This window comes from Arcanobacterium phocae (genome assembly GCF_018913465.1).
In the GTDB taxonomy this organism is placed as follows: Bacteria; Actinomycetota; Actinomycetes; order Actinomycetales; family Actinomycetaceae; genus Arcanobacterium; species Arcanobacterium phocae_A.
The window spans coordinates 288,358-342,535 of sequence record NZ_JABAPM010000003.1 but is presented as its reverse complement, the minus strand read 5'-3'; the positions used below and the strand labels follow the sequence as shown (position 1 = coordinate 342,535).

51 protein-coding genes and 1 riboswitch (1 of these 52 cut by a window edge) are annotated in these 54,178 nt (G+C 51.1%); of the genes, 24 read left to right on the top strand and 27 right to left on the bottom strand.

Translation table 11 applies throughout. From position 1 onward, the window contains the following. Nucleotides 1–189 (bottom strand): hypothetical protein (locus tag KSO86_RS05870; protein ID WP_216431944.1); only part of this gene is annotated, 189 nt, incomplete at its 3' end. A 49-nt stretch (nucleotides 190–238) separates the two neighbouring features. Beyond that, nucleotides 239–1,303 (bottom strand): tRNA glutamyl-Q(34) synthetase GluQRS, encoded by a 1,065-nt coding sequence (gene gluQRS, locus KSO86_RS05865; protein ID WP_216431942.1) that lies wholly within the window; start codon nucleotides 1,301–1,303, stop codon nucleotides 239–241. Nucleotides 1,304–1,360: 57 nt separating this feature from the next. On the opposite strand from gluQRS, the gene KSO86_RS05860 reads away from it, so the two are divergent. Then, on the top strand, nucleotides 1,361–1,876 hold the full coding sequence (locus KSO86_RS05860; protein ID WP_216431935.1) for a TspO/MBR family protein: 516 nt from the start codon (nucleotides 1,361–1,363) through the stop codon (nucleotides 1,874–1,876). 4 nt (nucleotides 1,877–1,880) lie between these two features. Here the strand turns inward: KSO86_RS05860 and KSO86_RS05855 are convergent, their stop codons facing one another. After that, nucleotides 1,881–2,378: a GNAT family N-acetyltransferase gene (locus KSO86_RS05855; RefSeq protein WP_216431933.1), complete on the bottom strand. Its 498-nt coding sequence runs from the start codon at nucleotides 2,376–2,378 to the stop codon at nucleotides 1,881–1,883. A gap of 14 nt (nucleotides 2,379–2,392) precedes the next feature. Between KSO86_RS05855 and ybaK the strand changes: the two genes are divergently transcribed. Then, nucleotides 2,393–2,908, top strand: a complete 516-nt coding sequence (ybaK, locus tag KSO86_RS05850; protein ID WP_216431932.1) for a Cys-tRNA(Pro) deacylase — start codon at nucleotides 2,393–2,395, stop codon at nucleotides 2,906–2,908. A 69-nt stretch (nucleotides 2,909–2,977) separates the two neighbouring features. Here ybaK and KSO86_RS05845 read toward each other — a convergent pair whose 3' ends face one another. Next, nucleotides 2,978–6,268 carry an ExeM/NucH family extracellular endonuclease gene (locus KSO86_RS05845; protein WP_216431930.1) on the bottom strand — a complete coding sequence of 1,097 codons (3,291 nt, stop codon included), beginning with the start codon at nucleotides 6,266–6,268 and terminating at the stop codon, nucleotides 2,978–2,980. A 275-nt stretch (nucleotides 6,269–6,543) separates the two neighbouring features. Here KSO86_RS05845 and KSO86_RS05840 point away from each other — a divergent pair, with 275 nt between their 5' ends. Continuing rightward, entirely contained in the window at nucleotides 6,544–6,966 is a 423-nt protein-coding gene (locus KSO86_RS05840) for a DUF3806 domain-containing protein (protein WP_216431928.1), read from the top strand. Here KSO86_RS05840 and KSO86_RS05835 read toward each other — a convergent pair. The 5 genes from KSO86_RS05835 to dnaK form a co-directional block, all read right to left on the bottom strand. Then, nucleotides 6,923–7,483 carry an NUDIX hydrolase gene (locus KSO86_RS05835; protein ID WP_216431926.1) on the bottom strand — a complete coding sequence of 187 codons (561 nt, stop codon included), beginning with the start codon at nucleotides 7,481–7,483 and terminating at the stop codon, nucleotides 6,923–6,925. The genes KSO86_RS05840 and KSO86_RS05835 overlap by 44 nt on opposite strands. After that, complete coding sequence (locus tag KSO86_RS08690) at nucleotides 7,480–8,154, bottom strand: heat shock protein transcriptional repressor HspR (RefSeq protein WP_216431924.1); 675 nt, start codon at nucleotides 8,152–8,154, stop codon at nucleotides 7,480–7,482. Before KSO86_RS08690 ends, KSO86_RS05835 begins: the two co-directional genes overlap by 4 nt. Before the next feature lie 57 nt (nucleotides 8,155–8,211). Then, nucleotides 8,212–9,210 (bottom strand): DnaJ C-terminal domain-containing protein, encoded by a 999-nt coding sequence (locus tag KSO86_RS05825; protein WP_216431922.1) that lies wholly within the window; start codon nucleotides 9,208–9,210, stop codon nucleotides 8,212–8,214. 45 nt (nucleotides 9,211–9,255) lie between these two features. Beyond that, nucleotides 9,256–9,876 (bottom strand): nucleotide exchange factor GrpE, encoded by a 621-nt coding sequence (gene grpE, locus KSO86_RS05820; RefSeq protein WP_216431921.1) that lies wholly within the window; start codon nucleotides 9,874–9,876, stop codon nucleotides 9,256–9,258. Nucleotides 9,877–9,951: 75 nt separating this feature from the next. Beyond that, the gene (dnaK, locus tag KSO86_RS05815) at nucleotides 9,952–11,802 is read right to left on the bottom strand and encodes a molecular chaperone DnaK (RefSeq protein ID WP_216378719.1); all 1,851 of its coding nucleotides are present in this window, start codon (nucleotides 11,800–11,802) and stop codon (nucleotides 9,952–9,954) included. Nucleotides 11,803–12,122: 320 nt separating this feature from the next. On the opposite strand from dnaK, the gene KSO86_RS05810 reads away from it, so the two are divergent. Further along, entirely contained in the window at nucleotides 12,123–14,219 is a 2,097-nt protein-coding gene (locus KSO86_RS05810) for a prolyl oligopeptidase family serine peptidase (RefSeq protein WP_216378717.1), read from the top strand. Nucleotides 14,220–14,370: 151 nt separating this feature from the next. Here the strand turns inward: KSO86_RS05810 and KSO86_RS05805 are convergent, their stop codons facing one another. Together KSO86_RS05805 and KSO86_RS05800 are read right to left on the bottom strand one after the other, a co-directional pair. Continuing rightward, a complete protein-coding gene (locus KSO86_RS05805) occupies nucleotides 14,371–14,802 on the bottom strand; it encodes a cupin domain-containing protein (protein ID WP_216378715.1) in 432 nt (143 codons plus the stop codon). An 85-nt stretch (nucleotides 14,803–14,887) separates the two neighbouring features. After that, nucleotides 14,888–16,204, bottom strand: a complete 1,317-nt coding sequence (locus tag KSO86_RS05800; protein ID WP_216378713.1) for an MFS transporter — start codon at nucleotides 16,202–16,204, stop codon at nucleotides 14,888–14,890. A gap of 77 nt (nucleotides 16,205–16,281) precedes the next feature. Here KSO86_RS05800 and KSO86_RS05795 point away from each other — a divergent pair, with 77 nt between their 5' ends. The 5 genes from KSO86_RS05795 (at nucleotide 16,282) to KSO86_RS05775 (ending at nucleotide 22,509) form a co-directional block, all read left to right on the top strand. Next, complete coding sequence (locus KSO86_RS05795) at nucleotides 16,282–17,607, top strand: DUF4921 family protein (RefSeq protein WP_216378711.1); 1,326 nt, start codon at nucleotides 16,282–16,284, stop codon at nucleotides 17,605–17,607. Between the two features lie 303 nt (nucleotides 17,608–17,910). After that, complete coding sequence (locus KSO86_RS05790; protein WP_216378710.1) at nucleotides 17,911–19,203, top strand: ABC transporter substrate-binding protein; 1,293 nt, start codon at nucleotides 17,911–17,913, stop codon at nucleotides 19,201–19,203. Nucleotides 19,204–19,235: 32 nt separating this feature from the next. After that, nucleotides 19,236–20,225, top strand: coding sequence for a carbohydrate ABC transporter permease (locus KSO86_RS05785; protein WP_216378708.1), 990 nt, complete (start codon nucleotides 19,236–19,238; stop codon nucleotides 20,223–20,225). Continuing rightward, a complete protein-coding gene (locus tag KSO86_RS05780; RefSeq protein WP_216431919.1) occupies nucleotides 20,222–21,115 on the top strand; it encodes a carbohydrate ABC transporter permease in 894 nt (297 codons plus the stop codon). Before KSO86_RS05785 ends, KSO86_RS05780 begins: the two co-directional genes overlap by 4 nt. Further along, a complete protein-coding gene (locus tag KSO86_RS05775) occupies nucleotides 21,115–22,509 on the top strand; it encodes a family 20 glycosylhydrolase (protein ID WP_216431917.1) in 1,395 nt (464 codons plus the stop codon). Before KSO86_RS05780 ends, KSO86_RS05775 begins: the two co-directional genes overlap by 1 nt. On the opposite strand, the gene KSO86_RS05770 is transcribed toward KSO86_RS05775, so the two are convergent. From KSO86_RS05770 to dcd, 5 genes are all read right to left on the bottom strand, one after another. Continuing rightward, on the bottom strand, nucleotides 22,506–23,168 hold the full coding sequence (locus KSO86_RS05770) for an ABC transporter ATP-binding protein (protein ID WP_216431915.1): 663 nt from the start codon (nucleotides 23,166–23,168) through the stop codon (nucleotides 22,506–22,508). The two genes, KSO86_RS05775 and KSO86_RS05770, sit on opposite strands and share 4 nt — an antisense overlap. Then, complete coding sequence (locus KSO86_RS05765) at nucleotides 23,165–24,865, bottom strand: ABC transporter permease (protein WP_216431913.1); 1,701 nt, start codon at nucleotides 24,863–24,865, stop codon at nucleotides 23,165–23,167. Before KSO86_RS05765 ends, KSO86_RS05770 begins: the two co-directional genes overlap by 4 nt. Nucleotides 24,866–24,897: 32 nt before the next feature. Beyond that, nucleotides 24,898–25,971, bottom strand: a complete 1,074-nt coding sequence (locus KSO86_RS05760; protein ID WP_216431911.1) for a thiamine ABC transporter substrate-binding protein — start codon at nucleotides 25,969–25,971, stop codon at nucleotides 24,898–24,900. A gap of 59 nt (nucleotides 25,972–26,030) precedes the next feature. Beyond that, a riboswitch (TPP riboswitch) is annotated at nucleotides 26,031–26,136 on the bottom strand. Nucleotides 26,137–26,234: 98 nt separating this feature from the next. Next, the gene (locus KSO86_RS05755; protein ID WP_216431909.1) at nucleotides 26,235–26,477 is read right to left on the bottom strand and encodes a DUF4235 domain-containing protein; all 243 of its coding nucleotides are present in this window, start codon (nucleotides 26,475–26,477) and stop codon (nucleotides 26,235–26,237) included. A gap of 127 nt (nucleotides 26,478–26,604) precedes the next feature. Further along, nucleotides 26,605–27,186, bottom strand: a complete 582-nt coding sequence (gene dcd / locus KSO86_RS05750) for a dCTP deaminase (protein ID WP_216378699.1) — start codon at nucleotides 27,184–27,186, stop codon at nucleotides 26,605–26,607. A gap of 41 nt (nucleotides 27,187–27,227) precedes the next feature. On the opposite strand from dcd, the gene KSO86_RS05745 reads away from it, so the two are divergent. Beyond that, a complete protein-coding gene (locus KSO86_RS05745) occupies nucleotides 27,228–27,899 on the top strand; it encodes a metal-dependent transcriptional regulator (protein WP_216431907.1) in 672 nt (223 codons plus the stop codon). Between the two features lie 12 nt (nucleotides 27,900–27,911). Here KSO86_RS05745 and KSO86_RS05740 read toward each other — a convergent pair whose 3' ends face one another. Genes KSO86_RS05740 through KSO86_RS05725 form a run of 4 tightly spaced genes read right to left on the bottom strand, consistent with a single transcriptional unit; the run spans nucleotide 27,912 to nucleotide 31,403 of the window. After that, nucleotides 27,912–28,778 (bottom strand): metal ABC transporter permease, encoded by an 867-nt coding sequence (locus tag KSO86_RS05740; RefSeq protein ID WP_216431905.1) that lies wholly within the window; start codon nucleotides 28,776–28,778, stop codon nucleotides 27,912–27,914. Then, nucleotides 28,775–29,704 (bottom strand): metal ABC transporter permease, encoded by a 930-nt coding sequence (locus KSO86_RS05735; protein ID WP_216431903.1) that lies wholly within the window; start codon nucleotides 29,702–29,704, stop codon nucleotides 28,775–28,777. The genes KSO86_RS05740 and KSO86_RS05735 overlap by 4 nt, the downstream gene beginning before the upstream one ends. After that, entirely contained in the window at nucleotides 29,701–30,459 is a 759-nt protein-coding gene (locus KSO86_RS05730) for a metal ABC transporter ATP-binding protein (protein WP_366493381.1), read from the bottom strand. The genes KSO86_RS05735 and KSO86_RS05730 overlap by 4 nt, the downstream gene beginning before the upstream one ends. Then, the gene (locus KSO86_RS05725; RefSeq protein ID WP_216378691.1) at nucleotides 30,456–31,403 is read right to left on the bottom strand and encodes a metal ABC transporter substrate-binding protein; all 948 of its coding nucleotides are present in this window, start codon (nucleotides 31,401–31,403) and stop codon (nucleotides 30,456–30,458) included. Before KSO86_RS05725 ends, KSO86_RS05730 begins: the two co-directional genes overlap by 4 nt. A 288-nt stretch (nucleotides 31,404–31,691) precedes the next feature. Here KSO86_RS05725 and KSO86_RS05720 point away from each other — a divergent pair, with 288 nt between their 5' ends. Then, nucleotides 31,692–32,195: a phosphoribosyltransferase gene (locus tag KSO86_RS05720; RefSeq protein WP_216378689.1), complete on the top strand. Its 504-nt coding sequence runs from the start codon at nucleotides 31,692–31,694 to the stop codon at nucleotides 32,193–32,195. A gap of 57 nt (nucleotides 32,196–32,252) precedes the next feature. On the opposite strand, the gene aroD is transcribed toward KSO86_RS05720, so the two are convergent. Beyond that, nucleotides 32,253–33,002, bottom strand: a complete 750-nt coding sequence (gene aroD, locus KSO86_RS05715; protein ID WP_216378686.1) for a type I 3-dehydroquinate dehydratase — start codon at nucleotides 33,000–33,002, stop codon at nucleotides 32,253–32,255. Between the two features lie 117 nt (nucleotides 33,003–33,119). On the opposite strand from aroD, the gene KSO86_RS05710 reads away from it, so the two are divergent. The 12 genes from KSO86_RS05710 (at nucleotide 33,120) to KSO86_RS05655 (ending at nucleotide 47,476) form a co-directional block, all read left to right on the top strand. Then, entirely contained in the window at nucleotides 33,120–33,989 is an 870-nt protein-coding gene (locus KSO86_RS05710) for a hypothetical protein (protein WP_216378685.1), read from the top strand. A gap of 3 nt (nucleotides 33,990–33,992) precedes the next feature. Next, a complete protein-coding gene (locus KSO86_RS05705) occupies nucleotides 33,993–34,769 on the top strand; it encodes a YwiC-like family protein (protein WP_216378683.1) in 777 nt (258 codons plus the stop codon). Nucleotides 34,770–34,789: 20 nt separating this feature from the next. Further along, the gene (locus KSO86_RS05700) at nucleotides 34,790–35,191 is read left to right on the top strand and encodes a phage holin family protein (RefSeq protein WP_216378681.1); all 402 of its coding nucleotides are present in this window, start codon (nucleotides 34,790–34,792) and stop codon (nucleotides 35,189–35,191) included. Nucleotides 35,192–35,207: 16 nt separating this feature from the next. After that, nucleotides 35,208–35,870 carry a DedA family protein gene (locus KSO86_RS05695; protein WP_216378679.1) on the top strand — a complete coding sequence of 221 codons (663 nt, stop codon included), beginning with the start codon at nucleotides 35,208–35,210 and terminating at the stop codon, nucleotides 35,868–35,870. Nucleotides 35,871–35,952: 82 nt separating this feature from the next. Then, nucleotides 35,953–37,422, top strand: coding sequence for a hypothetical protein (locus tag KSO86_RS05690; RefSeq protein WP_216378678.1), 1,470 nt, complete (start codon nucleotides 35,953–35,955; stop codon nucleotides 37,420–37,422). A gap of 77 nt (nucleotides 37,423–37,499) precedes the next feature. Beyond that, on the top strand, nucleotides 37,500–37,730 hold the full coding sequence (locus tag KSO86_RS05685) for a heavy-metal-associated domain-containing protein (protein WP_216378677.1): 231 nt from the start codon (nucleotides 37,500–37,502) through the stop codon (nucleotides 37,728–37,730). After that, entirely contained in the window at nucleotides 37,727–39,910 is a 2,184-nt protein-coding gene (locus KSO86_RS05680) for a heavy metal translocating P-type ATPase (protein ID WP_366493376.1), read from the top strand. The genes KSO86_RS05685 and KSO86_RS05680 overlap by 4 nt, the downstream gene beginning before the upstream one ends. Nucleotides 39,911–39,955: 45 nt before the next feature. Then, nucleotides 39,956–42,586, top strand: a complete 2,631-nt coding sequence (locus KSO86_RS08685) for a lysylphosphatidylglycerol synthase transmembrane domain-containing protein (RefSeq protein ID WP_216378676.1) — start codon at nucleotides 39,956–39,958, stop codon at nucleotides 42,584–42,586. Between the two features lie 12 nt (nucleotides 42,587–42,598). Next, nucleotides 42,599–44,281: a phosphoglucomutase (alpha-D-glucose-1,6-bisphosphate-dependent) gene (gene pgm / locus KSO86_RS05670; protein WP_216431901.1), complete on the top strand. Its 1,683-nt coding sequence runs from the start codon at nucleotides 42,599–42,601 to the stop codon at nucleotides 44,279–44,281. A 9-nt stretch (nucleotides 44,282–44,290) separates the two neighbouring features. Next, nucleotides 44,291–45,040 carry a GntR family transcriptional regulator gene (locus KSO86_RS05665; protein WP_216378674.1) on the top strand — a complete coding sequence of 250 codons (750 nt, stop codon included), beginning with the start codon at nucleotides 44,291–44,293 and terminating at the stop codon, nucleotides 45,038–45,040. 40 nt (nucleotides 45,041–45,080) lie between these two features. Further along, the gene (locus KSO86_RS05660) at nucleotides 45,081–46,337 is read left to right on the top strand and encodes an MFS transporter (RefSeq protein ID WP_216378673.1); all 1,257 of its coding nucleotides are present in this window, start codon (nucleotides 45,081–45,083) and stop codon (nucleotides 46,335–46,337) included. A gap of 26 nt (nucleotides 46,338–46,363) precedes the next feature. Beyond that, nucleotides 46,364–47,476 (top strand): App1 family protein phosphatidate phosphatase, encoded by a 1,113-nt coding sequence (locus KSO86_RS05655; RefSeq protein WP_216378672.1) that lies wholly within the window; start codon nucleotides 46,364–46,366, stop codon nucleotides 47,474–47,476. 360 nt (nucleotides 47,477–47,836) lie between these two features. Here the strand turns inward: KSO86_RS05655 and KSO86_RS05650 are convergent, their stop codons facing one another. From KSO86_RS05650 to KSO86_RS05625, 6 genes are all read right to left on the bottom strand, one after another. Beyond that, nucleotides 47,837–49,570, bottom strand: a complete 1,734-nt coding sequence (locus KSO86_RS05650; protein ID WP_216378671.1) for an AIPR family protein — start codon at nucleotides 49,568–49,570, stop codon at nucleotides 47,837–47,839. Nucleotides 49,571–49,874: 304 nt separating this feature from the next. After that, nucleotides 49,875–50,294, bottom strand: coding sequence for a hypothetical protein (locus KSO86_RS05645; RefSeq protein WP_216378669.1), 420 nt, complete (start codon nucleotides 50,292–50,294; stop codon nucleotides 49,875–49,877). After that, complete coding sequence (locus tag KSO86_RS05640; RefSeq protein WP_253280554.1) at nucleotides 50,291–50,656, bottom strand: helix-turn-helix domain-containing protein; 366 nt, start codon at nucleotides 50,654–50,656, stop codon at nucleotides 50,291–50,293. Before KSO86_RS05640 ends, KSO86_RS05645 begins: the two co-directional genes overlap by 4 nt. Before the next feature lie 62 nt (nucleotides 50,657–50,718). Continuing rightward, the gene (locus KSO86_RS05635; RefSeq protein ID WP_216378665.1) at nucleotides 50,719–51,231 is read right to left on the bottom strand and encodes a hypothetical protein; all 513 of its coding nucleotides are present in this window, start codon (nucleotides 51,229–51,231) and stop codon (nucleotides 50,719–50,721) included. Between the two features lie 38 nt (nucleotides 51,232–51,269). After that, on the bottom strand, nucleotides 51,270–51,455 hold the full coding sequence (locus KSO86_RS05630) for a hypothetical protein (protein WP_216378663.1): 186 nt from the start codon (nucleotides 51,453–51,455) through the stop codon (nucleotides 51,270–51,272). Nucleotides 51,456–51,522: 67 nt separating this feature from the next. Next, entirely contained in the window at nucleotides 51,523–52,548 is a 1,026-nt protein-coding gene (locus tag KSO86_RS05625) for an endonuclease/exonuclease/phosphatase family protein (RefSeq protein ID WP_216378661.1), read from the bottom strand. 159 nt (nucleotides 52,549–52,707) lie between these two features. Here KSO86_RS05625 and hrpA point away from each other — a divergent pair, with 159 nt between their 5' ends. Then, a protein-coding gene (hrpA, locus tag KSO86_RS05620; protein WP_216378659.1) for an ATP-dependent RNA helicase HrpA crosses the window boundary here: on the top strand, nucleotides 52,708–54,178 show its 5' end (the start). 2,645 nt of this gene lie beyond the right edge of the window; only the first 1,471 of its 4,116 coding nucleotides appear in the window; its start codon is at nucleotides 52,708–52,710; its stop codon lies beyond the right edge, outside the window.

Here is a 54,178-nt window from a genome sequence, read left to right as displayed (position 1 = left end):
CTCAGAACCGAGCGGAAGGGACAGCCGGCGCTTGGGCGGCGTAGGAGAGTCTGCCGGCAGCTCAGAACCGAGCGGAAGGGACAGCCGGCGCTTGGGCGGCGTAGGAGAGTCTGCCGGCAGCTCAGAACCGAGCGGAAGGGACAGCCGGCTGAGAGTGCGAAAGAAAGTCGGTGAAGAGAGGCGAAACAAGCCGGCATGGTAGCCTAGCCCACCATTCCTGAACAAAGACCTTGGCTATTTAGTCAGTAAACCAAACAGCCGGACCAGCGGCTAGCAATTCTACATCTACCCGCCATGGTTCACGCGGCAAAACCGCCGGATCAAAGACGTCCAGAAAGGTTGCCGTATCGCGGATGCCGGACCGTTTCCGTGCCATATCCGCACCACTATCAGCACCAGCACCACCTGTGCCGCCATCAGCTGCACTAACGCCACCTGCACTAGCACAACCAGCTTTTCCCATATATAACGAGCTAGCCAGTAATTCAACAATATCTGCAGTCGACCAGCCCAACTCGGCCAGCTGACGCAGAGTAACTGCCCCATCACGTTTAGCCAGCCGGGCGCCAGCCTGGTTAAGAACAAGTGGCATGTGAGCATAAACCGGATTTGGATACCCCAGCAAATCCTGTAAGTGCATTTGCCGAGGCGTGGACGGTAGCAGGTCATCCCCGCGCACTAACTGAGTCACATTGTATTCGGCATCGTCCACAACCGAGACGAAATTGTAGGAGAAAACCCCGTCCCCACGCCGAATAACAAGGTCGTCAATTGCTCCGCAGTAGTGCCCCAACTGCTGATCGATGAGCTCCCCGGTCAGCGCATCCGTTCGCAAGCGCAACGCCGGCTCGCGGTTGGTTCCGCGCAGTTTTTCCCGGCCTGCCTCGCGTTCCGACTCGGTAAGATCACGACATGTGCCGGGATAGGATCCGGGTGGCCGGTGTGGCGCAGAGGCAACTGATGCCAGTTCTTTTCGGGTGCAGTAGCATTCGTACAAACGCCCTGATTTCAGCAACGAAGCAAATATTTCTTCATACCTATCGATGCGCTGGCTCTGATAGAGTTCCGGCCCGTCCCAGTCGATGCCGAGAGTGGCTAGGTCTTCAAGTTGCCGTAGGCAGTATTCCGGGCGGGATCGTTCATCGAGATCTTCGACCCGCATATGAAACCCGCGCCCGGTTGAGCGTGCACACGCCCATGCCAGCAACGCAGTCCGTAGATTCCCTATGTGGAAGTCACCGGTTGGTGACGGCGCAAATCTGCCATTGCCTAGAATCGGTTGCTTGGTATTCTTCTCGTTCATTATCTGCTCACAGCTAAAATATCGGTATAACCCTATTATAGGGACAAGACTAGATGCATGAGTTTGCTAAGAAATATTGTTAAAACGACAGTTGCTACTGGATTAGCTGCCGGTATTGCTTCGTATGCTACTAACACTGATACGTTGTGGAACAAGATGCAGGTCAAGCCATCATGGCAGCCACCGGAGATCGCCTTCCCGATTGCGTGGTCAGTATTGTATACGTCGATCGCGGGCGCTTCAGCGGCGGTGTTGACGAAACTTGATCGTAAGGCCGCCGAGGCAGCTGATGATCCGGACGAGTTAGCGAGGATTGCGGCGGAGCGCCAGAAGTTCAAGCGCGCGTTAGGAACGAATTTAGTTCTTAATGCGACCTGGAGCGCGCTCTACTGGAATGTCCGCAACAATTGGCTTTCGGCTGGCGAGGTGGCGGCGTTGGCGGCGTCGTCGTCGTATTTGGCGTATCGTGCGGGGAAAGTAAGCCCTGCTGCTGGTATCGCACTCCTTCCGTACGCTGGCTGGACTGCGTTCGCGACGGCGCTTAATGTGAAGATCGCTTACTTGAACAGCTGAACGGTTATCGTATAAATGCTGAGTATGCGCTTGGTTGTGGCGCGGTCGGCAGAAGATCGATAGCGACGTCGGTTGCGTCGTCGTCGTTTTCGATGCGGGTGAACCCGTTATTTTCGTAGAAACCGGTGCTACTCGCGACGGCACGGGGCGCGTATGCGTATGCGGGCATGTCGCCGATGGCGGCGTTGAGTAGTTTTGTTCCGTAGTGACGACGACGAACATCAGCGCGCACGCCGAACCAGGTGACGGCGAGCATTCGGTTGTGTCCGACGCCGAGCGAGTCGGTCCGAATGTAGCCGGCGATGGTGTTGTTGAGGTCGGCAAGCCAGATGCTTGTGCTTTGCGGGTTGGTGAGAATGCGGACAAGTTCGTCATACTCGGCGGCGGCGTCGAACGGAAATTCGGGGAATTCTTTGGCAAAAATGACGGCTCGGAGTTGATGGATTGCGTCGGCGTCGACACGCGCGGCGGGGCGTAGATAGAAACGGTCACGATTATTCATGCTTTTATTGTGTCATGGCTGGTAAGAAGAAATCAGGACAACACAAGGCGGGCCATGCGGGAACTCCGGCACTGATGGTGCTGGAAGATGCGCAGGTGCAGTTCACTTTGTACGAGTATGAGCATTCGGAGCAGATGGAACATGGTTATGCTCGCGATACGGCGGAGATTCTGGGTTGTGATCCAGATGCCGTTTTTAAGACTTTGATGGTGGAGTCGGGGCGCGATATTTTTGTGGCGATTGTGCCGGCTAGCGCGCGGCTTCATTTGAAGTCGGTGGCGAAGGCAGCGGGCGTGAAGTCGGTTGCGATGATGGATCCACGCGAGGCGGAGAAGGTCACTGGCTATGTTACTGGCGGTATTTCGCCACTGGGGCAGAAGCGTCAGTTCCCGATCTTTTTGGATGAGTCTGCGCTGATGGCGGACGAGATTCTGGTTTCTGGCGGTAAGCGCAGCTTGTCGGTTGGTATTGCACCGGCGGATTTTATTGCGGTGTCTGGTGCTAAGGTTGCCGATATTGCCGAATGGTAAGTGCTTGTTGATGTAAGTGAGGGTCCTAGCGTTGTGCTAGGACCCTCACTTATCTACTGGGTATGAGCGTTATGCGTTTCGACGACGGGCGACGATTGCTCCGCCTGCGATCATTGCGATAACTGCTAGGCCAGCCAAACCGGAGGTTTCAATACCGGTCTTTGCTAGTCCTGACTTGCCAGAGTTACTGTCTTTCTTGCCGCTGTCCTTCTTGTCCTGACCAGGCTGGTCTGGAACTGGAGTTGGATCTTGTGGTGCTGGCGTAGCTGGGGTCAGTTCGGTCCATGGAACGGAGCACTTGAGCTCTTCACGCGTTGGCGCAGTCCACGACCATTCAGTCTGTGCACCTTCAGCCAGCTTGAAACCGTCCTTAACCGTTGCTACAACCTTCACTGTCTTGCCGTATGGATACTCAAACTTGTTAGCATTTCCGTCAACAGGCTTGAGCTGCTTACCATCAACGGTCACCTGGTAGGTCACGCCCTCAATAGGTTCGATGGTGACAAATGGAGCGATCTTGCAGGCTGCCGGGTCAGAAGCTTGCGGGTTAACTACCGAAGCCTTTGGCGTAACGACAGTTGCCTCTGGCTGCGGCTGAGGCTCCGGTTCCGGGTCTACTGGAGTAGCTGGGGTCAGCTCGGTCCACGGCACGGAATCTCGAGTCTCAATGGCAACCTTGATTGGATCATGATCAGATGAACGGTATGGCGAATCAGCATCGAACAGGTTTTCATAGTTCACGTTGTAATTCCAGCGCGCATATTCGAATGCGACTGGTTCCATTGCGTTCACGTTCCACACGTCGGCCGCCTTAACCATCTTCATAGCTGCTGCGTTTCCGAGAGCATGGTCAAGAGAGCCGACTACTCCGCCAAATTGGTAGGAGTGGTTCTTGACGCCCATCTTCTCAGCGATTGAGGTGTAACCGAACTTTGTTTCCAGCGTGGTCAGCGGATCTTCGTGGGAGTAAGAATTCAGATCACCAATAACAAATACTGGATCGTTGGCAAAGTTGTCTTTCACCCAGTTCGCCATTTCGGTGACTTGTCGGACACGCATCTGGTTGTTGTTACCTTGGTATTGGTCAGTGTCGGTGTCATCTTTCAGGCTACCTTTTGACTTCAAGTGGTTAATGACGACGACGAACGGCTTACCCTCATCCTTGCCATCCTTGATTGCTTGGAACTTCTGTGCTAATGGCTGACGAGCATACTTCCATTCTTTTCCGTCATGCAACACCTGTGATTCACCAACTGGCTTGATGGCGTCTTTTTGGTAAATGAATGCAAGCCGGATGACATCTTGGTTCTCCAGCGATGGAAGCATATCTTGTGCTGGCGACTTAACGAATGCCCATTTCTCAGTTTTTGCATCTGCATTGAGGGCGTCTACCAGGTTACCTATTGCTTCGTCTCGGTCTTTATCGAACTTCACCGAATTTTCGATTTCTTCCAATCCAACGACGGTCGAATCAAGCTCGTTGATCGCTTTAACAATCTTGGACTGTTGCATCTCGAAGGCTTGGCGAGAATGCGCTCCGCGTTGGTCACATTTCTTAGTCGTAAGCAGTGTGCCGTCCTTGGCGGCATAACCATCACACTTTTTGGTCTCTTCGCCGAGCTTGGTGAAGTAATTTAATACATTAAACGATGTAATAGTTACGTTGCCTTCTTTAAATTGCGGAGCTTTCGCCCGCGTTGAGGTGAATTTAACCCAGTTCGTCCATTCTTTGTTGGCTTGATCTTTGATGTCAGTCAACGGCTTGGTTGGCTGTAGATTCCATCGATTTTCATAAACTGCCTTATTGTCCTTAAATCCAGTTCTGTTACCTCGATAATCAAGAATCATTGCCTGTGGCAAAGTAATCACAGTTCCAACACGCAACGGATTATTAACGTCAAGATATGGCACCGGATACTGGTAATTCGGCCATGACTTGCCCTTATTGCCCGTGTCAGTGTAGTCCAGGGAGGCACCATCATCGAGTGCGATACGCTCGCGTTCGATCTTTTCGGCTAATCCTGGCCACTGGTTTTTATCTGCGGTCACATCTGATGGAATGCGGAAGGGTTCTTTACCTGGTGCCAAATCTAGGCGTCCATGACGATTAGTTAGGTAGTTTGCGGAAATTGTGTACTCGCCAGTAACTTTGACAAGCATACCCTCCAGTTTTTCACGGTCAGCTTCCGCATCAGGAATACGATCTAAGACTACTGGCTCAGGGGCGACAACATTACTTTCTTTCGCAAGTTTTGTTACCGATGCCGACTGATTTTCAGTATTCTTTTTACCCTTATATACGCTGACTTGGGTTAGACCAAAATGCTCAGTTGCTGTTCCGGTGACTTGAAGGTAGTCACCTATACCAATATTGTCTGTCTTCTTGCCATTTTTATCGACTAGTTTGGAAAAGCTACCGACATAGACGAAGATTCCATCGGAAGCAGTACGAGCACCTGTAGCAACATTCGTTCCGGTACCTGGAGTCTGCATATAGAAGCCTTGGAAGCCACCATATGGGTATACTGCGGTCACGATACCAGTTGTGGTAACAGTTTGACCAGCTAATGGAGTCTCATTTCCATTGCCTTGGATTTCCGCAATCGTTACCTGCTTATGCGGAGTAGCTGGATCCGTCGGATTTGCCGAATCGGTATTATCTGGCTGGGTATTGTCGGGCTGTTGCTCGTCAGTTCCTGGTGCATCTGGGATATTCGGAACTTCACCTGCATTTTTTGAATTCATTGGGGTTGCAGGTTTGATCGAAAAATCAGCGCTATTGTTATCTGTATCAACGCCATCCGTATTTCGCTGAAACGACGCCTCTCCCTTTGCTACCTCTGTGATGGCTTGACCTTCACCTATTCCTGAAGTTCCCCATCCAACAAGGTCTACCGCAGAGTCACCAATGGTAAGTTTTTTGGGAACATTTCCCTTGGTAAACAAGCCAATAGTAGCACCTGCATTTTTAGAGCTCAGATTAAAGCTTCCTTCAGTAAAATCCGCCTTAAGTTCTGTAGTTGGGCTTCCCTCAGATGCTGTAACAAGATAATAGCCATTTGGCGCAATCACTCCGTGCAAGTGAGTTTGACCGCCTGCCTTATTTCCGCTGGACGCATATCCCTGCAAAACATAAGAGCTTAAGTCTATCGGGGCACTAGTTGCGTTATAGAGTTCAACAAAATCACGGTAATATCCCTTTGACTTTGTCCCATCAACATAAACTTCATTAATTACAAGATGCCCGGCTCCCTGAGTCTCGACCGCCTCTGCTGCCACAGCCGGCTGCACTGCCGCTGGGAGTGCGAGAAGCGATGCAGTGAATACAGCCGCTATCTTCATCGAACGCGAAAGTTTCATTTCTTTGCTTTCTTAGCTTTCTTTCCGCGGTAGTTAGCCCAGCTGTGCCAACTACCCTGAATTTATTACTCTTTCAAATTACCAAGTTTCACTCTCAGCAGACGGAGGAATCTCAAAACATAGGACTAAAACTGAAGACATAAACCGCTAAACGACATTAAAATACATCAAAATAAGCAGAATTATTGAATGTGTTTCACAACACTCTAAAGTTTCATTAATTGAGCTACGAACTATATTTTCTCAATGTGTGACTACAAATTAAACTATAAAGTATGACGAGTTTACATGTACGCCAACTATCCGAATCTGAAATCAACCAAATAACTACAAACGTTGATATAGCAACAAACCGGAACTTAATTGAATCGGTTGAATGTATCGACTTAGCAGCCCAAACTTTACGCCAATCCCAACCTGCAGACCTCAAATCGCAACTCCAAGTTCTCGGAGCGGCGCTCGGAGTAATTATTTCTACCCAGACTCAGATGCAATGGGCAGCAGTTACTGACGGAATTGAATCAGCAATTGTTCTGATTGGAACCGTTGGTGAGAATACCGTGGTTGTCTACCCATTCGACGTCGTCGAAAGACGATGGAATCTCGATGAATCGAAGGTGTTCACGCAGTACGTCAACGATGTGCTCGACTCAATTAGAGCGAGCCAAAACGCTGCGGAATCTCCAGAATCCGAGTAACATCCCACGGCTCATTAAAACCAGTCTTTACCAGTAACCGATCAATAATTTGAGCGGTGAATCCCCAGATCATGAGTTCCCCGACAGCGAAACCTGGGCCAGTGCGTTCAGCACGTTGCCAGGTTCCACGATTTAGAGGACTAGCAAGGTCAGTCAGACTTACCCAGTGAGCACTTGCTACTTCATTAGTGCTGAGCTTTAACGGGTACGGATCCGATTCAGTTGAATCGTACGTGAGACGGCCGATAACCGGGACGACGACGTGACCCGTTCGGGGAGCAACCGTCTTCTGCATCGTCCCTAATACGTCAACGTATTGAGGGTCTATTCCTACTTCCTCCCACGTTTCTCGCAAGGCTGTTTCTTCTGCCGTCTCTCGACCGTCACGACCGCCACCCGGCAAACTTATCTGCCCAGCGTGGGTTCGCATTTTTGGGGCACGCACGGTAACCAAAAGAGATGGATTGTCACCGGGACCGCTCAGTAAGGCCAGCACCGCCGCGTTAAACGGGGTCACGGCAGAATCTCGTTAATGTCGAGAATTCCAGTAGCATCTATTGTTTTATTCTCGGATTCGCGACGCGAAGTAACAAGGTTTGGTTGTCGATGGCTGAGCCGCTCTAACATATGTTGCTCGAGTAGTTCCATGAGCCAGTCTAATTGTTGCGGGCTGGGAACAACTGCGCTTGATTGGTTGTGAATATCAGAGCTCGTTGCAGTTTGTGAACTGCGGTTTCGTTCGTCTTCCCGAACAGCGCGCAGGGTACGACGCAGAGATTCAATTGATCCAGATGCCTCGACTTTTCCGGAAGAATTAACAGCTATGACACGCTCTTTGCGTTCGCGTTGATTACGCATATGTTCTTGCATTGCCACATGTTCATTGCGTAAATCGATAAGTTGCTGTTCAATAACGGATTTCGCTCGAGACATTTTTGCGAGTTCGTCACGCAACTCAAATATTCGAGCAATACCAGCTAGGTTAATGCCTTCTTCTTGGGAAAGACGTTGTATCTCTGTTAACCGATCTACATCATGTAGCGAATACCGGCGTCCGCCTCCGCGCGTTCTTTTGGCAACAACAAGTCCTAACCGATCGTACTGTCTTACTGTCTGAGCATGCATTCCTGCTAATTCAGCAGCTACCGATACTGTAAAAATCGGAGCACTATTGGAAACTTTCGACATTGTGCCACCTCCTTTATTGAATGTTACCCGCCGGGCGTACCGACGGGTAACTAGACATTAAACATGCGCCATCTTATCGAATTCAGCACGCGGATCAGCATTACCCATTTCACGGCGATACTGCTCGATTGCCTGGCGCGCAGATTCTGGAATATCCTCTGGCACTACGATACTCAGGTGAACATACATGTCTCCGGTAGAGCCATTTGCTCCCTTCAGACCTTTGCCACGAACTCGCATCTTTTTTCCAGATGAGGAGCCCGCTGGGATTTTAACTTTGACCGAGTCGCCATCGAGAACTGGAACGTCGATCACGGCTCCAAGAACTGCTTCGTCGAATCCAATCGGAACATTGACATGAACATCATGCCCGCGCAATTCATACACCGGATGTTTTTCGACGGTTACCGTGACGAGTAAATCACCGTTTTCTCCACCGTTACTTCCGGGATTCCCCTTGCCTTTTAACCGAACTTTCTGCCCGGTTGCCACGCCTTTAGGAATCTTTGCAGTGACTGGCTTGCCATTGACGTTAAGCGTGATCGTAGCACCGTCAACTGCTTGCCGGAAGGTCATTGTGGCGGAGGCTTTCACGTCACTTCCACGTGATGGCCGGCGACCGAAGCCACCAAATCCACTAAAGCCGCCTTGGCCTTGTGGCTGCGGGGCACCTTGCCCGAACATATTCTTCAGTATGTCATCTAGTCCGGAAGTGTCCCCCATGGAACTGTATTGTGCACGGCTTGGACCGCCCTGGTTGAAAACTCCAGAGAAAATGTCTTCAAAACCGCCGTTACCACCTGGTGTGAAGCGGGCACCGCCAGACATCGAACGGATTGCATCGTATTGCTTACGTTCTTGTTCATCTTTCAGAACACCATAAGCTTCCGAAATGTCTTTGAATTTTGCTTCGGCAGCAGTATCTCCAGGGTTACGATCCGGATGATATTTACGCGCTAGTTTACGGTAAGCGCTTTTAATTTCTTCCACCGATGCGTTCTTTGACACCCCAAGGGATGCATAGAAGTCTTTGTTCATCCAATCTTGACTTGCCACAATCTTCACCTCCTAAATTGTTAAGTCCCTTGTTAAATATATTTTTCACTCAGGCTTGATTACTCCGACTCGCGCGGGACGAATAACGCGATCGCCAATCTTGTAACCTGGCTGAATAAGTTGAGCAACTTGTTCCTCAGAAACTTCAGAAGATGTTGTTGCCATAAGAGCTTCATGAAGGTTTGGATCGAAAATGTCACCTTCTGAACCGAAGCGTTCCAGCTTCACGTTGGTGCGTAAGGTAGCTTCAAGCTTCTCCATAATCGCACCTGTTGGACCTTCAAGATCGTCATGTTGGCGAGCCAGCGCAATATCATCAAGGACCGGCAGTAAAAGATCGATTACTTTGTTGATTCCAGATTCATACTGCACAAGTCCGTCGGCCTTAGACCGCTTCACATAGCCGTTGTATTCCTGACGTAGGTTGTACAAATCTGCGTTACGACGTGCCAGCTGCTCCTCTAGTTCAGCAACTTTTAACAAAGCTTGATCAGTTTCTGAAATCTCTGGCTCACCATCATCGACAGAGCTTGCTCCAGTCTCCGATTCCTTCGCAGCCTCTGGATCTACCGGCGCAGTATCAGCATGCTGATTGGCTTCTACCGGCTTTTCTGGTTCCGGATTATTTTCTGGCTCTGGGGTGGTGTTCATTGGTTCATCTACCATGATCTTTCCTCTCTCTCAACGCTAAATGTGACAGCCGGGGGCCGCGGAAATACTCGCGGCCCCCGGACTTAGTTATCACTTCGAGTCGTTATCATCTACGATCTCAGCGTCAATAACATCGTCATCAGCCTGTGGTGCCTGACCTTCGCCAGCACCAGCAGCTTGCTCTGCTTGGGCCTTAGCGTAGAGAGCTTCACCGATCTTTTGCGCCTTGGTGTTGAGCTCTTCAGACGCAGTCTTAATCGCGTCAACGTCTTCGCCCTTAAGTGCTTCATTCAAAGAGTCAACCGCCGCGCGAACCTCAGTTGTAATCGAATCGTCAAGCTTGTCCTCGTTGTCCTTCAGGACGGACTCGATGCTGTAAACCTGTTGTTCTGCAGTGTTACGGACGTCCGCTTCTTCCTTACGCTTAGCATCTTCTGCAGCATGCTCTTCAGCTTCCTTGACCATTCGGTCAATATCTTCCTTAGAGAGTGCAGATCCGCCAGTGATAGTAACGGACTGTTCCTTGCCAGTGCCAAGATCCTTCGCAGAGACGTGGACAATACCGTTGGCATCGATATCGAAAGTAACATCGATCTGTGGACGACCACGTGGAGCTGGAGCAATTCCACCTAATTCGAAGGTACCGAGGAGCTTGTTGTCCCGTGCGAACGGGCGCTCACCTTGGTAGACCTGAATAAGAACGGAAGGCTGGTTATCTTCCGCTGTGGAGAATACCTGCGAACTCTTGGTTGGAATAGCCGTGTTGCGCTCAATCATTGTTGCCATGCGACCACCAAGGGTCTCAATGCCGAGGGACAATGGCGTAACGTCAATAAGGAGAACGTCTGTACGATCACCGGAAAGCACGCCGGCCTGGAGAGCTGCACCAACGGCTACGACCTCATCTGGGTTAACACCCTTGTTTGGTTCCTTACCACCAGTAAGCTCCTTGACCACTTCGGTCACAGCTGGCATACGGGTTGAACCGCCAACGAGTACTACGTGGTCAATTTCAGAGATCTTGACATCCGCGTCCTCGATAACCTTCTTAAATGGCGACTTAGTGCGCTCAAGAAGGTCCTTAGTCATTTCCTCGAAAGCAGCACGGGTTAGGCGCTCATCGAGGTGAAGCGGTCCGTTCTCAGACATGGACAAGTACTGCAAGTTAATGTTCGTTGAGGTTGCCGAAGAAAGTTCCTTCTTCGCCTGTTCAGCAGCTTCTTTCAGGCGCTGCAAAGCAACCTTATCCTTAGATAGATCAACACCGTGGTTGTTCTTCACCTGGGTAACGAGCCAATCAATGATGCGCTGATCCCAATCGTCACCGCCGAGCTTGTTATCACCAGAGGTTGCCCGAACCTGAATAGTTGAGAAACCGTCTTCATCCTTACCAACTTCGAGGAGCGAAACATCGAACGTACCGCCACCCAAGTCGAATACGAGGATGAGTTCATCTTCCTTGCCCTTTTCCAAACCATAAGCAAGAGCTGCCGCGGTTGGTTCGTTAACAATTCGCTGAACATTTAAACCAGCAATCTGGCCAGCATCCTTTGTTGCTTGACGCTGAGCGTCGTTGAAGTACGCCGGAACAGTGATGACTGCATCAGTTACGGTGTCACCGAGATATGCCTCAGCGTCTTTCTTCAACTTCTGCAGAATAAATGCGGAAATTTGCTGTGGAGTGTACTTCTTGTCATCGATGTCCACAGTCCAGTCCTCACCCATGTGACGCTTCACAGAGGAAATGGTTCGCTCAACGTTGTTTACTGCCTGACGCTTTGCGATTTCGCCGACCAGAACTTCACCCGTCTTAGAAAATCCGACGACGGACGGTGTGGTGCGCATACCTTCAGCATTAGCAATAACTGTTGGTTCGCCACCTTCCAGAACGGTAACTACTGAGTTTGTGGTTCCCAAGTCAATACCAACTGCACGTGCCATGGAATTGCCTCCTTCTATGTGGCGCTTTGCGCCGTTAAAACTTCTACCTCTCAAGTGTGCACTAGTTTTGAACTTATGTCCAGTCCACTAATTCATTCTTGAGTCCATCTAGCTCAACTTGCTCTTCCCTCATTTTATTCCCCGCTATAATTTTTCGTAAGATTTACGCCGTCGTCGAGCGAGTTTTTGCCGAGCATGAGTACCGACGGCGGAGCCATACACATTGGCGAATGCCACAAATCATTGGTTCAACCAAGGTGACCTGAAAGTATGTGGGAGGCGACAGGTAGAATCACAATATCCAACGAGGGAGGAAACAGATGGCAAGCCACCTAGACCTAGAAGACACTGATCCGTATATGCATCTAGAGAACCTCTCAGATGAAAATATGGCCTGGGCTAACAATCTTTCAGACCAAACTCTTTCACGATTTGGTGGCGCTGGATTTATCGAGCGCCAACAACAACTAGATGAGATTTTGTCAGCGAAAGATCACCTTGTAGTCGCCAGTAAGCGTGGCGACTACGCATACAATTTTTATATTGACGGTGATCACCCTCGTGGGTTGTGGCGCCGAACTTCGTTCGATTCTTATATTGCTTATGTTTCCCCTGAGACAGAACCTGACTGGGAGATTTTGCTCGACATAGACGCCTTATGTGAAGAAGAAAATACATCCTGGGTTTTTGGCGGGGCGCAACTTCTTTTCCCTACCTACGATCGTGCTCTCATTTCCTTGCACCCTGGCGGCTCCGACACCAACGTGGTTCGCGAATTCGATTTGCCAAGTAAAACATTTGTCGCTGAAGACCACGCCTTTATTAAGCCTAATTCGAAGGGCTCTATGAGCTGGGTTGATCGAGATACGGTTGTGATTAGTGCTGATTTTGGCCCTAACAGTCTTACCGCATCTGGCTATCCACTTTCGGTCCGGCTATGGTCTCGCGGGCAGAAGCTAGCACAAGCACCCGAATTTATTCGTGGTGAATATGACGACGTGATCGTGGGAGCTTACTATGATCACACACCTGGCTATGAGAAGCTTGTGGCACGTCGAGCAACAGATTTCCGAACTGACCGCTTATGGGATGTTGATATTGATTCTGTTCGACAAGAAGAGACACAGCCATTACTGCGAGAGTTCAACTTGCCTGGATCGGCAATAGTAAGCACATTGCGGGATTGGACCATAGCCGAACTACGCTATCCGTGGGAGCTCGATGGAATCACCTATTCAGCTGGTTCTCTCCTTGCTATTCCAAACTCCGCTGCGCTTAGTATCCCAACGAGTAATGACATAACAGTTCTCTATCAGCCATCTGAGTCGTCCTCGCTTTTGTCTATAGCTCCGGTAGCTAGTGGCCTTGTTTTCACCAGTCTCGATAATGTTGTGCAACGATTCTGGTTCGCGTCTTGCACAGATAACAGCTGGAACGTGATTGAACTTCACCCAGACATTCCACAGTACTCAACAGTCAGTATCGTAGCTGTCGATTCACAAACATCTGATGACGTCTGGGTTACCGCATCTGGATTCTTAGAACCAACAACGCTCTTCCACGGGACAGTCACCGAGCACGGGCTTTCACTAACTCGGCTACGCCAAGCACCACACCGCTTTAACAACGCGGGTCTCATCGTTGCACAACGATGGGCTACCTCCGATGACGGCACTAAAATTCCATACTTCGTTGTTGGTCCCCAAAAAGCGGTAGAAGGCAAGCAACCAACTCGTACTTTGCTTGATGGATACGGCGGGTTTGAGGTTTCTCGGTTGCCGTCGTATACCTCTACCTATGGCAAAATGTGGCTAGAAAAAGGCTATGTTTATGCTTTGTCTAATATTCGCGGTGGCGGTGAATTCGGTCCACGCTGGCATCAGGCTGCGTTGCGAGAAAACCGGCATAAAGCTTATGAGGATCACGCAGCTGTTGCTACAGACTTAGTTCAAGCTGGGATTACTACAGTTCCGCAACTGGCAGCTACTGGTGGCTCCAACGGCGGCATGTTGATGGGAAATATGTACACCACATACCCGGAACGCTTCGGAGCAATTGTTTGCCGTGTACCACTGCTGGACATGAAGCGTTTTTCGCATCTCCTGGCAGGTGCCTCATGGATGGAAGAATACGGAAATCCAGATACGTCCGATTGGGATTATCTCAAGGCATACTCGCCTTATCACAACGTCCGAAGTGGCCCGTATCCGCCTATTCTTATTACAACATCAACCCGTGATGATCGAGTTCATCCAGGCCACGCCCGTAAGTTCTACCAGAAACTTCACGATGCCGGATTCGAGGCCTACTATCACGAAAATACTGAAGGTGGTCATGCTGGAGCGGCTGATATCAAGCAAACAGCGCTCGTCATGGCACTGATTTTTTCGTATCTCGATTCTGTGCTCGCCGAATAGTTCTGCCAGTGCCAAGTAATCCCGCGAACACCAGATAACTTCGCACACGCAAGATAACTTCACGAGTGACGTATATCTGACCCGCAAGCTACCACAGACAAAAAGAGGCTGAGGTTAGATCTTTATCTAACCTCAGCCTCTAACTGACTACTCAGTCCTCGTTCGGATCTGCTTCGGCGTCAGCCTTGGTCTTGTGGACTGTTCCAGCAACATGGTCTGGGCCAGCATAGATGGTGTACAACTTCAATGGTGTGTCACCAGTATTGGTGACGTTATGCCACATATCTGCCGGCACGAAGATCGCATCGTCATCGCCAACTTCCACTTCGAAATCCAGATTGTCCTCGGCAGGACCCATCTGGCACAAACCCTTTCCAGATTCGATTCGCAAGAACTGCTCAATGCCGTGATGAACTTCCAAACCGATGCATTCGCCAACTGGAATCTCCATAACAGTTAGCTGAAGCTTGCCTCCGGTCCACATCGTTGTGCGGAAGGTCGTATTCTCTAGTGTGGCTTCCTCGATGTTAACAACATATGGAGTCTTACCCTTGTCATCAAACTGGCCAGCATACTCAACCATAGCTAATCCTTTCTAAGATGGCACCGCCACGGTGCCGCAACAACATTTTCTCTTGTTGCTACCAAGCCTAGCCCAGATTTGATATTTAATTCTGCGAATCCAATGCAGTTTCATGATCGGCAGAATCGAAGAAAATCCACGCCAAACCGGCAATGATGAGGACGCTTCCACCAACCACATATGCTGCCACGTAACCGGAATAGTCAATAATGAGCCCAGCAATAATCGGCCCGAGGATAGTGCCAAAATCATTGAATTGCTGGAAAAAAGATACCACTCGACCACCTTGCCGGTCTCCCACCACATCAGCGATTGCTCCCTGCTGCGCCGGCTGGATAAAACCTGCTCCTAATCCACCAAAGAAGCACAGCAACAAAAATGAAACAGTCGAAGCTGAAAAGCCTAGCGCGATCGTAAAAACACCAGATACAAATAAGCCCACAAGGACCACAATTCGCCGACCATAGAAATCCGTCCAGTGCCCAGCACGCAACAAAGAGACAACATTTCCGAGCGCAAAAGCAGTCATCGCTCCACCAGCAAGCCACTGTCCGGCTGGCAACCATGACGGACCCACTGCGATAGTACCTGCCAGTAGCGGAACTACTGCCACGCGCATGCCCATATTTGACCAGCCTTGAACGAAGGTCGTCAACAGCACCAACGGAAAACGCGGGTTTTGGAATGCTTCGTGCACGCTCATAACCGAGCGTTTATCATTGCTACCCGACTTGGCCAATACCGACACCTGTTCTACAGGATTTTCCAGTGGTGGCTGGGCGTCGTCGTGAACTTTTTTCAGCCACATATTTCGCAATTTACGACGGCGATGTCCATCTGCCGGAATCTCATAGGCCACGATCGCGATCGAAATCAGAAGCATGACGGCGTAGATCAAGAACGGCCACCGGTATCCTAGCGGCGCAATCACCGCGCCGAGCGCAGGACCAGCGATATTACCGATCAGATATCCGCCGCCGAATGCAGCTGAGGCTCGACCACGTGCATGGGTTGGCGCCAGCTGAATAATCAATGACATCGCCGCTACTGAGAACATGATCGAGCCGAAACCGCCCATCCCGCGCAACACCAGCAAGTGCCAATATTGCTGAGACACTGAGCTAGCAGCCGAAGACAGCGCAACGATGAAAATTCCTAGGAGGTACATTCGGCGTTCACCGAGCCGGCCAGACAACCGCCCAGCTGCCGGGGCAAAAATGAGCCGGGTAAAAGCGAAGGCAGACACGACCAACGTCGCCAACGTCGTCGAAACCCCGAATTGGATCGCAAAACGCGGTAAAACCGGAGCTACAATTCCATACCCTAAAGAAATAACAACCGAGGCTGCCACTATCACCCAAATTTCGCGCGGCAACCGCACTTTCTCCACTTGTTTACTCACAAAACAAGGTCTATCAGGCACGCATTCAAAAATAAAGCTGTAGCCACGTGCCCTCACACACGTATAGACTTAGGAGCATGGTTGACACGTATTCATTCCCCCCGCCCATCACCAAAATGGCAGATGGCACTATTAAACAAATCAACCCATTTTCTGGCACTGAGGTGTGGACAATTCCAGGACGGGCCAACCGTCCGATCGAAATAACCCACGAAGATGTGCGCCCGATTGACCCGAATCGGCTTGGTCATACGTGTGCTTTTTGTACCCAGCGCATTCTTGAAACACCACCAGAAAAGTCACGTATTGTCCGTAAAGGCAACGACGCCGTGGTGTATCGCGGTACCGACGTCGATATGCTCACTCGCGAGTGGGAGTTTCGGCGAATTCCTAATCTGTTCGAGATTCTTTCGTTCGATTATTGGGCAAAAAACTATGATTATCGCCTACCGGCTGCAGCGCGTGGTCGCTTGGAGGCCTATATGGCAGATCCGGCGGGGCGGTCTCATGTCATGAAAGTGTTGCGGATGAAGTTACGTAACACTCACACCGAGGAAGAGTTCGCGGCGCTGTCGGAACAAGACATTGTTCAACTGGCACATCCGTTGTTTGGCGGTGGACACGATCTGATTGTAGCGCGGCGTCATTTTGTTCCCGATGCCACCGATACCTCTCAGTTAGCTTCGGCAGGCACGCTCACCCCGCAAGAACACGAGTGGTTTATTCGCCTCACTGTTGATGCGATGCAGGACTTGTATAAGCAAAATCGTTATGTTCGCTATGTTCAGGTATTCCAGAACTGGTTGAAGCCGGCGGGTGCGTCGTTCGATCACCTACACAAGCAGCTGGTTGCTATCGATCAGCGTTCTGTTAATGGAAAGCTGGAGGTTGAGCGGGTCCGGCAGAATCCGAATCTGTACAATGAAGCGGCTGTTGATTATGCGGGTTACCATAATTTGGTGTTGGCAGAGAACAAGCATGCGGTTGCTATTGCCGGGTTTGGTCATCGTTACCCAACGCTGGAGGTGTGGTCTAAGTCAGCCGCTTCGCAGCCGTGGGAGCATTCCGACGACGAACGCCGCGCGATGAGTGATCTCATCCACGCCATGCATGCAGCAACTGGTACTTCGGTGCCAACGAATGAAGAATGGCATTGCAAGCCGATCGATGCAGACGTGAATATGCCGTGGAAGGTTCTTATCAAATGGCGGGTTTCCACATTGGCAGGGTTTGAAGGCGGTACGAAGATTTATGTCAACACGATTGATCCGTGGGCATTGCGGGACCGGGTTGTGCCACGCCTCTTGGAGCTTCGCGCTGAGGGAGCAATCGCGCAAAATATTTCGATCGCGTCCGAATGCAGCTTGGAGCCAAATTCACTGAAATACAATCCGAACCTGTGAGACGCTGAATTCTCTAGCTAGTAGTTATTAGCTGCTACGTACCTACCTGACTGTTACTGGGTGTGTCTGCACAAGATTGTGCAGACACACCCAGTTTTCGCTCTATTTAGTCGTTAATTTCGATAAGGCATCTCTGTCGTTTCCGCTTTTCAATGTGTCAGTCGGGTGATAAACTGGACTTACTTTACCGGTTTAGTTGTGATATGGGATACATAAAAATTCATCAAATCTCATATAACAGCTAAAAGGTAATCGGCATTTCAATGAAGAATCGCCACCGAAACACATATAAGGAGAACATCGATGAAGATCCGTTCCGCTTCCATCGGCTTCCTAGCCGCAACTGCACTTCTGCTTAGCGCCTGCACCGGCGGCAGTGCATCCAGCGACTCCAAGGATAACGCTGGGGAAGGCAAAGCAACCGGCGAAATCACGTTCCAGACGTGGTCACTCAAGAATGATAAATTCACCCCGTACTTCGAAAAACTTGTTGCTGACTTCGAGAAAGCTAACCCAGGAGCCAAGGTTAAGTGGATCGACCAGCCAGGCGACGGCTACGAAGACAAGGTCCTCCAGCAAGCCGAATCTGGCGAGCTTCCAGACGTTATCAACCTTCCGCCAGAATATGCTTACGCACTCGCATCCGTGGATCAGCTCATGGATCTAAAGAAAGAATCCAAGGTTATCGACGAATACGTTCCTGGCGGTGTTGAAGCCTACACCTTTGATGGTGTTGAAGGCTCGTTCGGTTTCCCATGGTACCTAGGAACCGAACTTAACTACTGGAACACCGAGCTCCTTCAAAAGGCCGGCGTTTCCGAAGCACCAAAGACCTATAAAGAATTGTGGTCCGTGGCAGAGAAGCTAGGCCAAGACGGCATTCAAACTATTTCTGATCTTCCTAGCCCGAAGGGCCTTCAGATCATGGTTTCGGACGCCGGTAGCAAGCTGGACATTATTAAGGACGGAAAGTTCGCGTTCAATACTCCAGAAGCTGAGGAAATCGTCAACACCTATATTGACCTTTACAAGAAAGGCGCCATCTCCCCAGAAGCTCTCCAAAACGCCGGAACTGCGAACGCAAACGTCAACAACTTCAACAAGGGCACTGCAGCTTGGACCACTGCTGGACCGAACTACATCGATAAGGACGTTGCCGTTAACGCCCCGACTTTGCTGCCAAACATGAAGGTAACAGCTGGCTTTGGCAACCCACCATTGTTCGTTCAGGGTATCTCGGTTGCAAAGAACTCCAAGAACCCGGAGCTTGCTCTTAAGTTTGCTGAGTTCGTTACCAACACCGAGAACCAGATCGAGTTCGTTAAGCTCGCTGTTGGCTTCTTCCCCGGCACAGTTGCAGCAAATGCAGACCCATCAGCCTTCGCTATCGAAGCTGAGCACGAACAGCAGAAGGTTGCCACCGATCTCGCTGCCAAGCAGATGGACAAGGCGAAGATGACCGGCGATCCAAAGTTCACCACCGAAATGGAAACATACGCGAAGCAGCAAATCGCCCTGGCAGTCAAGGGTGAGATTACCGCTAAGGAAGCCCTCGATAAGGCTGTTGAGCATGCTCAGCAGGCTATCGAGAAGTGATAATTAACGCCTAGGACGAAGGGGACGAGCACATGAAAAGACAGAAATGGTACACGCCGTACCTGTTAACACTCCCAGGAGTGATTTGGGTACTTGTTTTTGCACTATGGCCGTTCCTCAATACGGTGGCGTTGGCATTCACTGATGCTCGTCCCCTTCGTCCAGCAAAATTTGTTGGCTTACAAAACTTTTACGCACTTTTCAGCGATGAACGCTTTATCTATGCGTTGACGACGTCGCTGGTATACGTCATCGTCTGTGTTCCGTTGCTAACGTTCTTACCACTCTTGTTGGCGTTGCTAGTTCATAACAAAATTCCTGGCATCGGCTTTTTCCGCACAACCTTCTATTTCCCAGTTATCGCATCGGCCGTCGTCGTCGCAATCGTGTGGGAATTCCTCTTCTCTGGCAACGGAACCATTAATGAAGCTCTGAAATTCTTCGGTCTTATCGACCGTCCGATTGAATTCCTTTCTGACCGCTGGCTCTTAATTGGATGTGCGATTGGTTTGACCGTGTGGAAAGGCCTCGGCTACTACATGGTTGTCTATCTAGCAGCGCTTGGCAATGTCGGCCGTGATCTACATGAAGCTGCTGCACTTGACGGTGCCGGCAAATGGCGTCGCTTCTGGTCGGTGACAGTTCCTGGCGTACGTGGCCCAATGTTGTTAGTGTCAGTATTAATCTGCGTTGCCGCTATGCGTATCTTTACCGAACTTTATGTCCTGTCCAATGGATCCGGCGGTCCAGGAGGCCGCGCGATGAGCGTTGTTATGTTGATCCAGGCAAGCGGCAAGGGCCTCAATGGTCAGGTCGGCTATGCGTCGGCTATTTCTCTGGTCTTGTTCCTACTCACGTTAATCCCGCTCCTGATCGTGGGAATTTCAAACAACGGCGACATGCTCCGTGAAGCACTCGCAGCTCGCCGAACCCGGAAAGCACATAAAGCCGCTCTTAAGCTTGCCAAGCAAACCGCTGCCGCACCCGCAGCCAATGCCGTTAAGGAAGGAATCTCCGCATGAGCACGTCAACTGAATTGATTCGTCATGATCGTCCCTTCCGTTCTCGCGGGTCTTCGGACATTATGAAGCCGTCTCTGGCTGGGCTTATTGGTAAATATGTTCTTTTGTTCGCCATACTTGCAGTGATGGTGTTCCCGTTCTTATGGCAGCTCTCTACCTCGTTTAAGGGCGCAACGGAAAACATTTACGACTTTCCGCCAACGATTATCCCGCAAGAACCAACGCTGTCTAACTATGAAGAAGTGTTCCGCACTATCCCTGTTCTTAACTATGCATGGCATTCGTTACTCGTCGGTGTAGGAACAGTTATTTCCAACATTATTTTTGCGACGTTGGGCGGATATGCACTGGGTTGTTTGAAGTTCAAGGGCAAGGGAATCATTATGGCGATTTTCTTCTCTACCTTGCTCCTACCAGGCGAAGTGACCTTGACTAGCCAGTATTTGACTGTGAAATCGTTGGGTCTGGCGAACACACTGTGGGGCGTGTTCTTACCCGGTGCTATTTCAGCTATTAACGTGTTGTTAATTGCGGCGGCTTGCCGCATGATTCCGCCGGATGTTCTGGATGCAGCGACGATCGATGGCGCAAATACATTCCAGCGCTTGCGTCATATTGTTTGGCCGAATATTCGCGGTATGGTTTCGGTTATTGCCTTGTTCGCGTTCATCGGCGCATGGGATGATTTCTTGTGGCCGTTGGTTGTGTTATCTGATCCGGCTAAGTACACATTAACTGTTGGTATGCAGTATTTGAACTCTAACTTTGCGGCTAATCCGCGTGTTATTGCGGCCGGTACGATGATTGCACTGGTCCCGATCATCATCCTGTTCGCCACATTGCAAAAGCAGTTCTTCAAGGGCGTTGAGGAAGGCGGCGTAAAGCAGTAATGGTTACGGCGCGTTGTAGGTGGATTCCGACGACGACGGTTGCGATCGTTTCCGATCTTGCTGTCCGTCACGAAGCACAGCGGTTAGTAGCTGATTTAGTTAAGCGTGGCTTAGCCGCAAATCTCGACGATCTTCCGGGTGCTGAATTTCGGATTATTTTGCAGGTTTCTTCGCAATCCTCAAGCAATCCAGAAGCCGCAACGATCGATGTTTCGGAGACATCGATCGTTGTAACAGCGTCCGCTCCGGTCGGAATTTTCCGCGCAACGCGCCACCTTTTGTCATTGTTTGATACCGACGGATCACTATCCTGTGGACAGATCCACATGCGCCCGTTGGTAGCTGAACGTGGCCTTCACATTGATGCTGCTCGTAAATATTTCGATGCCCAATGGATGAAGGATCGCATTCGGGAAGCTGCATCGCTCGGGCTGAACACTATCCAATGGCACTTTTCCGAAAATGAGGGATTCCGGTTAGAATCTCGTGCTTTTCCGCAGATTGTTTCGGAGCATCATATTACTCGTAACGAGGCTCGCGAGATTCTCGCACTGGCACGCGATCTTTATGTAGATATTATTCCCTCGTTAGACATGCCAGGACATTTAAGAAAAGCGTTATCTACTTTTCCAGAGTTGCAGCTTCCTCCTGCACATTTAGCTCCCGACGCACAGCCTCTAGCCATTCCAGATACCGGTCATGCTCTCAATATCACCCTTCCTGAAGCCCTTGATTTTGCTCGCGCACTCATCGATGATTTTGCTGAGCTTTTCTCCGGCTGTCATTCGTGGCATCTTGGCGGCGACGAATTTGTTGATTTTGCACGTATTTCCGAATATCCGTTATTGGCACAGGCTGCTCAGCGTCAGTTCGGCGCGAATGCAAACGGTTTCGATCTGTTGACGGATTTCGTCAATCAGATGAGTTCTCACCTTAAAAGCCACGGTTTTACGCCTCGCGTGTGGAATGACGGGATGCTTCGTGGGAACATAGTACAGCTCGATCCGGAAATCGTATTGACGTGGTGGACCAACTGGCATGCAGAGATGCGCCCGGTTTCAGATGCTCTGGCAGCCAATTATCGGATCGTCAATTTCAATGATTCACTGTTCTATTATGTTTTAGGCGAAAACGCCGGGTACCGTTACCCGACCGCTGAACGTATCAAGGCTGCAAACTGGCATCCAGGTCTTTTCCCACAGTTACCATCGGGAGTTTCAGCATCACCGATTCAAGCGATTCTGCCTGAAAATGGCGTCTATCCGAACCAGCTTGTGGGTGCGTTCTTCTCAATCTGGTCCGATCAACCTGATGCACAAACATCAGCCGAGGTGGCAACTGGGATTCACGAACCGCTAGCTGAGTTCGCTGCACGTTGTTGGAATATTTCCTAAACGCCTGAGCTGCTATCTTCAATTCTGCCATCGGTCATACGCAAAACACGATCGGCAACAGTGGTAGCCTCATCTGGATCATGAGTAACGAACACGGCCGTCATCTGTGCGCTTTTGAGGATATCGCGCACGTCTACTGCCAGACGTTCTCGCAATTCTTTATCGAGAGCCGATAGTGGTTCGTCAAGTAACAACACATGCGGGCGCGGAGCCAGCGAGCGCGCTAACGCCACCCGTTGGGCTTGGCCACCAGAAAGCGTACCCACCTCACGTTTTTCATACCCGGCCAGCCCGACGACGTCGAGCATCTCAGCCACCCGTGCTTCACGTTCGCTACGCTTCACCCCGGCCATCTCTAAGCCATAGCCAATATTGCGTGCCACGTTACGATGCGGGAATAGTTGTCCATCTTGAAACACCATGCCCACGTTGCGCCGATGCGGCGGTACCCCGTTCATATCATGTTCCCCGACGACGATCCGTCCGCCGTCGATCGGCTCCAGTCCAGCAATCGCACGCAACAACGTGGACTTGCCGGATCCCGAAGAGCCAAGCAACCCTACGATTTCACCATGTGCAACCTGTAAGCTCACGTCGTTCAATGCCTGAAAACCGTTGGGATAGGTCAAACTGACATGCGACACGTCGATCGAACTCATGCTGTTTCCTCCTTAACATGCGTAGTCCGCGAACTGCGCGGTTTGCTCAGCATCTCCACGACAACCATCACCAGCGCGGTAATGCCACACAATATGACTGTTCCGGCATATGCCATGCCTTGGTCAGCAGCGCCTGCCCGGCCCACGAGCTGATAGATCATCACTGGCAGGGTCGGTTCGCGTTGCAGTACTAGGAACGACGTCGCCGAAAATTCCCCGATACTTATCGCAAATGCAAAACCGGCGGCGACTCCCAGTGCCCGAGCAAGAACTGGCCCTTCGACCGTGAAAAATGCCCGAAACCGGGAAGCACCCAAAGTCAGGGCCGGCCCGTAGAGGTTACGGTTAACGCCGTCGAGCATCGGCACGATCGTCCGAATCAGAATCGGTAACGCAACCAGAGCTTGTGCAAGCGGCAGGAGAAGCGGCGAATCAGCGACGAACCGCAACGATCCGCCCAGTGCCACGAGCATGCCGAAGCCTAACGTCACCGATGATATTCCTACCGGGAAGATGAATAATGCATCATAGAACCCAGTGATTCGTTGCCACAATTCGCGTCGGATACGGAGTTTTCGAGTAACTAAGAGTGACACTATTATTCCGACGACGACGGCGATCGCAGTTGCATAGATAGCAGCCGATAGCGACTGCCAAATCGTTGAAGCGATCGCAAAATCGACCGAGCGAGCCGCACCGGGACGGAAAAGATCCGTGAAATTGGCGGCGGTAAACTCGCCGTTGCGCCGCAATGAGCGGATCACAACCTGAACTATCGGCAAAATAATCAACACAATAACGACTGCTACCACTATGCCAACTAGTGGCCGTTGGGCACGAGTCAACCGCGGAGCATCTGCCACAAACCGCGAGTGCGTATCAACCACCGCTTTTTTACTAACCCGCTGGGACACAATCAGCGCCACGACTACAATGACTGCTTGAACAAGCGACAGCAGTGCAGCCGTACCAAGATTCAAAAACTGCGAGGTTTGCCGATAGATCTCAGTTTCGAGCGTGCGCGTGCGGGTTGTCCCTAGCACCATCACCAAACTGTATGACGTAGAACAGTAGAGAAATACGAGCGTTGCTGCCGAATACACAGCAGGTGCAAGACGCGGCCACGTCACAGAGGTAAATGCTCGCAGCGGCGATGCACCGAGCGTACGAGCCGCCGCCTCATAGTTTGGATTGAGTCCACTCCACGCCGCTCCCACGGTACGTACAATCACCGAGATATTGAAGAACATCATGGCAAGCACAATGAGTACCGGCGAACCAGCGAGCCTCAAGAAGCCGAGCAACCCGCCGTCGTCGTACAACGAACGGAATGCCGTAGCTACCGCAATTGTTGGCAACACAAACGGGAAAACAATCAAAAAGCGAATAATGCTCTGGCCTGGAAAACGAGTACGGTACAGCACGTAGGCAGCCGGCACCCCAACAGCAATGGATAATAACGTACCCGCAAAAGCCAAGCCAAGAGTGGTTACCACTGCGGCGCCCGCATGTGCTCTGCTCAACTGGGCTACTAACCCACCTAGGCCCACGGTATCCCAACTCGTGATCAGCTCCGCAACTCCCAAGCTCAACAAGTCCACCACGGGAGCAAAAAAGAACAACCCGAGGAAAAGGGCTGGGGCAATAGCGCACAGCGCCCACCAAAAAAGCGGGCGCTGTGCGAAGAACCTATTCATCACGTTCAACAACGGACTAGAACGGTTATGAGTTAGAACAAATCAGTAACGGATGTGATCCACAATTCCTTAGAATCCGCGATCTTCTTTGCATCCAGTGGCTTTACTGCGTTTGGCCGTGGCGCAAACTCAGCCATGCCCTTGGGAAGCTCGGCCGATTCGTCGATCGGGTAAGTCACGTTTTCCTTGGCAATCACGGTTTGCATCTTAGGCGTGCTCAACCACTCCAAGAACTTCTGCGCGCCCTCGGTGTTCTTCGCACCCTTCAGCACACCTGCATATTCCACAACTGGGTAGCATCCACCGGCAACATTCGCCGTGCTAGACGCATCCCCTGCTTCATTGATCGTCCAGAAAGGTGAAGATGCGTAAGACATAACGATCGGGTAGGCGCCCTTTCCTTCACCAGCCGTGAAATCAACCTGGTAGGCATCCTTCCACCCAGCGTCAACCTTGGTGCCGTTGGCGAGCAACTGCTTCCAATAGTCAACAAAGCCAGCTTCCCCGAATTGCGAAATGGTCGAAGCAAGGAGTGCAAAACCCGTATCTGACTTGGACGGATCTTGAATGACCGTAAGATTCTTGTACTCTGGCTTCACTAAATCTGCTAGGTCAGCTGGCGGGGTTAAACCCTTATCCTTGAAATACGCAATATCGTAGTTGAAGCAGGCGTCAGAACGGTCATAAGCAATTGCGCCGTCAGCACCCGCAACAGCATACTTGTCCGCACCGGCTGGACCAGCCACTTTCACCGAGGTATCGAAAACGTCAGCTTCGGCAACCTGAATGATGTTGTTGGCAGTCAAACCGATAACGGCATCGCCCACCGGGTTGGCCTTGGTCAAAATAAGTTTCGAATCGAGTGTGCCGGATTCTTCGCCGTCCAGCAGTTCAACCTTCATTCCAGTTTCTTTGGTGAAATCAGCCAGCACGTCATCTGGAAGGGTAAATGAACCGTTGGTCACTACCTTAACGACTGCAGGCGCCTTTGTAGTAGCTTCGTCCGCCTTGTTCGATTTCTTATCTGAGGGTACGCTCGACGTGCACGCGCTCAAGGTAAGTGCACAAGCGGCAGCGATTGCGAACGTCATCTTAACGTTTTTCATGAATATCCTCCGTGATTATTGGAGGGCCTGCCACTTTCAGGTATAACCCTAAATATGCAGCAAGGAGAGAACTCACTTCCTCCGCCGGTATGACCCGGATCAGGTATGAGGGTCTGCAGTTTTATTCTGCACTCTCAGCGCATTCGCGCTCCCCTGTGACGTCTCAATCCTATCATTGCCCACCCAAAAAGATTCACGGCAGAGAGTGTGATAGTGGCCGAGGTCAGTCACATCTAACCCCGGCCACTATCATGTATCAAAAACTATTTTTGCTGGTACCACTGGTTGGTCTTGTGTTGCATCGCTTCGTTGACGAATGCAGTAACACCCGCCGTAACAGCCGCAAAGGTCGCAACCTGTGCTAATGGCAGATCGGCGTCAGTTTCATCCCCATTGGGTGTTGCCTTGCCAAATCCTTTTTCCCACACCAGCGTGACAACCTGTCGTGCAACCATTCCGGCAACTGCACCGGTAGCTAGACTGAAAAGTCGGTATCCGAGGTTCATCTCTGTCCTTCCTACATGGCCTACCAAAATCTCTGGTAGACATACAAGCCCAGTCTACCGTGTCACTAAAACTCGGGCATGGGCGGAGATACTATTCTTTTATGCCCTATCGCATCCCACAGCCGAGCTAACGTGACACGTCAATTCGGTGAAAATTCAGATATGAACGCGAAGCAGTCGGACCACGCTGACCTTGGTAGCGTGATTCGTTTGCACCCGAACCATAAGGTTGCTCTGCCGGCGAGGAGAGCTGGAAGAAACACAGCTGCCCAATCTTCATTCCAGGGTAGAGCTTAATCGGCATTGTCGCTGTGTTAGATAATTCGAGCGTAATGTGCCCCGAGAATCCTGGATCAATAAAACCAGCAGTGGAATGGGTCAGTAAGCCGAGTCGTCCCAAACTAGATTTGCCTTCCAACCGGGCAGCGACATTGTCACCCAACGAGACATATTCGTACGTCGCCCCCAGCACGAATTCGCCCGGGTGAAGCACGAATGCTCCATCCGGTTCAACCTCAACAAGCCGGGTTAATTCGGGCTGTTCTTTCGCCGGATCAATCACATCGTATTTGTGATTGGCGAAGAGCCGGAACATTCGATCTAGGTGGACATCCACGCTAGATGGCTGGATCATGGCCGGATCCCACGGATCTAATTCGATGTGACCGGCAGAAACAAATTGTGCGATATCGCGATCAGAGAGAAGCATGTTTTTATTGTGCCATGAGTTGAACGTGTTACCATGCACATATGCCCATTTCTTCGTTATCTGAAAGTACTCAAAATTACGTTAAGTCAATCTGGTCGCTACAAGAGTGGTCAGACGAGCCGGTAACAACCTCGAGTTTGGCGGCGCGTACTGGTGTAAAACTCTCCACCGCATCGGACGCTATCCGTAAATTGAAAGACCAGGGACTAGTACATCATGCTCCGTATGGAGCTGTTCATTTAACCGATGAAGGGCGTGCGCTCGCGGTGGCAATGGTTCGTCGTCATCGCCTTATTGAAACGTTTCTAGTGGAGTTTCTCGGTTATCCATGGGATGAAGTCCATGACGAAGCCGAGGTCCTCGAGCATGCGGTTTCCGATGTGATGGTTGAGCGCTTGGCAACGAAATTAGGAAACCCGGAACGCGACCCGCACGGAGATCCGATCCCAGCAGCTGACGGCACGGTGGTCCGCCCGCCCGCATTCTTATTGAGCACCTTCACCGATGGTGGAACGTACCGTATTGAACGGATTTCGGATGACGACGCCGAACTCTTACGTTTCTTTGATAGCCACAATATTTCCTATGGTCAAGTGATAACAACGAAACCGCCAGCACCATATTCAGAGTCCATTGAAGTCAGCATTGCCGGCGCGGCACCAGTTCTCCTGGGTAGCGGTGCGCTGTGCGCAATCTGGGTTACGCCCGCGTAATCGACAGCGTTATTAGTCGGTCTGTTGAGATTGGTGAACGAACCGTTTGGCCTTGCCGACAATAAGCACAACCGTGAAGGTGAGGCCGTAACAGACGGCCATCGCCGCTGAGGTTGGTGCGTGCAGGACATAGGCAACCCAGAATCCGATGATGGCACCGCTGACGGCCACAATCATTGTTCCAATCATCATGTGCTTCATCGAGTTGCTGACGAGTCGTGCAGTTGCAGCAGGTGCGATCATAAGTGCCACGATCAAGATAGCTCCGGCGGCGTTAAACGCAGCGGTGACAGTCACGGCTACGAGGAACATGAAAATAGTATCGACGGCTCTGGTTCTGATTCCGATCGTGCTGGAGAATGCCGGATCAAAACTGGTGATTTTCAGTCTTGGGTACATGAACCACATGGCGATAGCGTTTGCCAGCAACACGATAAGTAACACGTATAAGTACTTCGGACCGTAGGATATGCCGCCGATTATAAGCTGATGCCAAGCAGCTAGATTGAGGTCACCAGATAGTACAACGTGAGTGTCTAGGTGGAGATTGCCGAAGTTGAGCGATATTAGAATCACGCCGACTGAGAAAAGCATCGGAAAAATGAGCCCTTGCGGCGCATCTCCAGAAACGAATCCGGACCGTACTAGCCAATCATTTCCTAGCACCACCACGAGACCCGCGAGCGCAGCTCCGACGATGAGTAGCGGGGAATCGAAATCGTGTGTCACATAGTATCCCATCACGATTCCCGGAAGAATTGCGTGGCTCATGGCATCGACCAACATGGAGCTACGGCGCAACACGATGAATGATCCGGGTAGTGCACAAACCAGTGCAGTGACGATAGCCAGCAGGCTTGTTCCGACGACGAAGCTCATACGTTGCGTCCTAGGAGATAGTTTTTGAGTTTAGCGCGGGCTCGCCGTCGTGAAATAATCTGCATGACGAGTGACCGGCGTGGAGAGAAAATAAGCGAGATAACGAAAATCGTAAATAGTACGATCACGATCATCGGCCCGGTTGGAACTTTGCCAAAGGTGACAGCTAAATAAGCTCCAATTCCAGAACCGGCGGCTCCGATAAGCGCGGACAGAATCACCATAGAGCCGAGTCGGCTCGTCCATTGCCGAGCGGCGGCTGGGGGCGTGATCACAAACGCGATCATGACAACAAGACCTACTGCACGCACTCCAATGACGGAGGCAATCACGATAGCGGCGAACATAAGAGTGTCGATAAATTTACCGTGGATCCCCATCATAGATGCGTGGACCGGGTCGAAGGTTCGGGCAGCGAATTCTTTCCAGAAAATTGCCACGATTGCGAGCGCTACCCCGCCAACTGCAAGGGATGTGTAGAAGTCGTTTCTAGTTATCGTGGAGGCGTTACCAAAAAGGTAGTCTTGGATGCCACCTTTGCCGGGGAAAGCCCCATCGGAGATGATTCGCATCAAGAGCATTCCGGCGCCGAAGAATAAAGATAACGTCACTGCCATTGCGGAATCGACGTGGACTTTCGAGTTACGCACGATCCAGTGGGTGAACAAAACAGCAGAGGTTCCAACAATAACTGCGCCGATAATCAGCGCAAGCATATTTCTGCCGTCGGATTGCAGGATCACCACTGTAAATAAAAAGGCAGCGAGGGTGCCCGGCAACGCTGAGTGGGAGATAACGTCAGAGATCATTGATTGCTTGCGTAAGTATGCGAATGATCCTAGCGCTCCAGCCACGAATCCAATGGTCATAGTTCCGAAGAAAACCATCCGGAAGGTGTGGTCGGAAAAGAACTCAATGAGATTCACGCGAAGTTCTCCCACTCGTCATTGTCAGATACTCGATAGGTGGTGCGAATATTTGTGTCAGTTAGGGTGGTTTCGCATGGGCCACTGGCGATTATTTGGCGATTGAGCAAAGTGACATAGTCGCAATAGTCGGCGACGGTTGCTAAATCGTGGTGCACAATAACCACCGTTTTTCCTTCGGACCGCAACCGGTGCAAAACATCGACGATAGCCCGTTGACTTTTGGCATCAACACCTTGGAATGGTTCGTCCATGAAGTAGATATCGGGTTGTTGCACAAGTGCACGTGCAAGGAATACCCGCTGGCGTTGCCCGCCAGAGAGTTCACCGATTTGTCGATTCGCTAATTCTGGAATCCCGGTTTGCTCTAGTGCGGCCGTAGCTTGTGCGCGTTCTTTGCGACCTGGCCGGCGCAGCCAGCCAAGTTTCCCGTATGTTCCCATGGTGACGACGTCGATCACCGTCGTCGGAAAGTCCCAATCAACACTGACGCTTTGTGGCATGTAGCCAACGCGTTCCCGGACTTGAGCTAATGGTCGGCCAAAAAATTCGGCCGTTCCAGTTAGTGGCTTAACAAGTCCTAGCATTGCTTTAATCAGGGTAGATTTGCCGGCTCCGTTAGGCCCCACGATACCCATGACGACGCCTTCTGGAACGGTGAAATCGACACCGTATAGGACTGGATCTACGCGGTAGCACACCGACATGTTCTGGGTTGAACATGCCGGTGTGCGCGCTGGAGTTTCGATTGTCACTTGCTCAAAGCTTCGGAAACAGCCTTGGCGTTGTGCATCAGCGTTCCGAGGTAGGTATCGACGCCTTTTTCTGCACCAAGGGAGTCGGCGAAGAGTTCTTCGTCAGAAATCTTCACGTCCCAGCCATTGGCATGAACTGCTTCTTGGAGAGCCTTGATTGCCTGTGGGTTGGCAAGGTTGTCAAGGAAGATGACCGGAACCTTCTTGTCTGCAATGAGCTTGGCTAGCTCAGAGATTTCTTGGGTGGAAAGCTTTGCTTCGGAGGAGACAAAGTCGGTTGCGTGAACTTCAAGGTTGAAGGTCTGACCGAAGTAGTTGAATGCATCGTGGCCGGAGATAAGAATGCGAGGTTCTGCGACCTTATCGAGCAGTTTCTTTGCTTCAGCAACGGTGGTCTTGATTTCTTCGCGGTACTTGGCCACGTTCTTTTGGTACATGTCAGCATTGTCTGGATCGATTTCCGAGATCTTGTCTGCTGCAGCTTGTACTGCTAGTGACCAGCCCTCTGGGTTGTTCCAGATGTGCGGATCGTGTAGTTCGTTGCCTTCTTCGTCAGTCTCTGGCCATGGCAAGAGGTACTTCTCATCAAGAGTATTGCCAACGGCGATCTGCTTGTCGCCGAGCGATTCAAGCTTGTCGAGCATTTGTGCTTCGAGGTGCAAACCGCTCCAAATAACAACGTCAGCGTTTTGGAGATCTTCGATGTCCTTAGTAGTTGGCTGGTAGGTGTGCGGGTCTCCACCTGGACCAACCATGGTGATGACCTTTGCATCTGGCGCAATGTTAGCGACAGCATCTGCAATGTAACCAGTTGTCGCAAATACTGTCAGCTGCTTATCTGACTTTTCGGCTTTTTCTTCCGAAGCTGAGGAACAGCCAGAAAGAAGCAGTGCACTGGCAATAATAGCGGTAAAACCAGCTTTAATCGCGGAGCGAATCTTCATAGAAAACTCTTTCGTTATTGTGAATATCTTTGGCTTGCAATGAAACCTAAGGTAAGCGACAGTCGCTTATACGTTAGCTAAACTACAGCTTAGGCTAACCTTAATTCAAGGACATACGTCCGCTTGTTCCGTAAACCACACATATTTTTCCCAAAAAGCCTGCATTACAAGCACTTGCTATCGGAATAATCTGAGTCACTTTTAAAATCTGCATCCAAAATTCGGGAAACATCTCTCATTATCTGAACTCATTTCTTTGAAAAGCTGGTCAGGCGGTAACATCGTTTCATGGCATACCATGCAGACACCACGGATTTGACCGGAAAAGAAGTTCTCCTTTGGGACCAGTTTGGCGATGCAATGCGCGAATTGGCTCAAAACATCGCTGATTCGGGCTTTCGCCCAGAAGTCATTATCGCCATTGCTCGTGGCGGGCTCCTCCCAGCAGGCGCACTAACCTACGCCTTGGGTACAAAACTATCAGATGCAATGAATATCGAATTTTATACCGATATTGAACAAACATTGCCAGACCCAGTCCTACTTGAGCCTCTCCTTGATACCGAATCAATTAAGGGCAAGAAACTACTCGTAGTTGACGATGTAGCTGATTCAGGTCGCACATTGAAAATGGCAATCGACATGCTCACCGAGTTTGGAGCAGACGTGCGATCGGCCGTCATTTACGATAAGCCACGTTCCGTTATCGAGCCTGACTACTCATGGAAGGCAACCGATAAGTGGATCGTATTCCCGTGGTCATCCCAACCACCGGTAACCCCGAACAAATAAGACTATAAACTTTCATTAACGTGGGTGAGTGGATTTTCCACTCACCCACGTTTCACACTACTCATCTTGAATTAGCGCTGGCTTTACCTCAGAAATATGTGGCTGTCCCGGAGCAGAAGGCCGAGATACCGCCGCAAATGTTGCTACCGAACCGTACTTCCACCCTTCGATTCGGGCACGTTGTCCCGGTTCTCCCATCGCAACCGAAATAACCATCCGGCCAGTTTCGGCAGTGACATTCCGGGTGACCTCAAGTAACCGATCGACGTCGTCATCATTATGAGCAGCCACCGCTAGCTTAGCCACTACTCCTTCGATCGCAAGCATATCTTCGAACATGATGCGCAAAATATCTGAATCCGGGGTCATCATCCAGTTGTGGTCCGAAATCACCACTGTGAATCCTAGTTCTTGCGCTCGCCGAGCTAGATCTGGAGCTGCCCGATGCCAGTATTCAATGTCGACCGCAACTCGTTCTGCTGGCACCTGCAGTTGTAGTAAGGTGTCAAGCATCTCGGCCAGCAACAACCGATATCGGCCATCACTCACCTTGATCTCGCCACCCTGTTTCGCAGTGCGGATCGTTAAGAGAATCGGTAGTGTTGTGGCACTGATGAGTTGTGGGATGATCTCTGATCCGAGTGTTGAAAATGAGAAGTTTGGGTGGTCACCAAACAACATATCCACGCGCCATTCCACCACATCTGCCCCAGCATCTTGAGCTTCACGGGCTTCTTGAACGAGCATAGCCGGAGTGGTTCCGAGCAATGGCACAATGACTGTTCGGGTATGAGGAGAAAAAATCATTCCGGCTCCTTTGACGCAATACGGTATTCTTCTCTATCAACGATACCGTAGCGCTTGCCTATCGGGTAGAGTGTGCCGTGGAAAGTTTTATAGCTGGTAGCTAATAAAGGGGAACGTATGACGATCAACTTCGATCAGTTCGATCCAGCTGACGCACCATCTTCCACACCGGCAACAAAATCAAAAGGGCCGGTTTACTTTTTCATTGCAAGCCTCGGTGTGCTCGTCGTCGTATCAATTATTATTCTGTTTACTTCTGTTATTGGCCGGGGCCGCGACTTGGCAGAGACACCATCACAGCCAGTGGTCAGTCAACAATCAACAGAGGCAGAACCAGCAGAACCGTCCAATACTCCCCTAGATGGCTCCGCTCTACGGCAAGCAATGGAATCGTCGACCTGTGCCGACGCGATGGCCGACGCAACCCCTATTTTCGACTTTGTTCTGGCAGCAACCTCAAGTAAACAGTGGAACGAGGATACCCAAAAAATCGTCACCAATGGTCTAGCTACGCTCAACCGCACCTGCCGGCAACACGTTCCACATCTTCTTGCAGTTCAACATGCTCTCGTTGACCCGCAAGCACCGCCACAGTTAAATTCACTTGTCAAAGACGCCAACTGGATAAGTCGCCAACATCCGGCGCCTAGTGATGCTCAGATCCCAACTGGACGATTCACAACCGGACTGCGCAACATTCACTGCTCGATCGAATCGGGTGGAGCTTCTTGCACGATCAATAAGTATTTATGGCCGGCACCAGCGAAATGTGACGGGAATCCGGCTACATTCCGGATAGATGCGTCGATGGAGGAACCAGTAGGCGGTTGCACCTCACCAGTTGTTGCCGAAACTGAATACGAGTATGGAACGACGCTCGCTAACAATGGTTACGTATGTAGCATCGAAGCGGCCGGGGTTTCGTGCTGGTCAGAGTTTACCGGTCACGGATTTGAGCTGAGCCGTGAAAAGCTACGGAAGTTCTAGCTAATGGCACCACAGCGTAAAGCCCGCTGGATCCCAAATTATCACGGGGCCTGGGCAATGATCCTTATCCCGCCAATACTCGGTATTATTGCCGGCGGTTTCGTCTGGCAGCACATCATTTTACTGACCCTATGGTGGGTGGGATATTTTGATTTCTTCGCTATTGGCTTGTGGCTCCGTAGCCGGCGAAAACCACGCTATCTACCACCTGTCCTTACTTACAGTGGTATCTGTGCAATTCTTGGCCTTGCTTTAGCGCTCCTCAAACCAGCATTGCTGATCTGGATACCGATTTTTCTCCCACTTATCGCAGTGACGTTTTGGCAATCGGCGATTCGTGCCGATAGGTCAATGCTCAACGATACGGTGACGGTTATAGCAGCGTCACTGCTCCTTCCAGTTGCCTATCAGCTCGGTTCCCTCGACGGTCCCACTGATTCGTGGAATCAGGTCTGGCTCCACACTGCATTAGTTTTTGGCTACTTTTTAGGCACAGTTTTCTACGTGAAAACAAATATTCGCCAACGTGGTCATCAAAATTGGCTAGCCGCGTCAGTCGGATGGCACCTAGTCTGGTGTGCGCTGGCTACGATCGCAACCTGGTTTATCGACGACGTTCACCTATCTCCTTGGCATGTAGCTATCTGGATCATGTTGACTATCCGCGCCTATCTAGTTCCGTGGTGGGGTGCTCGTCACGGCTGGATAAGTGCAAAGATGCTCGGAATTGGTGAAATAGTTGCTTCAGCTGCGGTTATGGCAACGCTTCTTGTGTCATAGTGACCTGATAAGCTGTCTGTATGAAATTTCTTATGAGAATCTTATGCAACGCTGTGGCGTTGTGGATAGTTACCATACTGCTCAGTGGCTTTGCCTTGCGCCAGCCCACAATTGCGCAACTATCCAATCTTGACCCCCAAGTACAATCAATTATTGCCCTGATTATTTCCGGCGCAATCTTGGCCATCGTCAATTCATTCGTGCGCCCGATCGTTAAGTTCTTCTCCCTGCCGATATATATTTTGACGCTCGGATTGTTCTTCGTCGTCGTCAATGGCGCAATGTTGATGCTCACAAGCTGGATTTCGGGACAACTCGGAGTAGGAATCATCATTGATAGTTTCGCGTGGGCACTCGTGGGCGGCATCATCATTTCCGTGGTGAACACAGCTCTTGATGTTCTCATTCCTGGCAAGCACTGATGCCATACTAGAACCCATGTTGACTCTCGCATTAATCGCTCAAGCTGGCGATTCTCAAGACTTAACCGGAATCGCCGCCTGGACGGTGGACTTAATGGACAAGCTGGGTGGCCTTGGTGTTGCCTTGATTATCGCCATCGAAAATATTTTCCCACCGATCCCCTCCGAGGTTGTTCTCCCGTTAGCTGGTTTTACTGCATCTCAGGGGGGCTCGCTGACATTTGGCAGCGCACTAGTATGGTCCACAATCGGTTCCGTCGTCGGAGCGCTTATTCTCTACGGCATCGCCTATCTTTTTGGTCGCGAACGCTCGCGGGCATTTCTGCTTTGGTTGCCGTTAACGAAAGAGTCCGACGTCGATAAGACCGAAGCGTTTTTCGAAAAATATGAGCGTCCTGCTGTTTTCTTCGGCAGAATGTTACCTATCTTCCGGTCACTTATTTCGCTTCCAGCGGGCGTCATCAAAATGAATATTCCACTGTTCATTGCGCTCACAACGGTCGGCTCGCTGATTTGGAACACGGCGCTCATCGGTGCTGGTTTTATGCTTGGCGAGAATTGGGCATTAGTGGAGCAATACGTCGGGCTAGCATCGAAGATCGTTGCTGGGCTCGTCGTTATAGCAGTAATCGTGTGGATGATTATGCGCCTGCAGGCTCGCAAACGGAATCAGCGATAGCTCCCTGTTTTTCTCTGCCGATTTACCGATTTGTTACCCTTCCCGGTATTCTTAGAAGAAGAATTCCAACAAAGGGGTAAACGTGACCACAACATATTTAGTGGCTGTTTCAGACAGCCAGGCCGAATCATTTCTCAAGTATGGCTATGATCTGGTTGCCGGTTTCGCTGTTGATGCAGCCGATGTTGCTGACGTGACTGAGGTGAGTGCACTCCTCGATTTGTTGCAGTTGCGTTACCCAGATTCTCCGTTTAGAGATGACGCTCCCCTTGATGTTCTTCATATCCCAGCCGATGCTTTCACCCATGCTCGGCACGCTGTTGGTCCACTCCATCCACAAGCATTTCGCGGTGGCGTGATTGATTTTGCTCCCTACGATGGTTCCGGCATTGCGCAAGGCGGCGGAGTTCACACCGATCTTCTACTACTAGATCCGTGCCGGCTCACGATAGGCACACGACTCTGGCGCTTCACCCCTGGCGAATCTGAACCAGAATTGCGCGGGGTCTATCACGGAATTGCTTTCGGTTGGGAAAATACCGAAACTGGCACATTTGCTGCTGGTGTCCCGTCACCTTATGCGGGTGCGCTCGTGAAGCGAGACTGGGGAGACATTCCTTGCGATGTGGAAGTAGTTGACGGCAAGCCAGTAGCTCTCACCATGGTGGCTCCATTCCAGCCAGAAGCCGAAGATGGTTTCGAACAGCTCGAAAGCCAACTGTGGGCCAAGCGGATCGCATACGATGATTCCCTTCATGTGTTCACTCAGCTGGCACTCGCCCAGCTTTCTGGTATTCCGGTTCGTGTGATGCGAGCGGTTGCAACCGGTGAGGATGAGATCAAGTTCCATATCGTTTCTATGTTGCCTGATGCGCCTTACTGTTCGACCGTCAATTTTCAGCGGTGGGCCGGTGCTACCTATAACGCCTTGGCATTACCAGAAGACTTAGAAAACAAAAATCAGCAGGAAGCTACCCCGGTTTCTTGGGATGTTACCGATCGTCCGGCAGCGACTGCTATTCGTAATGACCCATTTGATGCCACCGATCAAAATACAATCGTGCAGGAGACATTTAACCTGCTCGGCCAAACAACTCCGCCATCGTGGACCGAAGTGTCATTACAGGTTCAGATCGTTGGTGACCAAGTCATTTACGAAGCCAATGCAAAGCTTAGCGAAGACCAAGGGGCACGCCTGAAAGTCATCCCGACCGCCATTTTGCACTATCTGCGGCAGCTGAAGAAGTTGCGGATTGCCGCTGGCGAAGGCCCGTTCTTCACTATTGTCTTGCACGCGGTAAAAGAAGGACAAGGAACCGTTTCGCTCAACGCTAAAGCTCTGCCTCCATATGCTGATCAGGTCCCAGAATCCGAGTGGATCAAGGAACTCGAGATCGTCAAGCGCAGCGGCAAGGAAGTGCCGGAATGGCTCAGCGCTAAGGTTCTGTCACCTACTGCTCCGACCAGCGCATTTGGCCCTGGCGCGTCACAACGTGAAACTGCCGCTACTGATCTGACCGCCAATATTTCCTCAGCTTCAGAGAACGAATAAAACCACTCTTTTCTTGCCCCGCTACTTGTGTCATGATTGGTAGCGGGGCAATTTAATTAAAAATGAAAGGACTTCCTATGTCTACTACAACTCTTCACGTTTCTGGTTTAACCTGCGGGCACTGCGCTGCGCACGTCACCGAGGAGTTGTCCGAACTCGCCGGCGTCGCCAACATCAACGTAGACCTCCATCCAAGCGAAGTTTCCGTTGTTACCTTCGATTCGCAAAATCCGGTGTCCGACGACGACGTTCGGGCTGCTATTGCAGAAGCTGGCAACTACACGGTGGAAAGCATCGAAACAAAGTGAACATTGATCTCAAGATTACGGGCATGACGTGTGCGTCGTGTTCAGCTCGGGTGGAGAAAAAGCTCAACAAGGTTGACGGGGTTACCGCCGTCGTTAATCTGGCTACTGAACGGGCGCATGTTGAGTTTCCGCCGCAGCTCACGGACGCGGACCTCATTGCAGTGGTTGAAAAGGCCGGCTATGGGGCAAGCGTGATCGAGGACGAGACTCCCGATACGTCAGATTCACAGGCGCGCAGTGATGATTTACGGCGTCGGTTTATCGTGTCCGCAATCTTGAGTGTTCCTATTATTGCCCTATCGATGGTCCCGGCGTGGCAGTTTGCTGGCTGGCAGTGGCTAGTGACTGCTTTAGGTAGTCCGGTGGCTTTCTGGGCAGGGTGGCCGTTCCACCGCTCTGCGTTTGTTGCGGCGCGCCACGGCACATCCACAATGAACACGCTCGTATCGTTAGGTGTTCTAGCCTCGATGGGCTGGTCGCTGTGGGCGCTGATATTTGGTGGCGCCGGGCATCTGGGATACACGATGTCCATGAGCGGGTTGCTCAATCTCGAATCGCATGGGCACACCCATATCTATATCGAGTCGGCCGCTATGATCGTCACGTTCTTACTGTTGGGACGGTGGCTGGAATCGCGTTCCCGACGGCGCGCTGGCGATGCGTTGCGGTTGCTTCTTTCCACCGGGGCACCTTCGGCACATGTGGTGGAACGCAGTGACGGCACGGTTACGGACCAAACTATCCCGGCTGCCGATCTGGCGGTTGGCGATATTTTTGTGGTTCACGCTGGTCAAAAGATTCCTACCGACGGCGTTGTTGTTGCTGGTTCCAGCGCAGTTGATGCGTCACTTATTACCGGCGAATCAACGCCGATTGATGTGGCCGACGGCGATTCCGTTATTGGAGCAACACTGGTAACGAATGGTTCGTTGCGGATTCGCGCTACTCGAATCGGCGCGGATACCACGTTGGCTCAGATGGGCCGACTACTTGAGCAAGCCCAGGTGGAAAAAGCTCCATTGCAGCGGTTGGCTGATCGGATCGCCAGTGTTTTTGTGCCGGGAGTTATCTTGATTGCATTGGCTACGTTCATTGTGCGACTTACCGTGATCGGTAACCCAATCGACATCGCACTCGCTTCCGCAATTACGGTGTTAGTTGTTGCGTGCCCGTGTGCGCTTGGGCTAGCTACTCCGACTGCATTATTGGTGGGTTCCGGACGGCTATCGCAACACGGAGTGTTGATTTCTGGTCCCGAAGCACTCGAAAATGCCCACTCGCTTGACGCAATCGCGTTAGATAAAACCGGTACGCTCACCACTGGAGATTTGGCGCTCGTTGAAGCGGTGCAGACAAGCGACGTCGATGTTCTTTCGATTCTTGCCGGTATCGAATCACATTCTCATCACCCGTTAGCACGCGCAATTGTGCGGGCTGCTCAGGAACATGGTCATCCATTCGCCACAGTCAGCGACGTTCACGAGGAAGCCGGCCGCGGCTTGAGCGCACGCTGGAATGACACCACGGTGTATGCCGGCAGCCTAACGTGGCTCAGCCAAAACAATGTTCCATTGCCAGGACTACCCGCATCCGGAACGCTAGTTGCTTGTGGTAGCACAACCGAGTTTTACGGATATGCACTGCTATCTGACACGATCCGCCCTGAGGCACGCGAGACTTTGACATGGCTTCGTGACCAAGGGATCGAGCCGATCATGATAACTGGCGACAATGAGGCCAGCGCGCACGCCGTCGCCGATGAGCTCGGCATATCCCAGGTTCATGCCAATGTGTTGCCGGCCGATAAGCTCGCCATTGTTCATCAACTCCAGCAGGCCGGACAAAAAGTCGCGATGGTTGGCGATGGAATAAATGATACGGCCGCGTTGGCTGCCGCAGATCTCTCCATCGCAATGGGATCCGGCACAGATGTCGCCCAAGCAAGCGCCGATGTCACGATCGTGCAATCACGTATTGGCGTCATTCCTACTATGTTGCGGATTGGTCAGAAAACGCTTCGCATTATCAAGGAAAACTTAGCATGGGCCTTTGGCTATAACCTGATCGCGATTCCACTGGCCATGTGCGGCGTGATTGCTCCCGGGCTGGCGGCAATCGCCATGGCAAGTTCGTCAGTGATTGTTGTGGCAAACTCGTTACGGTTACGCAACGCTCAATAGCCCGCTGACAAACACGAGGTTGCCGATACACGTTAGGATTGAAGGGTGAAAACAGCAACGCCCCCATCTTCTGACCGAGTTCGTGATCCCGCACGCAAGGTGCTTCTGGTTGACGCACCGCAACGCTGGATGCGTCAACCAGCTGATTTGGTGGGCGCTCTGGTCGCGTTCTTGGCAATCGCCGGGGTTGTTATTTTATCTATGTATGGGCGCCTAACCGTGCTGGGCGTAACAAGCGACGTGCGGGCTGCTACGTCGAGTTTGCTGGAACAGATTTTCTTTATCCCAATCAATATTCTTGAAGGTCTTGTTTCGTTCTTTATTCCGCTGGCGTTGCTTATTGATATGCTTGTGCGCCGTCGTTGGCGTACTGCAGTTACTGCACTCGTGGCAAGTATCGCAACCGTGGGGCTTACTGAGCTTTCACACATCATCGTGGATCACTTTCTCAAGACCACTCCAGCCTCATTTACATCGCCACTTCTTATGTTTACCGATCCCACCCCTTACCTTGCTGTGATCGCAGCCTTACTGACGATCGCCGGAGGTTTCCGTGGGAATCGCTTAGTACGCTGGGGCTGGATTTTAACAATTTTCGTTGCCCTGTTACTGGTTTTACAAGGTAAACAAACCTTGCCAAGCGCGGTAGCAACGGCGCTTCTTGGGGTTGGTATAGCGCTGCTATCTCGATTTGTTATCGGCGCATTGCCCCGACGGATCACCGGAGCAGAGTTTGTTGATTTAGTGCGCCGCGCGGGTATCGATCCGGTAAAAATCATTCGCCACGATATCGAAGTGAGCGACGATGTTGTCGCCTGGTCGGTTTCTTCACATGGGGCAATCGGTTACGAAGACACCGGAACTATCCAGCGCATCACATCGATGTGGAGTACATCCGGCGCTGTCACTGATTATCCTGATCCTGAAACAGCACAAAAACTTGAGCGTTCCGCCACTATGGTGGCTGCCCCGGAAATGAATGGTCCGGCGATGGCTGCCCATGTCCGCGCTGCGTTCCCAGCATTCCGACCAGCTTCAGTGTCCCGAATGTATGTGGTCACTGATGCCGATGGTGCCACCTACCAGGTACATGTTCTCGATGAGGACCGGCTCATTGTTAGCGCATTAGCGGACTTATGGCGTCAGTTCCGACTGAAGATCACCTATCGCGAGGGAGCTCGCACATTAGGCGACGCCGCCCAACAGCATGTGTTGATGCAGCTCGCGGTAGAGAAGGCCGGTATTTCCCATAAGCTATTTGTGGGCGGTTCCCATGGGGATTCGTCAGTATGCTTGATCTATCAAGTTCCGCAATCAGTGTTGTTGGACGACGTCGATGGTCGCACTATTTCTGACGACGTGATTGACTCCTTGTGGGATAACCTCCAAAAAGCACACGTTCGCGGCATGTCGCATGGTGATCTCCACGCTGGTTGTGTGCGTGTCGACGACGACGGCTTATACATCGCCAACTGGCAAGATGGCTCATTGCTGGCATCTGAAACTGTTCGTCTTGTGGATTTGGCTCAAGGCTTAGCGATGCTCGCCGGAATTGTGGGAATCGATCGGGCGGTGGAGTCCTTGACGCGCTCGGTACGATACGAGCGAATCATGGCACTCGTGCCACTGCTTCAAAAGACAATTATGCCGTCACGCACCCGGGAGGATTTTCCAAAAGCTAAGGATTTCCAACAGATTCGGCAAGAACTAGAAGATCGGTTGCCGGACGCAAGTGCGATGGAACCGGTGGAGATCAAGCGTTTTTCACCGAAAACTATTATCACGGTATCTATTGGTGTTGTTGCTATCTACCTGCTCGCCGCATCGGTGAACTTTACTGAATTGTCGCAAGCGATTCGGGCTGCGAACCCGATGTGGATGATCTTGTCCTTCCTCACTGGATTGTTGACATATCTGGGGGCAGCTATAACGCTCAAGGCTTATACACAAGAACATGTGCCACTGGGTCAATCCATTTTAGTGCAGGTGGCGGCTTCCCTCGTCACTCTCGTTGCCCCGGCTGGCATTGGTCCGGCCGCGCTGAATCTGCGGTTCTTGCAAAAGAAGAATGTAGGAACGGCTCCCGCGGTTGCAACAGTCACGGTTGTGCAGTTGGCTCAGTTTATTACCACGGTGATATCGCTGATTGCGTTGACGCTGATTACTGGCGAACTCGGTGCCCTCTCAATGCCGTCTAGTTCGGTGATGATGAGTATTGGGCTGGCTGTTGTAGCAATTGCAGCAGTGTTCTTGATTCGCCCGTTGCGCGCCTGGATTCTTGCGAAAATTCAGCCGACCGTAGAACAGATTTGGCCTCGCCTAGTGTGGTTGGGTACTCATCCGCGCCGGCTAGCGTTCGGATTCTTAGGCTCAGTCATCATGACCGTAGCCTTCGTGGCGTGTTTTGGTTTCGCGTTAGGCGCGTTCGGCTACCAGTTACCGTTGGTGACGTTAGCAGTCACCTATCTCATCTCCAATTCGGTTGGCTCGCTCGTACCGTCACCGGGCGGTATCGGACCGGTTGAAGCCGCGCTCACCGGTGGTTTGGTTTTGGCCGGCATCCCGTATTCGGTTGCATTGTCTACCGCGGTTTTGTATCGATTGTTTACGTTCTGGGGTCGCGTGCCACTGGGATGGATTGCGTTACGCATTGCCACCAAACGCAATTACATTTAGTAGACTAGAGTCATGAACGAACGCGCAGGAACTCTGGCTCAGCAATCTGACCTTATCGACGTCGATGCTCTCATCAGCGCCTACTATGACATTGAACCCGATCCAGCAAACCCAGCCCAGCAGGTTGTGTTTGGCACATCAGGCCACCGTGGTTCTGCTTTCGATGGGGCCTTCAACGAAGCCCACATCGTAGCAACCACTCAAGCAATCGTGGAATACCGTCGTGCTCACGGTATTGACGGCCCACTCTATATTGGCCGTGACACGCACGCACTTTCCGAACCAGCAGAGCGTACTGCGCTCGAAGTTTTGGCAGCTAACAATGTTGAGGTGCGGGTTGATGCTCGTCATTCGTGGACCCCAACTCCGGCAGTTTCGTTGGCTATTTTGACGGCGAACGGCGCCAATACGCTTGATGGGGTACGGACGTCTGGTCCTGGTTTGGCTGACGGGATCGTCGTCACCCCGTCGCATAATCCGCCACGCGATGGTGGGTTCAAATACAATCCGCCACATGGTGGTCCGGCTGGCTCGGATGCTACCGCGGCGATTGCAGCACGCGCGAATGAGATTCTGCGTCAGGGCTGGCGCAATGTTCCACGCGTCAGCTATGAAGTAGCCATGGCAGCTGAAACTACCCGTGGCCATGATTACCTCTCTGCTTACGTTGACGATTTGCAGTCCATTATTGATCTTGATGTGATTCGCGAAGCTGGCGTGCGTATCGGTGCCGACCCGATGGGTGGCGCATCGGCCGAATACTGGGGGGCGATCGGCGAACGTTACGGCCTAGACATCACCGTTGTGAACCCCACCGTGGATCCAACGTGGCGTTTTATGACTCTCGATTGGGACGGCAAGATCCGGATGGATTGTTCGTCTCCGTATGCGATGGCTTCGTTGTTGAACCGGATGAAGGCGGACGACGCCGGTCGCTCACCGTTCGATATTGCTACCGGTAACGATGCTGATTCGGATCGTCATGGTATTGTCACCCCGGATGCTGGGCTGATGAACCCGAACCATTATTTGGCTGTTGCCATCAGCTATTTGTTCACGCATCGCCCACAGTGGCCGTCAGGTGCTGGCGTAGGTAAGACGCTCGTATCGTCGTCGTTAATCGATCGGGTTGTGGGCAATATTGGACGCAAGCTCGTCGAAGTTCCGGTTGGTTTCAAATGGTTCGTGCCAGGTTTGATTTCGGGAGAGATCGGTTTCGGCGGTGAAGAATCCGCGGGCGCTTCCTTCCTGCGTAAGGACGGAACCGTGTGGACCACAGATAAAGATGGTCTGATCATGGATCTGTTGGCGGCCGAGATCACTGCAGTGACGGGTAAGAGCCCATCGCAGTTGCATCGTGAGCTGGTGGCGGAGTTTGGTGCGTCGTCGTATGCCCGAATCGATGCGGCCGCAACGAAAGCACAAAAGGCGAAGCTGGCAGCTCTTGCCCCAGCTGACGTGACTGCTACCGAGCTTGCTGGCGAAACGATCACGTCCCGGCTGGTTGAAGCACCGGGTAACGGTGCGAAGATTGGCGGACTGAAAGTGACCACGGAGAACGCGTGGTTTGCAGCTCGCCCATCGGGTACTGAGGATGTCTACAAGATCTACGCCGAATCTTTCCACGGTGACGAACACTTGGCTCGGGTTCAAAACGAAGCCAAGGCCGTTGTTGCTGCTGCGCTAGAATCCTAACCAATCATTATGCTCCACCCATACGCACCTCGGATCGAACTCAATCGGACCTCAGATATTCCACTCCATGTGCAAATATCGCAGCCGATCGAGCGTGCCATTATTGCCGGCGAATTGACAGCCGGCACGGTAATCGAGAACGAGATTTCGATGGCACATCGGCTCAAGGTCTCCCGACCAACCACCCGGCGTGCCATGCAAACGTTGGTGGAGCAAGGACTGCTGATCCGGCGGCGAGGCAAGGGCACTATTGTGGCGCCCAAGCCTCGCCACCGGCTTCTCAAACTTTCTTCTCTTAATGAGGAGCTACGCCGGCAAGGCCAGCATCCGTCAACCCATATTTTGACCTATAACGTTGTTCCGGCAACTGCGCGGATGGCGCAGCGTCTTGATTGCGTCACAGGTACGCCTATTCTCGAACTGGAACGGTTACGGTATCGTGACGGAGAGCCGATCGCGGTGCTTTATAACTGGATTCGTGCCGACCTTGCACCCAGCTATGGCGATCTGGAACAGCGCGGAATGTATGAATTACTGCGCGAATCGGGAACAATTATCGCTTCCACCACCCAAGCAGTCACCGCGGAAAAGCCGTCCCGCCGGCACGCAAAACTCCTCACTATCCCCACCCGCCAGCCAGTATTGACGATCAACCGCACCGCATTTGACGATCACGGTGACATTATCGAATGGGGAATCCACACCTACCGCGGGGATCTGTATACTTATGAATCGACGGTTTTTGCCCAAGGAGAGTAAACCGTTTAATTTCGATTAGCCTATCCACCCGCGAGGTAACATGTCTTTCCAACTGTTGCGCCGAGTCCGCCGAGTCATGGTAGTTGGCCTGATCCTCACAGTTTTAGGTAATCGTCTCATCGAAGGTGGCTGGAACGCGCTTACTGCTGCCGGACAGGTCAGTGTGGGCACATTCGTGCTGATTTCGTCTGCCGAACAGCTCTGTGTTTTTGCTTTCCCGTTATATGCACATATCCTCAAGAAATATTCGCCCGATACGACGCTTATTACCATTGACTTCGTTGAGACCATACTGTCAGTTATTGCAGTTATTGCACTGATGTTCACCGGCATACCGCAGATGTGGTTGCTCGTTGGGTATATTGCGATCGACCTTTTCCTCGCCCCAGTATCCGATATTGCTGAAGAGTTTTACGGCGCGGCCTTCGCTCAACAATCCGAAGAACACGCGCTATCGTTCAACGCCGCCTTGTATGCTTGGCTCGGCTTTATCGGTCTGGTTGTTGCCAGCCCGGCCGGCGCTTGGATCTCTGTTCTGTCCGTACAGGTTCTGTTCGTTGCCAACGCAGTTTTGTCGCTTGCCGGAGCCAGTTTCCGGATGTGGGCCCGGCACACCTACGCGATGCCTGCGTTAATTGATGCCGACGACGACGAATTCTCCGTCACCGGTACGCGCCTACCGATACGTCAGTTCTTCTTTGATCTTTTCCGCTCCGGCCCAGCTTCTCCACTACTTTCCTTCGTCTTACAGGTCATCGGGGCATTGACCGGCTCACTCGTATTCTTGTGGGCAGCGAATTTGAGCGAGCGCCCGGCACAGATAGCCATGGGGTGGGTGCTGATTGCCTTCGGTAGTGCAGCAACCGTTGGCCCACTCGTTGGACGACGCATCTCCAAAGCCGTCCCAACTAAACGCGCCTTACAAGCAACCGCCGGGCTTTCGACCCTCAACATTGTGATCGCCGTCGTCCTCATTGCCAGCAATAACGCCACGTTCTATACCGCTATCGGATTTATTTTCTGCAACGTGCTCTTCAATAAAGCCCGGGTGATTATCCTGGAAACTCACCGCCAAGTATTCTTCCGCGGAAGCCAATTCGCTCGCATCATGAGCTGGTCCTATAGCTTCGGCGCAATCGGAACTATTTGCGGATTGCAGTTAGGCTACCTGCTCAACACGCCAAATTCGCCGCTCAGTGCCTTGCTCATCGCGGCTACTTTATGGGTTGTTGTTGCCGGTGTAGTCAGTTCCCGTACCTCCCAGACCCCAAACGCACCCGCTACACCACGTACCTGAGCGCCGACTTTCGGTAGACTATCCCTATGGGCTTGGCACATATTGCACGGACAATCGAAGACACGGTTAACCGCCGTGGCATCGTCAAGCGTCGCCATGCCGGTTGGCTTCCACAAATCATTGGCTATAGCGGATACGGCTCAACCAGTGCAGTTCGCGTGCTTGCTCGCGCAGTTATGGCTGATCCACAGGCGGAGAAAAAACCTTTTACGTTGCCGTTCTTACCAAATTTGACACATAAATATGCCGGTAACGTGGTACAAGAAATTGCCGTCCTAGCCCAAGAGAAAGCCGCCGAAGCCGAACGCGGCTGGCGTCAATTCTTCACCACTCAAGTGGGCTTCTTACCTGTTACGGTCATCATTGGTGACCAAACGATCCGCACTCGGACAGATCGTAGTGGGTACTTGGATATCGTCGTCGAAAATCATGGGCTCCAACCCGGCTGGCACGAAGCACTCATCATTCCAGCCGCCGGCGAACCCGTCAACGCTCCAATAATGGTCGTCGAGCCGCAAGCCAAACTCGGGCTGATTTCTGATATTGATGACACCATCGTCGTCACTTGGCTACCACGAGCCATGTTGGCCGCCTGGAACTCTTTCGTCAAACACACCAATACCCGCCAAGCTGTGCCAGGCATGAGCACGTTCTATCAGACACTCCTTGCTGACGCCCCAGAAGCACCAGTATTCTATCTATCTACCGGAGCCTGGAACACGTATTCCACATTCTTGAACTTCATCCAACTCAACGACCTGCCAATCGGTCCCATGCTCCTGACCGACTGGGGTCCCACCCCCACCGGCCTGTTCCGTTCCGGCCAAGAACACAAGAAAAGCCAGCTTCGTAACCTGCTGATTATGTTCCCCAATATTGAGTGGTTCTTAGTTGGCGACGACGGACAAAACGATCCACACATCTATGACGAACTCGCTCGCGAACACCCATCACGGGTACGCGGAATAGCATTGCGTGAGCTCAACCCCGTCGAGCATGTGCTATCCCACGGGTCTCCCGAAGCCTACCGCAAAGACCGCGACGATAAAGATGCCGAAGAGGATGGCGTTCCAGTTATCCGTGGCAAAGATGGATTCGAGCTAGACGCCCTCGCCCGCCGGCATGGATTCGTTGATTAACGAGGATCGTCCTCAACGATGATCTCGTCAACCGTGTCACGATGTGGCGCAGTGAAGTCAGCAAGCGGGGAAGCATTCCACAGCTAGAATAGATTCCGACTAGGCATTTTTATTTATGCCCCCGAACTTTCACTTAGCTTTTTGCGTCGCTTATCCTCGGAGGCTCCAATAATAGATGCGGTATTACGCGATTATTTTGTCAATAACAGCCACTTCATCGCTTTCTACGCTACATCATAACCGCGAAACTTACTTTAATAAGCCAGCTATCTGAGATGAGAAAAATAGATACGCTCTACCATTCCCGCCAATCATGCGTTTTATTCAGAGAAGCCCAGGCAGTTACAGAGATATCACATTTTATTTTTCAAGTTTTCTTTCTCGAATTTCTCGATCAAATGCCTCTATAACCGTCCGGCATTTCTCTTGATTTTTGAAAAGATAAGCCAAATACGTATCTGGATAATTATCGTATATAACTCTAGCAAAAACTGAAAAATACAAAGCTAAATTTAACTTATCCAACTGTTTATTGAGACCAACAACTGGGACAGCTTCGTCAAATATCCTCAATCCTCGCATAACTGCATGTTGGAACAAGCGATTCCCATGACGTGCAACTTGTCCATATTTTAGTGGCCGTTGCCCACCTTCATCAATCACATCTAAAGATTTGATCTGGTCTTGCAGATGTTCTTCAATCCTATTAAACGCATCTACTGCTTTAACTAAAGCAAGAGCAGTCGTTGTTTTAATATCGAATATCTCAGTATATGGTGGTTTATTTATGTCTTTCCATAGGGCACCAATTCCAGATTTTGCACGGACCACATTGCTGGTTTCCCTTCTCGCGCAGGTCAGTGCAATAGTGGCAGTTTGCAGATCAAAATCGCCAGTTTCATTTTGACCTGCAGATCCAGTGCCAGACCTAATGTAATAGTTTCTGGCAAATTGCTCATCAACTTCCTTTTGAAGACGTTTCTGGAAATCGTCTAAAGACACGAATTCTTTTGCACCAACCCCATTCTGACTATTAGTAAATCGAGTAACTTGTCGTGGAAATTCTTCGTCTTCATTGGCATTTCGTGCACTAATAAGCCTTACCTGGACACGCACTCTCTCTAAATTAGCATCAAAACTACCCGAATCCCTCAAACTAGCAAGGGATGATGATGTTTGCGCACCGTTTACAATAGAGCCTTTAGTAACTTTCAGTCTTGCAAAAGCCGGATCTCGGAGAGGCGGCGTCTGAATATCGTCGGCGAGAAAAGTCAAACCATTATTAAAATACCAAAAATTTTCAGGCTCATCCTGAACAGTTTGAATAATATCTCTATTAACTTCAGTATTACCTAGCGCTCCTCGAATATTTCGAGAGTATATGTTTTTTCCCTGTTTAATTACAAGATCGGCAATGTCTAGCCCACTAGCCCATCCGTAAACAGCATTATAAGGTGTAGCTAATATACCAATTTCATGCAAAACAATATCGAAAGAGGATCCACCCCCAAGTTCCTCATTTGTAAACGTCTGGTATGTTTCGATTTGGTTGACAATTTTTAACTCATAGTCTTTCCCTAAAACCCGTTCGAGTCCATCCTCAATCCTCTTCTTCGCATTTGGATGTATGTCAGAAGTAGTGGTAGAAATAACTATCAATTGAATTTTAATATCATAATCATCGTTAACGCGCTCGAACATACCCTTCAAATTCAACAATGCAGAATTGCTATCATCTGGAAATGTACCGGTCATCGCTTCAGAAATACCGTTAGCAAAACTACCAGCATCTGTCTCAGAAATTAACGTTCCAACACCTTCAGAACTCCATTTCGATTGTACAAATGTTATCTGATGATTTAAATCATCATAATAAACAGCATCTATACCGCGATCTTGTCTTCCATCAACTACAAAACGCGATAACTCATCTACTGGAGCATTACCATAATAATGAATCGCATGTGCAGCAAGCGTTTTTGTCCAAATGCTTGCTTCACTATCATTAGGCAAACGGGACCTGAGCTCTTTTTGGAAATCAGAGTATGAAGATTGAAGTTTCCTTTTAATTTTTTGTAAATGCAACTCTGCCATTGAACTTCTCCCAGCAAATAGGAACGACTATACAAGGAACAGTATAGCTATCATCCGTTTATTTGGGCATATCAGTAACGATTTCCAAGCACTGAATACTTTCCGCATGCGCGTATATTTACACAAATAGAAAAAATGGCAAAAAATAATAAGATAAGGTGTTTATTATGGTAGAAAACAGCACAACTATCTGCATATTATTGGAATACGAAATATTGATCCGCTCACTAGCTTAACCATACTGCGACAATAAAAGGCCGAAGGCGACGGCGTTCCAGTTATCCGTGGCAAAGATGGATTCGAGCTAGACGCCCTCGCCCGCCGGCATGGATTCACGATCTTTTAACATAAGTGGAATCGCTGGAATATCTATCATTCCACATAACTGAGAAACGTATACCCGCACATACGGCAAAACATCAGAAACTACTTGCCCCGAAAGAAAACTCTCCCAGTTATAGTCCTTCGGCAACACACTAAGATCATCCTCGGAATGATAAATTCCACGCACATGTATATTTACGTTGGCGATTTGAGTTTTAATCAAAAACTCAACATCAACCAGTAGCCTGCTATTAATAACTTGCGGAGCGTAGAAACTGATATTGGTTTCCACGTTCAACTTGTCCGCTTGGTCAATCTGGACGTTTTCTGAACGAATGAGATTTTCCACTCCAGATTTCACTACTTTGACATGCTCTAAGGCTATTTTGTCAAGCATCATGCCGGAACCTTATCAGTGTAATGAACAGTATATTTATTTTTTCCGTATTGCAGAGGCGGCATTTCTTGATACGTGGTTACATCTTGGATAACGTGACGTATTTCAGTATCTAAAACCAGTTGATATTCGATACTCACCCCAACGATACGTGCATATCGGCGAATAGTTTGTTGCGTAGGATTAATCTGCCCTGATTCAAAACGTGAAATAGTCGACTGGCTAACTGACATTTTCTGCGCAATATCTGCTTGCTCAATCCCTAGTTTTTTACGTATTTCCACCAGGTCAGAAATAAGTTGCCAATCGCGCTTATTTTGTTCCCGTCGTTTCCGGATGGATTCGCGTCTTTCCCGATCCAACATATCCCTCACCTATTCACTATATGCAACTGATGCATATAGTGAATATATCTTATGTCTACTCACTAGACAATAGGAAAGTTCTCAGCCCATGAGTCACATCTATCCATTGCTGTTGCCATAAAGTCGTTCTGCATACTATTAAGCCTGCCGTTACCATCTTGTTTAACATGCATCAGCAAAGTCACAATTCCATTAAAAGGCGGCTGCTCTGGTTCAACCACATAGATACGAATCCGATATTTACCATCTCCAAGTTCATACGGCTCACGCAATCGAATTTCAATGAGCCCCGGTTGCGATTGAGTTTCCGTTACATCAGCACGGCGCCCATAACTCAGTTTCCCGAACGCTGCTCTTTCAAATTGGTCCTCCACCGCACTTATCAGCTCATCAATTTCTTCATCAGAGATATGGATACCCACTCCGGCAAAATTCTCAAGGAATGAACCCAACTCTAAAATGTCAAGCATCACCCAGCAGTCATCCGGAAGCTCATCATTTAGTGGCGACCAATCAATATTTTCACTTTCCCCACCAGCATGACGCATCCGGTAACTTGCTAGTTCAACTGGCAAGTTACAGCACCTTACAGCCCCCGTTGCGGGTACGAAATTCACATCTCGTCCTCAACGATGATCTCGTCAACCGTGTCACGATGTGGCGCAGTGAAGTCAGCAAGCGGGGAAGCATTCCACAGCTTCGACGCCACATCGACAATCTGTTCATAGCGCTCATGTCCTGCCTTAGTGCCCAAGACGTAGGCGCCACCGGCGATAATCAGTGTTCGCATTAACCGCATGATCATCCTTCTTTCCCGTGGCGTACTCGACGCCACTACATATCTGTAATACGTTGTTCTAGCTAGTCTACTTGGTTGGAGTGAGTCGAACCAAGAGTCCTCGGTGATCTGATTCGCCGACTTTCACGATTGCTGCATCGGTTCCCCGATAGCTGTGACCATCGTGAAGCACCCGGTCGATCGGTGCCGCTAGTGACGCCGGCATGGTAGCCGGCCAGGTACCAACCGCACCTGAACCGGCGTCACGCGCACCATCTCCACAGGAAAAACCATGCGCCATTTGATGATCGATCGTGGAATTAAAATCGCCCGCCATAATAAAGTTTGTTTTCTCGCATAGTGCATACACTGCACGAGTTTGCGAATACCATTGGTCCATCAACGCAGGCACTGGCGCAATTGGATGGACACCGAAAAATTCTGGACCTTCGCCAGACACCGGCCGGGCTGCTACCGCAGCCGAATCAGCCGGGGCGTCATCACTTTGTTCATACTCACCAAGCGCGGCTGAAACAAGAAGAATCGTTGAGCGAAATTCCGGATCATATTGGGAGGTATGTGTATCAAACTGTTGAAAATTCAGTCCTTGGGCGGCTAACAGCTCCACAACTTCGCGACCCCGCTTATGTCCCGTCTCGGGTAGCACAACCACATCAACGCCATTGGTTTCAACGAGCTGGGAGATCCGCTCTGCCGTGGTCTTTCCACCAAGAGTGTTGTAGGTCAGCACGGTGATATCGCCGTTGCCTGCCGACGACATCGTTACACCGCGATCCGGCCCAAGCTGTGCCGGGTTAGCTACCCCGCGTTCTAGCAACAGCCCAAACTGCAAAATGCTCGCAACCAGTAACACCCCGGCCAAACTACCCGCGATCCGACCCATGTTCAAAAGCTTGTAGCGTATCAGCGCGAAAACAGCTAGCATCACGGCACCGAAAAGGAGTACGGCACCGATCCAGAAACGCATCGATAGGATCTGGGCGAATGGCAAAGTCAAAGCATAGTCACTCAGGTAAGGGACTAGGTCCGGGCGGAACAACACCAACGCAATTCCAGCAATAACTAGCGAAACTAGTGCCCACACAAATTTCATAAACCCTCCAAAAACACAAGCAAAAACAAGTCTAGACCAACCATTGCTGCCATCATTCCATCACCCACCGGGGAACTGCCATGAGGCACGTCTCCTTGCCCACACCGCCAGTTCCTGCGTCACTGACAAGTTGCCGGGAACGTGCGAAAATAGAAGACGATGTCTACCGAAAAACGCAACTCAGCCAACCGCCGTCGTCCCCGCCACCAGGCTCGCACCCAGCGCGGGCCACGTCCGTTCACCCCGGACCAAATCGCCGCCCGCAAAGCCAGCGTCCCAGACATCACCTACCCGGAGCAACTACCCGTCTCTGCTCGGCGCGCCGATATTATGGCAGCCATCGCCGCTAACCAGGTAGTGATTATCGCGGGCGAAACCGGCTCCGGGAAAACCACTCAGCTTCCTAAAATGTGCCTGGAGCTCGGGCGTGGAATCACGGGGATGATCGGCCACACGCAGCCCCGCCGGCTTGCGGCACGCGCCGTCGCTACCCGTATTAGCGACGAACTTGGGGTCGAAATGGGCGGCGCGATCGGCTTCCATGTGCGATTCACCGAACACGTCTCCCCCAACACGCTGGTCAAACTCATGACCGACGGTATTTTGCTGGCCGAGATCCAGTCCGATCCGATGCTTCGGCGCTACGACACCATCATTATCGACGAAGCCCACGAACGCTCTCTTAACATCGACTTCCTGCTCGGCTACCTCGCCCAGCTCCTACCCCAACGCCCCGACCTCAAACTCATCATCACCTCTGCCACCATCGATTCGCAACGCTTCGCCGAACATTTCGGGCGGTATATGCACGGCGGCGGGCCCGGCGTCGTCGCACCGATGATTGAGGTTTCTGGGCGCACGTTCCCGGTCGACATTCGGTACCGTCCGCTCGGGATAGATACTGACGACGACGAAGCCCCGTCCGCTGATGACCCGATTACTGGAATCGTAGACGCTGCACACGAGCTGATGAACGAAGGCCCCGGAGACATCCTCGTCTTTTTATCTGGCGAAGGCGAAATCCGCGAAACCCTCAAGGCTTTCCGGGACGATCTCGGCCCGAAATTCCTGGCCGCTGGCGAACACAGTAACGTGCCGGGCGCCGTCGAAATCCTGCCACTATTTGCCCGGTTGTCCTCCGCCGAACAGCAACGCATCTTCCAAGCACATTCAAATCGGCGAATAGTTCTTGCCACTAATATTGCTGAAACGTCCCTGACCGTGCCGGGAATCCGTTATGTGATTGATCCGGGAACTGCACGTATTTCGCGGTATTCGCCACGAACCAAGGTGCAACGCCTACCGATCGAGCCGATTTCGCAGGCTTCTGCGAATCAGCGTTCGGGACGCTCGGGGCGTGTGGCGGACGGTATCGCTATCCGGCTCTACTCTGAAGAGGACTTCGCCTCCCGGCCAGAATTTACCGAACCGGAAATTCAACGCACCTCGCTCGCTGCGGTTATTCTTCAGATGGCGTCCCTTGGCCTAGGCACAGTTGCTGATTTCCCATTCATCGATCCGCCGGACTTGAAAGCCGTTCGGGCAGGTATCCAACTGTTGGAAGAAATCGGCGCCCTCGAGCCCGATACCCGCACCCCGATTCTCACCAAAATCGGGCACAAACTTGCCC

What these genes read in the sequence shown, in the direction of transcription:
- gluQRS (WP_216431942.1), bottom strand. Translation starts at nt 1,303, where the DNA reads ATGAACGAGAAGAATACCAAGCAACCGATTCTAGGCAATGGCAGATTT.
- KSO86_RS05860 (WP_216431935.1), top strand. Translation starts at nt 1,361, where the DNA reads ATGAGTTTGCTAAGAAATATTGTTAAAACGACAGTTGCTACTGGATTA.
- KSO86_RS05855 (WP_216431933.1), bottom strand. Translation starts at nt 2,378, where the DNA reads ATGAATAATCGTGACCGTTTCTATCTACGCCCCGCCGCGCGTGTCGAC.
- ybaK (WP_216431932.1), top strand. Translation starts at nt 2,393, where the DNA reads ATGGCTGGTAAGAAGAAATCAGGACAACACAAGGCGGGCCATGCGGGA.
- KSO86_RS05845 (WP_216431930.1), bottom strand. Translation starts at nt 6,268, where the DNA reads ATGAAACTTTCGCGTTCGATGAAGATAGCGGCTGTATTCACTGCATCG.
- KSO86_RS05840 (WP_216431928.1), top strand. Translation starts at nt 6,544, where the DNA reads ATGACGAGTTTACATGTACGCCAACTATCCGAATCTGAAATCAACCAA.
- KSO86_RS08690 (WP_216431924.1), bottom strand. Translation starts at nt 8,154, where the DNA reads ATGTCGAAAGTTTCCAATAGTGCTCCGATTTTTACAGTATCGGTAGCT.
- grpE (WP_216431921.1), bottom strand. Translation starts at nt 9,876, where the DNA reads ATGGTAGATGAACCAATGAACACCACCCCAGAGCCAGAAAATAATCCG.
- dnaK (WP_216378719.1), bottom strand. Translation starts at nt 11,802, where the DNA reads ATGGCACGTGCAGTTGGTATTGACTTGGGAACCACAAACTCAGTAGTT.
- KSO86_RS05810 (WP_216378717.1), top strand. Translation starts at nt 12,123, where the DNA reads ATGGCAAGCCACCTAGACCTAGAAGACACTGATCCGTATATGCATCTA.
- KSO86_RS05805 (WP_216378715.1), bottom strand. Translation starts at nt 14,802, where the DNA reads ATGGTTGAGTATGCTGGCCAGTTTGATGACAAGGGTAAGACTCCATAT.
- KSO86_RS05795 (WP_216378711.1), top strand. Translation starts at nt 16,282, where the DNA reads ATGGTTGACACGTATTCATTCCCCCCGCCCATCACCAAAATGGCAGAT.
- KSO86_RS05790 (WP_216378710.1), top strand. Translation starts at nt 17,911, where the DNA reads ATGAAGATCCGTTCCGCTTCCATCGGCTTCCTAGCCGCAACTGCACTT.
- KSO86_RS05785 (WP_216378708.1), top strand. Translation starts at nt 19,236, where the DNA reads ATGAAAAGACAGAAATGGTACACGCCGTACCTGTTAACACTCCCAGGA.
- KSO86_RS05780 (WP_216431919.1), top strand. Translation starts at nt 20,222, where the DNA reads ATGAGCACGTCAACTGAATTGATTCGTCATGATCGTCCCTTCCGTTCT.
- KSO86_RS05775 (WP_216431917.1), top strand. Translation starts at nt 21,115, where the DNA reads ATGGTTACGGCGCGTTGTAGGTGGATTCCGACGACGACGGTTGCGATC.
- KSO86_RS05770 (WP_216431915.1), bottom strand. Translation starts at nt 23,168, where the DNA reads ATGAGTTCGATCGACGTGTCGCATGTCAGTTTGACCTATCCCAACGGT.
- KSO86_RS05765 (WP_216431913.1), bottom strand. Translation starts at nt 24,865, where the DNA reads ATGAATAGGTTCTTCGCACAGCGCCCGCTTTTTTGGTGGGCGCTGTGC.
- KSO86_RS05760 (WP_216431911.1), bottom strand. Translation starts at nt 25,971, where the DNA reads ATGAAAAACGTTAAGATGACGTTCGCAATCGCTGCCGCTTGTGCACTT.
- KSO86_RS05755 (WP_216431909.1), bottom strand. Translation starts at nt 26,477, where the DNA reads ATGAACCTCGGATACCGACTTTTCAGTCTAGCTACCGGTGCAGTTGCC.
- dcd (WP_216378699.1), bottom strand. Translation starts at nt 27,186, where the DNA reads ATGCTTCTCTCTGATCGCGATATCGCACAATTTGTTTCTGCCGGTCAC.
- KSO86_RS05745 (WP_216431907.1), top strand. Translation starts at nt 27,228, where the DNA reads ATGCCCATTTCTTCGTTATCTGAAAGTACTCAAAATTACGTTAAGTCA.
- KSO86_RS05740 (WP_216431905.1), bottom strand. Translation starts at nt 28,778, where the DNA reads ATGAGCTTCGTCGTCGGAACAAGCCTGCTGGCTATCGTCACTGCACTG.
- KSO86_RS05725 (WP_216378691.1), bottom strand. Translation starts at nt 31,403, where the DNA reads ATGAAGATTCGCTCCGCGATTAAAGCTGGTTTTACCGCTATTATTGCC.
- KSO86_RS05720 (WP_216378689.1), top strand. Translation starts at nt 31,692, where the DNA reads ATGGCATACCATGCAGACACCACGGATTTGACCGGAAAAGAAGTTCTC.
- aroD (WP_216378686.1), bottom strand. Translation starts at nt 33,002, where the DNA reads ATGATTTTTTCTCCTCATACCCGAACAGTCATTGTGCCATTGCTCGGA.
- KSO86_RS05710 (WP_216378685.1), top strand. Translation starts at nt 33,120, where the DNA reads ATGACGATCAACTTCGATCAGTTCGATCCAGCTGACGCACCATCTTCC.
- KSO86_RS05705 (WP_216378683.1), top strand. Translation starts at nt 33,993, where the DNA reads ATGGCACCACAGCGTAAAGCCCGCTGGATCCCAAATTATCACGGGGCC.
- KSO86_RS05700 (WP_216378681.1), top strand. Translation starts at nt 34,790, where the DNA reads ATGAAATTTCTTATGAGAATCTTATGCAACGCTGTGGCGTTGTGGATA.
- KSO86_RS05695 (WP_216378679.1), top strand. Translation starts at nt 35,208, where the DNA reads ATGTTGACTCTCGCATTAATCGCTCAAGCTGGCGATTCTCAAGACTTA.
- KSO86_RS05685 (WP_216378677.1), top strand. Translation starts at nt 37,500, where the DNA reads ATGTCTACTACAACTCTTCACGTTTCTGGTTTAACCTGCGGGCACTGC.
- pgm (WP_216431901.1), top strand. Translation starts at nt 42,599, where the DNA reads ATGAACGAACGCGCAGGAACTCTGGCTCAGCAATCTGACCTTATCGAC.
- KSO86_RS05665 (WP_216378674.1), top strand. Translation starts at nt 44,291, where the DNA reads ATGCTCCACCCATACGCACCTCGGATCGAACTCAATCGGACCTCAGAT.
- KSO86_RS05660 (WP_216378673.1), top strand. Translation starts at nt 45,081, where the DNA reads ATGTCTTTCCAACTGTTGCGCCGAGTCCGCCGAGTCATGGTAGTTGGC.
- KSO86_RS05655 (WP_216378672.1), top strand. Translation starts at nt 46,364, where the DNA reads ATGGGCTTGGCACATATTGCACGGACAATCGAAGACACGGTTAACCGC.
- KSO86_RS05650 (WP_216378671.1), bottom strand. Translation starts at nt 49,570, where the DNA reads ATGGCAGAGTTGCATTTACAAAAAATTAAAAGGAAACTTCAATCTTCA.
- KSO86_RS05645 (WP_216378669.1), bottom strand. Translation starts at nt 50,294, where the DNA reads ATGATGCTTGACAAAATAGCCTTAGAGCATGTCAAAGTAGTGAAATCT.
- KSO86_RS05640 (WP_253280554.1), bottom strand. Translation starts at nt 50,656, where the DNA reads ATGTTGGATCGGGAAAGACGCGAATCCATCCGGAAACGACGGGAACAA.
- KSO86_RS05630 (WP_216378663.1), bottom strand. Translation starts at nt 51,455, where the DNA reads ATGCGGTTAATGCGAACACTGATTATCGCCGGTGGCGCCTACGTCTTG.
- KSO86_RS05625 (WP_216378661.1), bottom strand. Translation starts at nt 52,548, where the DNA reads ATGAAATTTGTGTGGGCACTAGTTTCGCTAGTTATTGCTGGAATTGCG.